This window comes from Mycobacterium sp. MS1601, assembly GCF_001984215.1.
In the GTDB taxonomy this organism is placed as follows: domain Bacteria; phylum Actinomycetota; class Actinomycetes; order Mycobacteriales; family Mycobacteriaceae; genus Mycobacterium.
The window spans coordinates 4,782,166-4,839,241 of sequence record NZ_CP019420.1; the positions used below are offsets into that span (position 1 = coordinate 4,782,166).

Here is a 57,076-nt window from a genome sequence, read left to right on the forward strand (position 1 = left end):
AGTATTCGACGGAAATCCGCCGTGCCCGCGGTGGAATTCCCAGCGGACCGAACCACAGGAGGCGCCAGCGTGAAGACCGGCCGTTCTCGTCGGCTCAGGGTGTTGGCTTTGGCGGTCACGTTCGGTGCGCTGGCCTTTGTTCTCAGCGGCTGCAGCCTCACCGACGCGCTCGCCCTTGGGTGGCCCAAGGGCATCACCCCCGAGGCTCATCTCAACCGTGAACTGTGGATCGGTTCGGTCGCGGCGTCCTTCGTCGTCGGCGGAATCGTTTACCTGCTGCTGTTCTGGACCTCGGTGTTCCACCGCAAGAAGGCCACCGACACCGAGCTGCCCCGGCAGTTCGGCTACAACATGCCGCTGGAGCTCGTCCTCACGGTGATCCCGTTCCTCATCATCTCGGTGCTGTTCTACTTCACGGTGGTGGTGCAGGAGACGATGCTGGCCAAGGAGCCCAACCCCGAGGTCGTCATCGACGTCACCGCCTTCCAGTGGAACTGGAAGTTCGGCTACCAGAAGGTCGCCTTCGCCGACGGCACCTTCGACTACGACGGTGTGGACAACGAGCGCAAGGAGGCCATGGCCTCTGCTCCCGAGCCGGGCGAGGGTGACACCCACGCCGAAGGCGGCGAGCACGAGATCCGCGGCGCGCTCGCGGGCAAGAACCCCGAGGACCGTACCTACCTGAACTTCGACGACGTCGAGACGCTGGGCACCAGCGACGAGATCCCGGTCCTGGTACTGCCCACCGGCAAGCGCGTCGAGTTCCAGATCGCCTCGGCCGACGTCATCCACGGGTTCTGGGTGCCAGAGTTCCTGTTCAAACGGGACGTGCTGCCCAACCCGAAGGAGAACAACTCCGACAACGTCTTCCAGATCAGCGAGATCCTGGAGACGGGCGCCTTCGTCGGTCGTTGCACCGAGATGTGCGGCACCTACCACTCGATGATGAACTTCGAGGTGCGCGTGGTGGAGCCCAACGACTTCAAGGCCTACCTGCAGTACCGCATCGACAATCCGAACGCCACCAACGCCGAGGCGTTGCAGGCCATCGGCCAGGACCCGGTTGCCATCACCACCCGGCCGTTCGACACGCGCCGCGGTGAGCAGGCGCCCCCCGTGCGGAACTGACCGGCAGCAGGACTGAGAGGAATCCAGCATGCATATCGAAGCCCGGCTGTTCGAGATCCTGACCGCTTTCTGTGTCATCGCGGCCGTGGTGTACGGCTCCCTGACCCACTTCTACGCCCTCGGCGGCATCGAGTGGGCCGGGACCACCGCACTGGTGCTCACCGCGGGCCTGTCGTTGATCATCGGCACCTTCTTCCGTTTTGTCGCCCGGCGCCTGGACACCCGGCCCGAGGACTACGAAGACGCCGAGATCAGTGACGGCGCCGGCGAGCTGGGCTTCTTCAGCCCGCACAGCTGGTGGCCGATCCTGATTGCGCTGTCCTTCTCCACTGCCGCTGTGGGCGCCGCGCTGTGGCTGCCGTGGCTCATTGTCGCCGGTGTCTGCTTCGTGTTGTTCACCGCCGGCGGCCTGGTCTTCGAGTACTACTGGGGCCCCGAGAAGCACTGAAGCTCGACCGGCTGAGCTGTCCTCGGTCTGTCGCGATCGTCCCACCGCATCGGTTGGGTAGTGTTGCCCAGGCACGAGTGGATGATGGACTTCAGAAGGACAGGCGGACATGAGCGGGCCGAATCCTCCGGGGGCGGATTCCGGGGACGACGAGGGCACCTCGTCGAACCCTGACGGGTTCAACGAGGATCTCAGCAGCACGGAGTACGGAACCGATCTGGTTCCCGCCGAGTTCCCGTCACGCGCTTACTCCGCCCCGGAATCCGAGCAGTTCACCACCGGGCCTTACGTGCCCGCTGATCCGCATCTCTACGACTACGACAGCTACGACGGCGGCGCCACGGCCGAGGACGGCAAGCCCCCGCGCTGGCCGTGGGTGGTGGGTATCACCGCGATCGTCGCCGCAATCTCCCTGGTGGTCTCCGTGTCGTTGCTGGTGACCAGCACCAACACCGACGATCTTGCCAACCCAGACACGTCCACCACCACCAGGCCGCCGGTGCAGGACGAGATCATCACCACCACGCCACCCCCTCCGCCGCCTCCGACGACGACGGAGGAGCCTCCTCCGCCTCCGCCGCCGCCTCCTCCGCCGGAGACGGTCACCGTCACACCGGAGCCGCCGCCACCCCCTCCGCCACCCACCGAGGAACCTCCGCCGCCTGCGCCGGAGACCACCGAGGCGCCGCCCCCTCCGCCGACCACCACGGCGCCACCAGGGCCGCGGCAGGTCACCTACTCGATCACCGGCACCAAGGCGCCAGGTGACGTGATCTCCGTGACCTACATCGACGCCTCCGGGCGCAGTCGCACCCAGCGCAACGTCTACATCCCGTGGTCGCTGACCGTGACGCCCATCTCGCAGTCCGAGGTCGGATCGGTACAGGCGTCCAGTCTGTTCCTGGTCAGCCGGCTCAACTGCTCCATCACCACCAGCGACGGCACCGTGTTGTCGTCGAACAACGGCAACGCGGCTCAGACCAGTTGCTGAGCATCACATCGGGGGGTAATTAAGTGGCCTGGAGCCCCAAATTCTCGGACTCGCCCGAGCTCGTCGACCGTGGCGTGATGGTGGCGTGCGCCGTCACCTGGCTGGTCGCCCTTGGCGTCGCCGTGGCGGCCGGAGTGGCCCTGGTGGACCTCGGCGTGGCGCACTCACCCGGGCCGGTGTCGGATCCGGGAACGCCGTGGCTGCTCTACACGGTCATCGGTGTGTCGGCCGCGGTGATTGTGCTGGCGGTGCCGCTGCTGCTGCGTGCCCGGCGTGCCGTCGAGGAGCCTGCTCCGCCGCCGCGTCCGGGCCCCAAAACGGTGCAGGCGCGCGCCATGCTGGTCGATCAGGATCCACCCGACTACCCGGGGCCGACACCGGCCCGGCACTCCAGCTCCGCCATCTCGGTGACCTTCCTGGACCGGATGTGGCTGCGATGTGGGCTAGGAGTTCTCACTGCTGTCGGGCTGGCCTACGTGGCGGTGGCCGTGGCCACCTACCTGATGGCTTCGGACAAGATCACCGCGTCCTGGGTGGTCTACGGCGTGGCAGGCGTCATCACCGTGGCGATGATCGCCATCCCGCTGACGTATCTGCGTCAGCTGAGGGGGCGGCTCGCCTCCGAGGCCCAGTGAGCTTGAGCCACACCAACTCTGGGCCCGATGGGTCCTGTGGGACGTAACTGGTTGCGAGGTTGAGCCACACCAACTCTGCGCCCGATGGGTCCTGCGACACGTAACTGGTTGCGACAACACGCCGGGGCAGGTCGCAGTGGCTTACGTCTGGAATTGCGGGGCCACCGATCGGGCCCTCCACAACAAAAACATGGCGGCAAGCACCGGGAGTGCTTGCCGCCATGTGGCGTCGATTCTCGGTCAGTGATGACCGTTGCTGTGGCCGTCCGACGAGCCGTTGGTGCCGTGCTCGTTGTCCTGGTACTCCTTGAGCGCCGTGAGCGCCCGGTGGTGCGACGCGTGCTCGGCCTCGGTGAGTGCCGAATCCTCGGACACCGGATCCGGGAAGAGGAAGTTGCCACGACCCGGCGCACCGCCGGAGCCCAGCTTGTTCATCTTCTTCGGCACCGCGGCACCCTGGTACTCGAGCGGGATCGGGTGGCCGTGGTCGTCGACCGGGCCGATCGGCTGGTGCAGTTCGACGTACGCACCGTGCGGCAGCCGCTTGATGATGCCCGTCTCGATGCCGTGTTCGAGCACCGCGCGGTCGGCACGCTGCAGCGCCACGGCCCACCGGTAGGTCACGAAGTAGACGATCGGCGGCAGGATCACCATGGCGATGCGGGCGATCCACGTGGTCGCGTTGAGCGAGATGTGGAACTTCAGCGCGATGATGTCGTTCATGCACGCGAAGGTCATCAGGATGTAGAACGCAATGGCCATGGCGCCGATGGCGGTACGGACCGGAGCGTCACGCGGCCGCTGCAACAGGTTGTGGTGCGCGTCGTCGCCGGTGAAGCGCTTCTCCAGGAATGGCCACGCGATCAGCAGGGTGAACACCAGACCCATCAGGATCGCGATCCAGAACGGCTGGGGGATGGTGTAGTTGCCGATGTAGAACTCCCACGCCGGCCAGATACGGATCAGGCCGTCGGTCCACATCATGTAGAAGTCCGGCTGGCTACCGGCCGACACCATGGACGGCTTGTAGGGGCCAAGGTCCCAGATCGGGTTGATCTGCAGCAGGCCACCCATCAGGCCCAGGATGCCGACCGTCATCGCGAAGAAGGCGCCGGACTTGACGGCGAACACCGGCATGACTCGCACACCGACGACGTTCTTCTCGGTGCGGCCGGGGCCGGGGAACTGGGTGTGCTTCTGGAACCAGACCAGCGCCAGGTGCGCGCCGATCAACGCCAGCATGATGCCGGGGATCAGCAGGATGTGCAGGGCGTACAGGCGCGGGATGATGATCGTGCCGGGAAAATCGCCGCCGAACAGTGCCCAGTGCAGCCAGGTGCCGATGACGGGGACGCTCATCGTGATGCCGGAGAACGCAGCGCGCAGGCCGGTGCCGGAGAGCAGATCGTCGGGCAGCGAGTAACCGAAGAAGCCCTCGAACATCGCCAGGATCAGCAGCAGCGAGCCGATGATCCAGTTGGCCTCACGCGGGCGGCGGAACGCACCGGTGAAGAAGATGCGGGCCAGGTGCACCATGATCGACGCGGCGAACAGCAGCGCGGCCCAGTGGTGGACCTGGCGGACGAACAGACCGCCACGCACCTCGAAGCTGATGTTCAGCGCCGACTCGTAGGCCTTCGACATCTGGATGCCGCGAAGTGGCTCGTAGACGCCGTTGTACGTGACCTCGGCCATGGACGGATCGAAGAACAGCGTCAGCCAGATGCCGGTGAGCAGCAGGATGATGAAGCTGTACAGCGCGATCTCACCCAGCAGGAACGACCAGTGGGTGGGGAAGACCTTGTTCAGGATCCCGCGCCGCACCGCCGCCGACGGGTGATACCGCGAATCGATCGCATCGCCCTGCTTGGCCAACGTGTCAGCGAGTTTCGGACTCATGATCTCCGCTCCCAGAAGGCAGGTCCGACGGGCTCGATGAAGTCGCCGTTGGCAACCAGGTATCCGTCGGAGTCGATGGTGATGGGAAGCTGCGCCAACGCGCGCGCGGCTGGGCCGAAAATGGGTTTCGCGAAGTGCAACGCGTCGAACTGCGACTGGTGGCACGGGCACAGGATGCGGTAGGTCTGCTGCTCGTAGAGCGAGGACGGGCAGCCCAGGTGTGAGCAGACCTTCGTGTAGGCGAAGAAGTCGCCGAAGTTGAAGCTCTCCTGACCCTGACGCTTGACCACCTTGGACATGTCCTGCGGCTTGATGCGGATGAGCATCACCGGGTTGCGGACGCCCATCTGGATGGCGGCCAGCGTGTGGTGCGACTCCACAGTGGTTCCGTCACCGTCGGATTCCCGCCACGGGAACACGGTCTCCATGCCACCGGCGTCCAGATCTTCGGGACGCATCTTGATGAACGGGGAGTGGGCGTCACCGGTGGCACGGGCCAGCCAGATGGTCTCGCCGTGGAACCGCGGGGTCCAGCCCGACGTCCACAACACGGCCTTGGGGCCGTCGGCGGTGGGCACCACGGGCTTCCACGGGTTCTTGATCAGGCCGCCGATGAGGGCGACCAGGGTGCCGGCACCGAAGGCGCCCAGGCCCAGACCCATCGAGATGCCGATCATCTTGCGGCGTCTGATGGTCGAGCCCTCGAGGGCGTCGGTCAGGTTGGCCACCACGGTCTTGCGCTGCAGCTCCGAGGAGGCGCCGTCGTGGCGGTCCTGGATGGTGATCTCTTCGGGGATGAACTTCTTCTGGAACAACACCGCGCCCACACCGATGGCCAGGATCGACAGCCCGAAAGTCAGGCCGTACATCGGGGTGGCCAGGTTGTACCACATGCTGTCCGGGTCGTACTCCCACGGCCAGAACAGGAACACCAGCAGCAGCGCCAGGCCGGCGACGCCGCCCAGCATCAGCCAGTAGGCGACGGTGCGCTCGGCCCGCTTCTCTGCCTTGGTTCCCTCGACGGGCCAACGCTTTTCCTTGAAGACGATGTCGACACCGTCGAGCTTGCCGCCGAGGGCCAATAGCTCCTCGCGCGACATCTGTGCGAGCTGCTCGTCGGTGAGCTCATCTGGTTTGTCGATGCTCATGCCCTTGCCCCGATCCACATCGCCACGCCGATGATGGCGACCATGCCGATAATCCATGCCGCCATGCCTTCAGACGTGGGGCCGAACCCGCCGAGGCCGTAACCGCCCGGGCTGGGGGTCTCGGACGCTCCGCGGACGTAGGAGACGATGTCCGCCTTCTCCTCCGGGGTGAGCTGGCGGTCGGAGAACTTCGGCATGTTCTGCGGGCCGGTCAGCATGGCGGTGTAGATCTGCTGCGGGTTGGCGTCACCGAGATCGGGTGCGTACTTGCCGGAGGACAGCGCGCCACCCTTGCCGGTGAAGTTGTGGCAGGACGCGCAGTTCAGGCGGAACAGGTCGCCACCGCGAGCCACGTTGCCGTGGGTCAGCGATTCCTGGGCGATCTGGCCGTTCTCGTCGCGTACCACCATGGGGCCGCCGCCGTTGGCCTGGACGAAGGCGCCGAGGGCGTCGATCTGCGCCTCGTCGAAGTTCGGCGGTTTCGCCGGGGCCTGGGCATTGAGGCTCATCGCGGGCATACGACCGGTGGACACCTGGAAGTAGACGGCAGCCTCGCCGACACCCACCAGGCTGGGGCCACGGTCGGCGACGCCCTGCAGGTTGGCGCCGTGGCAAGAGATGCACGAGGTGTCATAGAGCTGCTCGCCGGTGCGCAGCAGTGCCGACGCAGACTCGTCGGCGACCGCGACCTGCGGCTTGGGGGTGAGGATGGCGGCCAGTCCGCCGGCCATCGTCAACGCGATCAGCAGCAGCAGGCCAGCTGTGAGCCGACGGCGGGTGCGCCGCTTGGACTTCGGCGAGCCGGTCCTGGTCAACCGCGAGATCTTCAACCGAGCACTCCTGTTCGTCGGGCTGCTGCGCTGAGAGTTGGATGTCATCGGACGAAATAGATCACGGCGAACAGCGCGATCCACACGATGTCGACAAAGTGCCAGTAGTAGGACACGACGATCGCCGCGGTGGCCTGGGCGGGCGTGAACTTGGCCATCCGGGTGCGTGCCAGCAGGAAGACGAACGCGACCAGACCGCCGATCACGTGCAGGCCGTGGAAGCCGGTGGCGAGGTAGAACACCGTGCCGTAGGCGCTGCCCGGGATGGTGGTTCCGGTGTGTACCAAGTGGTAGTACTCGTAGCCCTGGCCGAGCACGAAGAAGGTGCCCATCGCCAGCGTCAGGGTGTACCACCGGCGCAGACCGAAGACGTCACCGCGCTCGGCGGCGAAGACGCCCATCTGGCAGGTGAACGACGAGGCGATCAGGACCAGGGTCACCGGCACCGCGAGGTACAGGTTCAGCTCGGTGGGCGCCGGTGGCCAGTCACCGCCGGCCTGGGCCCTGGCGGTGAAGTACATCGCGAAGAGGCCGGCGAAGAACATCAGCTCACTCGACAACCACACAATGGTGCCGACACTGACCATATTCGGCCTGTTCAGCGAATGAATCCGCGACGTGATGGCGGTTCCCGAACTCCCTACAGCGCTCGTCACATCAAGAAGTATGACGCTTTGTAGTTGTCGAACTCCACCCGGGGAGGGGTTTGGTAACAAGTGACTTCCTGATAAGAGGGCCAAAGATCCCCGGGCGCTTTCGGCGTGTCTCGGCCGACGTGGGAATATCGGCCCGTGATTGCTTCTGATTCCTCGCCCACGTGGCCGCTGATCCTGGCCCGCTTGACCGATTCCCAGCCCCTGGCGACGGGCCAGGCCGCGTGGGCGATGGAACAGATCATGACCGGCGCCGCCACTCCTGCCCAGATCGCGGCCTTCGGGGTGGCCATGAAGATCAAACGGCCCACCGCAGCCGAGGTCAGCGAGCTGGCCGACACCATGTTGTCGCACGCCCGCAAGGTCCCTACCGAATCATTCGGCACCGACACCGTCGACGTGGTGGGTACCGGAGGTGACGGCGCCAACACCGTCAACCTCTCCACCATGGCCGCCATCGTGGTGGCGGCCGCGGGTGTCAAGGTGATCAAGCACGGCAACCGGGCCGCGTCGTCGTTGTCCGGCGGCGCCGACACCCTCGAGGCGCTCGGGGTGCGGATCGATCTGGGGCCCGAAGAGGTGGCCCGCTGCGTCGCCGAGGTGGGCATCGGGTTCTGTTTCGCTCCGCAGTTCCATCCGTCGCTGCGCCACGCCGGCGCCGCCCGCCGTGAGATCGGTGTGCCGACGGTCTTCAATCTGCTTGGACCGCTGACCAATCCGGCTGGACCGAGGGCCGGGCTGATCGGCTGCGCGTTCGGTGACCTGGCCGAGGTGATGGCGGGCGTGTTCGCCGCCCGCCGCTCCAGCGTGCTGGTGGTGCACGGCGACGACGGCCTCGACGAGCTGACCACCACCACCACGTCGACGATCTTCCGGGTACAGGCGGGCACCATCGACCGGCTGACGTTCGACCCGGCCGGTTTCGGGTTCCCCCGGGCACAGCTGGCCGAGCTGTTGGGCGGCGACGCGCAGAGCAATGCCGCCGAAGCGCGTTCGGTGTTCGCCGGGGCTCCGGGGCCGGTGCGCGACGCGGTGATCCTGAACGCCGCGGGTGCGATGGTGGCCCATGCCGGGCTGACCGCCAGCGCAGAGTGGCTGCCGGCCTGGGAGAGCGGACTCGAGCGCGCCGCCAAGGCCATCGACTCGGGAGCCGCCGAACAGTTGCTGTCCAGGTGGGTGAAGTTCACCCAGAAGCTCTGAAGCCCTTCCGCACCGGGGTGAGCAGATCGGCATAGTCCTCGGCGGCCGTTTGCTCGGCAGCCAGTCGCGCCGAGCGTGCGGTGGCCGCCCACCCCGCCCAGCGGCCCGCTGACTGCGCGGGCGACGCCCAGCCGTCGGTGGTCCGCACCATGCGGGTTCCCGGTGTGGCCAGCCAGCGCACCAGCAGTGCGGTCTCTTCGACCAGCGCGCCACCCAGCGGCGCCGCCTCGGGCAGCACGGTCTGCGCCCCTGCGCACACCGCGTCCACCACCGGCATCGGCGGCACACCGCGCCGTGCCGTTCCGGCCGCGGCCAGGCGGCCGTGCCGGATCACCGCCAGATGCCAACCGCCCGCACCGTCGGGCTGCGCGGCCACCATCTCCGCCACCGTGGACAGAGCATGCAGCCGTTGTCCGCGCCACAGCACGTCGACGGCTGTGGCGGTGTGGTCGCGCAGCCTGGCTGCACTCTCGAAGTGCCCACGCTCGGCCAACGCGGCGATGTGAGCTGTCGCGGCGTCGAAGGCCGCCGAGTGTGAGCCCGTGATGAGCTCAGCGGCCCGCAGCACAGTCGTCGCGTAGTCCGCTGCCCCGATGTCGCGCGGTGCCGGGCAGGGGGAGACTTCTCGTTCCGGGCAGGTGTGCAACGCGGCGCGGGCAAGGCGCTGTGTGCACGTGCGGATGCCGCTGAAGCGGGCCAGCAGCGCGCCGGTGTCGACGGCGTCGGAGCGAGCGCGGAAGGGGCCGACGCAGGCGCGGCTGCCCGGCGCCCGCACCACCGTCCAGCGCGGGAACGCCTCGTCCGACAGCGCCAGCCACCACCATCGGTGTGGGAACTTCGACCTCCGGTTGTAGGGCGGCGCGTGCGCGGCCAGCAGCCTCAGTTCGCGGACCCCGGCCTCCAGCGCGTGGGCGCATTCGATGTGGTCGACGGACTGCGCGAGCGCCACCATCTCCTTCATGCGGGTACGCGGATCGGCACCGTTGAAGTACTGGCTGACCCTGCGGTGCAGGTTGACCGCCGTGCCGACGTAGAGCACCTCGTCTGCGGGCCCACGGAAGAGGTAGACGCCCGGCGTATCGGGCACCCCGGCGGCAAGGACCCGTTTGCGCCGTTGTGTCGGGGTGGCGTTCGGCAGATACGAGCGCAGCTGTGAGTAGGTGTGAATGCCCTGATTGCCCACCCTGGCGATCAACCCGTGCAGGACGTCGACGGTGGCGCGGGCGTCGTCGAGCGCGCGGTGGGTGGGCTCGGTGCCCGACCGGAACAGCTGTGCGAGCGCGGACAGTCGCACGCTGGGTGCCTCGTCCTTGGTCAGAACCCGCCGGGCCAGTCGCACGGTGCACAGCACCGGTGGCCGCGGCCAGACCAACTCACACTGTTCGGCGGCCGCCTTGAGGAAGCCGATGTCGAAACCGGCGTTGTGGGCCACCAGGACCGCTCCCCGGCAGAACTCCAGGAACATCGGCAACACCGTCGAGATGGGCGGCGCATCGCGGACCATGGCGGTGGTGATGCCGGTCAACTGCATGATCTGAGGCGGGATGGACCGACCCGGATCGACGAGTGTGGCAAATTCTCCGAGGACGGCGCCTCCGCGCACTTTGACCGCACCGATCTCGGTGATGGCGTCACTGGGGCGCCGATTCCGCGGGCCACGGCCCGACCTCCGGTGGTTTCGAGATCGACCACGACGAACGTGGTGTCGCGCAGCGCCAGATCGGCGGACGGATCGATGTCCGCGAAGCTCAACTGCGCGCTGCGCCCGACGTTCACACGACGTGACGCTAGGAGGTCGCACCGACATCGCGTGGTAACGGCGGCTCGGCGCGTCACCGGCGTGGCCGCAATGTGGTCCGAACTTGTCGGTGGGCCCGTTTAGCGTGAGCGCCACCAACACACCGAGTCGAATCGAGAGGACCGAGAAATGGGAACTGCAGGACGTCCACCGGACAACGGGGAACCGGTGATCATCGACTGCGACGACTGTGCGGTTCGTGGCCCAGGATGTCGAGATTGTGTGGTCAGCGTTCTTCTGGGTGTTCCAGATAGTTTGCTGGCTGATGAACGTGCGGCGCTGGAGGTGCTTGCGGAGGTCGGAATGGCGCCACGCTTGCGGCTCGTGCCTGTCCATCGCGGACAGAAACCGGGGGTAGCCTGAGGCGCGCTGGAAGGAGAACGCGACAACTGCCAGTAGGGCTGTTAAATTTGCGTCTCCTGTTGGACAACGCCGATGCCGTTTCGTAACCTATCTGAGACCTAAAGGCGATTCGGCGGTGGCGCGAACAGCGGCACTTCGAAGGCAGTTTAAGGACCCGTAATCTTGAGTTTTTCCGGCTCGCAGTGGATCTCGCGCGTATCGAAGCGCTCTCGTCGGAGTGTGGTCTGTGCTGTAGCCGGAGTCACCGTGCTGTCGGGAGTGCTGGCCTCGAGTGTGCAGGCGGACCCAGCAGAGGACGCGCTAGCAAAGCTCAACGATCTCTCGCGGCAAGCTGAGCAGACCACCGAGGCCATGCACAGTGCACAGCTGGATCTGACCAAGAAGCTGGACATCCAAGCGGCAGCCGACCGTAAACACGCCGATGACCTGGCTGCCGTGGACACGGCCAGGGCCGAACTGGCGACCTTCCAGAGCGGGGTCGACGAGTTTGCCGCCGCCATGTACATGGGCGGACGCACCGACGGGATGACCGCCATCCTCACCGCAGAGTCGCCGCAGGGCCTCATCGATCGGCTGGCGGTGCAGCGAGTGATCGCCGGCGAGCTGTCGGACCAGATGGCCAACTACCGTCGGGTCAGCGAGCAGGCTGCGGCCGCCGAGATCGCGTCCGCGCAGTCGGCTGCCGATGCCAAGACCGCCGCCGAGCAAGCCGCCGCGGTCCGTGCCGAATTGCAGGCCAAACAGAGCGACCTCCAACTCAAGATCGCCGTCGTCAAATCCCAGTACGACTCACTGACCGAAGCTCAGCGAGTGGCATTGGCCGCTCCGGGTCCGGTGCCACCGCCGCCGGTGGCGCTGCCGGCGCCACCTCCGCCAGGGCCCGAGATCCTGGCCGCGCCGCCTGCGCCCGGTCTGCCCGGGATGCCGCCCCCCGTCGGTATCCCGCCCGGTGACGTCGCGCCGCCGCAGATGCAGGTCCCGGCGCCCGGCGGGGGCAGCCCGGTCGGCGCCACCGTGGTCCAGGCCGCGCTGACCAAGGTCGGAATGCCGTACTCCTGGGGCGGTTCCGGACCCGGCCAGTTCGACTGTTCAGGCCTGGTGATGTGGTCGTTCCAGCAGGCAGGCATGTCGCTGCCGCACTCCAGCCAGGCGTTGGCCGCCGGTGGTCAGCCGGTGTCACGTGACCAGCTGCAGCCCGGTGACGTGGTGAACTTCTACTCCGACGCCTCCCATACCGGCATCTACGTCGGTAACGGCATGGTGGTGCATGCCTCCACCTACGGTGTGCCGGTCAAGGTGGTGCCACTCGACGGCGCCGGACCGTTCTACAACGCTCGCCGATACTGAACGTCGGCGATACTGGATCCTGTCGCTACTGAGCCTGCTTCTACACCGAACTGCCGACCCCGCTGGCCGGTAGTCGCACTGGCAGTGCTGCTGGGCGCGCAACTGGTGTTGGCCGGGCTGTTCGTGGCCCGCCAGCCCCAGACCGTCCTGCCGCCTCCGCCGGCCGCGGCCGCCCCGGCGCCCGGGGGACAGCGTGAGGTGACGCTCGTCAGCCTTGGGGGAGTTGCCACCGACCCGCTGTTGCGCCGCGTCACCACCGAACTCGACGGCGCCGTGGACGCTGTCGAGTCGTTCTGGGGTCCGGAATGGCCGCACGAGATCGTGATCGTGGCCACGGACACCGAGGAGGAGTTCCGTGCCCAGGCCACCGGCGTCGGCGACACCTCCCACATCGCCGCCGTCACTGTCGCGGACTCGGTGAACCCGCAGGAGAACTCGGCCAACGGCCAACGCATCGTCTTCGCACCCGGTGCGGTGGCCATGAGCCCGGAGGCCCTGCGCGTGGTGCTCACCCACGAGTTGTTCCACTACGCCACCCGCGCGGCCACCGCCGCCGACGCACCCCGATGGATCACCGAAGGTGTCGCCGATTATGTTGCGCGCCCGATGTATCCAGGCTCGATCACCCGCGGGCCGCTGCCGACGGCGTTGCCGTCGGACCGGGACTTCGCCGCACCCGAGCCGGATCTGAGCCTGGCGTATGACCGAGCCTGGCTGTTCGCCCGCTACATTGCCGACCGGTACGGCGTACCGGCGCTGCGGGCGCTTTACGTCCGGGCCGCCGGGCCGCACCACACCGATGCCGAAACCGCCCTGTGGGAGGTCTTGCGGGCCCGGCCCGCCGACGCGTTGCAGGGGTGGCAGGAATGGTGTGTCCGCAACGGGCTAGCGTGACACCCGATGACCCGGGTCTTATTGGTAACCAATGACTTTCCACCGCGCCGCGGCGGTATCCAGTCCTACCTGGAGCAGCTGGTGCTGCGGCTGGCAGGCACACACGAGCTCACCGTCTACGCTCCGCAGTGGAAGGGGGCGCAGGAGTACGACGCCACCGTCGACTTCGAGGTGGTCCGCCACCCCGGAACTCTGATGATCCCCGAGCCGTCCGTCGACGCGCGCATGCGCAGGCTGATCCGCGACCGCGACATCGAGACGGTGTGGTTCGGTGCGGCGGCTCCGCTGGCGCTGCTGGCCCCGCGTGCCTGCGGCGCTGGAGCCGGCCGCATCATGGCGAGCACCCACGGCCATGAAGTCGGTTGGTCCATGCTCCCGGTGGCGCGCTCGGCGCTACGTCGGATCGGTGACGGCACCGACGTGGTGACCTTCGTCAGCCGCTACACCCGCGGGCGGTTCGCCTCCGCGTTCGGTCCGAACGCCGGTCTGGAGCACCTGCCGTCCGGTGTCGACACCGAGCGTTTCCGCCCGGATTCGGCGGCGCGAGAGGAGCTTCGGGCCAGATACCGCCTCGGCGGGCGGCCCACTGTGGTGTGCGTGTCGAGGCTGGTGCCGCGCAAGGGCCAGGACATGCTGATCCGGGCACTGCCCGCGATCCGGGAACGGGTGCCCGGTACGGCGCTGGTGATCGTCGGCGGTGGGCCCGATCTGGACCGGCTGCAGGGCCTTGCCGCCGAGTTCGACGTCAGCGATCACGTGGTGTTCACCAAGGGTGTGCCCGGCGACGAGCTGCCAGCTCACTACGCCATGGCCGACGTGTTCGCCATGCCGTGTCGAACCCGGGGCGCGGGGCTGGACGTCGAAGGTCTCGGCATCGTGTTCCTGGAGGCGTCGGCCACCGGAATCCCGGTGGTGGCAGGGGATTCCGGGGGAGCCCCGGAGACCGTGCTGGACGGCCAGACCGGGCATGTGATCGACGGGCGCGACGGCGAGCAGCTTGTCGACACCCTCAGCCTGCTACTGGCACATCCCGAACGCGCCGCCACCATGGGCCGTCGCGGCCGGGAATGGGTGACAGCGCAGTGGCAGTGGGACACCATCGCGGCGCGCGCCGGCGCGCTACTTCAACCTTTCTGATACAGCGCCTCGATGTCGCCGGCGAACTTCTCGGCGACCACCTTGCGCTTGACCTTCAAGGTCGGGGTGAGCTCACCGGTGTCCTCGGTGAAGTCGACGGGCAGGATGCGGAACTTGCGGATCTGCTCGGCGTGCGACACCGCGGTGTTGGCCTGCTTGACCGCGACGTCCACCTCGGCCACCAGATCCGGGTCCGTTGCCAGATCGGCGACGGTGGCGCTGGATTCCTTGCCGTTGCGCTGTTTCCAGCCTTCGAAGGCCTCCGGATCGATGGTGATCAACGCGCCGATGAACGGCTGGGCGTCGCCGACGGCCATGGCCTGGCTGATCAGCGGGTGCGCCCGCAGCTGGTCCTCGAGCACCGCGGGCGCGACGTTCTTGCCGCCGGCGGTGACGATGATTTCCTTTTTGCGGCCCACGATCTTGAGGAACCCGTCCGCGTCCACGTCGCCCAGATCACCGGTGTGGAACCAGCCGTCGGTGAAAGCTCCTGCGCTGGCCTCCTCGTTGCGCCAGTAGCCGTTGAACACCACCCCACCGCGCACCATCAGTTCGCCGTCGGAGGCGATCCGCATGCTGTTACCGGGCACCAGCTTGCCGACGGTGCCCACCTTCAGCGCACCCACCTGGTTGACGGTGATGGCGGCGCTGGTCTCGGTGAGGCCGTAGCCCTCGTAGATGGTCAGGCCCACACCACGGTAGAAGTGGCACAACCGAGCACCCAGAGGAGCGCCACCGGAGATCGACGCCCGGCAGTCGCCGCCGAGCGCGGCGCGCAACTTGCCGTAGACCAGCTTGTCGAACGCCGCGTGCTTGAGCTTCAGGAGAAGGCCGGGACCGGAGCCGTCCTGCGCTTCGCTCCATTCGATCGCGGTTCGCGCGGCGATCGCGAAGATCTTGCCCTTGCCGTCGTTGGCGGCGTTCTGCTCGGCGGTGTTGTAGACCTTCTCGAACACCCGGGGCACCGACACCACGATGGTGGGCTTGAACACCGAGAACATCGGCACCAGGTTCTTGATGTCACTGGTGAACCCGACGGTGACCAAATTGTGAAATCCGGCGATGGTGATGGCCCGGGCCAGCACGTGCGCCAGCGGCAGGAACACCAGCAGTCGCTCGCCCTTCTGCAGCAGTGTTGGCAACGCGGCCTTGGCGCCGCGGATCTCGTGCAGCAGATTCGAATGTGTCAGCTGGCAGCCTTTGGGCCTGCCGGTGGTGCCCGAGGTGTAGATCAGCGTGGCGGGCGCGTCGGACCGCAGTGCCGACACCCGCGCGTCCACCTCGGCGGGATCGACCGTCGTGCCGGCCTCGGCGAGCAGGTCGAGCGCGGCGGGCCCCGATCCGTCGATGGTCAGCACCTCACGTAGGTCAGGCAGTTCGGCGGTGAGTTCGGCAGCCAGTGCGGTATGCCCGTCGGTCTCGGCGAACAGCATCACCGCGCCGGAGTCGGTGAGCACCCAGCGCACCTGCTCCGCCGAGGAGGTCTCGTAGATCGGCACGGTCAGCGCCCCCACGCTCAGGATGGCCAGGTCCAGGATGGCCCACTCGTAGCGGGTGGCGCTCAGGATCGCCACCCGGTCGCCGGGCGTCACGCCCTTGGCGATCAGGCCCCGCGCGGCGGCGCGGATCTGTGCGGCAGCCTCCGCGCAGGTGACGTCGATCCATGCACCGTTGACAAGGCGCTGGTAGATGACGTGGTTGGGGTCATTGCGCTCGTGCTCGTACACAGCGGCGGCGACGTTGTCGTGCTCATCCACTGAAAACGATGCAGGAACAGTCAACTCACGCAATGGTCGGCCCTTTCCTCGAAAACCGTTGACATGAGCGTAGTCGCTGTCCAGAGCCACGTGTGACTCCATTCACTTCCGGGGACCTCCTACAGCATCCGTCCGTCGGTATGTGAAGCTGAGGCAATGAACAGCATCCAGGTGGCCGACGAGACGTTCGTGGCCGCCGACGGGGCCACGGTGGGTGCCATGGTCGCCGACCCGGCGCGCTGGCGGCGCTGGTGGCCGGACCTGCTGCTCGAAGTGGTCGAGGACCGCGGCGACAAGGGGGTGCGCTGGACGGTGGCCGGTCCGGTGACCGGCACCATGGAGGTCTGGCTGCAACCGGTGCTCGACGGTGTGAAACTGCACTACTTCCTGCACGCCGAGCCCGCCGGGGTGGCGGCGTGGCAGCTGGCCAAACTCAACCTCGCCAAACTGACGCATCAGCGCCGGGTGGCGGGTAAACGGATGGCGTTCGAAGTGAAGGCCGAGGTGGAGCGCAACCGCCCGGTCGGAGTGGCTCCGCAGCCTCGATAGCGGGCAGCCGAATCGACCGGAAGGGTAGCGTTCTGTTCTGAGGCGAGGCTCGATGTAGGCAGAAGCTCGACGAGGTAGGACGGGATTCAGTTGGCGGACAAGACGGCGCAGACCATCTACATCGATGCCGACCCGGAAACGGTGATGGACGTGATCGCCGACATCGGTTCCTACCCGGACTGGGTCAAGGAGTACAAGGACACCGAGGTTCTCGAATCCGACGACGACGGCTACCCGCGCAAGGCGCGACTGGTGCTCGACGCCGCGGTGCTCAAGGACACCATGGTGCTGGAGTACGAATGGCCCACCGACCGGCGCTCGGTGCGGTGGTGGCTGGCCTCCAGCACGCTACTCAAGGCGCTTGACGGTGCGTATCACTTGCAGCCCAAAGGATCCGGCACCGACGTGACCTACGAGCTGTCGGTGGATCTGATGATCCCCATGATCGGGTTGCTCAAGCGCAAAGCCGAGAAGCGACTCACCGACACCGCATTGAAAGACCTGAAGAATCGAGTCGAGGGCTGAAAGAGTCCAGTACCCGGATCAGCCTGTTCGTCGGCAAGGGCGGGGTGGGCAAGTCGACGCTGGCCGCGGCCACCGCCGTGCGCGACGCCAGGGCCGGGCAGCGGGTGCTGGTGGTCTCGACCGATCAGGCGCATTCCCTGGGTGACGTCCTGGCCGTGCCGGTGCCGCCCACCGGCGAGCGGGATCCGGTGCGGGTGTTCTCCGACGAGGGCGGTGGCTCGCTGGATGCGCTGGCGCTGGACACCTTGGCGCTGTTGGCCGCCCGCTGGCGGGACGTGGCCACCCCCTTGGCGCAGCGGTTTCCCGATTCGGAGTTGGGAATGGTTGCCCCCGAAGAACTCTCGACACTACCCGGCATCCAGGAGGTGCTCGGCCTGCACGAGGTGGGTGAACTCGCCGAATCGGGCAACTGGGACCACCTGGTGGTGGACTGCGCTTCCACCGCCGACGCACTGCGCATGCTCACCCTGCCCGCGACGTTCGGGCTGTACCTGGAGCGGGCCTGGCCCCGCCATCGCCGCCTCAGCATGGCCGATTCCGGTCCGTCGGCGGTGGTGGTCGAGTTGATCGAGCGCATCACCGCCGGGGTTGAGCGTCTGGGCGCACTGCTCACCGACCCCGACGCGGTGAGTGCCCACCTGGTGCTGACGCCCGAGCGGGTGGTGGCCGCCGAGGCGGTGCGCACCCTGGGATCGCTGGCCCTGATGGGGGTGCGCGTTGCCGAGCTGATCGTCAATCAGGTTTTGGTGCAGGATGATTCGTACGAGTATCGCAATCTTCCCGAGCACCCGGCATTCGACTGGTATGCCGAACGCATCGGTGAGCAGCAGGTGGTCCTCGAGGAGTTGAGCGCGAACACCGGCGAGATCGCCCTGGTGCTCACTCCGCATCTGCCGGGTGAGCCCATCGGCCCGAAGGCGCTCGGGGAGTTGCTCGAGATGGCCCGCCGACGTGGGGGAGCGCCGCCGCCGGGCCCGCTGCGTCCCGTCGTCGACCTGGAATCGGGATCGGGGCTGGGATCGGTGTACCGGATGCGGCTAGAGTTGCCGCAGATCGACACCGGCTCGCTGACACTGGGCCGCGTCGATGACGACCTGATCATCGGCGTGGGTGGGATGCGCCGCCGGGTCCGGCTGGCATCCGTCCTGCGGCGGTGCATTGTCATGGATGCGCAATTGCGGGGTACAGAGCTGACTGTGCGTTTTCGACCGAATCCGGAGGTGTGGCCGGCATGAACCCCAAGGGGCACGCCGACCTCGGCCCCGAACTGCGTCAGCTGGCCCAGGCCATCCTCGACCGCATCGATCCCGCTGTGCGTACCGCGGCCATGCTGGCCGCCGCTCGCGCCGGCGAGGGGCCGGGACGCTGCCAGCAGGTCTGGTGTCCGGTGTGCGCGCTGGCTGCGCTGGTCACCGGCGAGGAGCATCCGCTGCTGACGGTGATCTCCGAGCACAGCGTCTCGCTGCTGGCGGTGGTGCGGGCGCTGCTCGACGACGGCACCGCCCCCGCGCCACCAACCGGGCCGCCGGAATCACCGAAGCCACCCGAACCGCCGGAGGGTTCGACGCCGACGGGCACGGGGCGTTACCAGTCGATCCCGATCAACGTCGAAGAGTGACCGCTGGAAAAAGATGAGTAAAGTTGGCGCGAAGCGCCATCTGGTGCGACGGCGGTGGGAGGGCCCATGTTTTTCTGGTTCTACAAGTACATCTTGATGGGCCCGTTGCTGAAGTTGCTGGGTCGGCCGAAAGTCACAGGGCTGGAGTATGTTCCGTCGTCGGGTGCCGTCATCCTGGCGAGCAACCACCTGGCCGTCGCCGACAGCTTCTACCTTCCGCTGGTGCTGCGCAGGCGCATCACCTTCCTGGCCAAGGCCGAGTACTTCACCGGCACGGGCGTCAAGGGCAAGCTGACCAAGTTCTTCTACTCGTCCACCGGCCAGGTGCCCATCGACCGCACCGACGCCGACTCGGCGCAGGCCGCGCTGACCACCGCCCAGCGGATTCTCGCGAAGGGCAAGTTGCTGGGGATGTATCCCGAGGGCACCCGCTCGCCGGACGGTCGGCTCTACAAGGGCAAGACCGGCCTGGCCCGCGTGGCGCTGGAAAGCGGCATCCCGGTGATTCCCGTCGCGATGATCGGAACCGACGTCGTGAACCCTCCCGGCAGCAAGATGTGGCATTTCGGCCGTGTCGAGGTGCGCTTCGGCAAGCCGATGGACTTCTCCCGCTTCGAGGGGTTGGCCGGCAACCGCTTCATCGAGCGTGCCGTCATCGACGAGGTGATGTACGAGCTGATGCAGCTGTCCGGTCAGGAGTACGTCGACATCTACGCAGCCAGCCTCAAAGAGGGTGCAGCGCCTGCGACTCCGGCGCCGGGCTCGCGGCTTCCGGAGAGCGCGGCCGGCTGACCTTCTGGGTCACCACCACACCCACTGTCACGATGACGGCCAGCGCCCACCAGACGTAGGACCCGCCCAGCAGCTGACGCCACCAGGATGCGTCGGCCTCGCGGTGTTCGGGCAACAGTTCGATGGGTGTCCACACCAGCAGAGCGATCCCCGCCAGGGTCGCCGCGGCCAGCGCGACGCTGCGCCGGCGCCAGGCCGCCACGGCCAACACGATCAGGGTCGGCAGTGTCCACACCCAGTGGTGCGACCAGGACACCGGGGACACCACCAGGCCGAACAGAGCGATGCACGTCAGCGCCAGCACCGGTTCGTCGGCCCGAAGCACCCGACGGCCTGCCCAGACAGCCAGTGCCAGTGCGGCAAGGCAGGCGGCCGTCCACAGCGCGAAGTGCACTGTCTCGCTGTACTCCTCGCGGGCCAACAGCGCGGCGATGTTCTGGTTGGTGTTCAGCGTCGAGTTGCCGATGCGGTCGGTGTCGCGCAGTGTCGTCGTCCAGTACTCCCAGGAATCCCGCCACGCCAAGACGCATCCGAGCACTGTTGCCGCCACGAACGTCGCGATGGCGACCACCGCGGCTCGGCCGTCGCGGCGGAGCGCCAGGTACACCAGGAACACCGCGGGGGTGAGCTTCAACGCGATGGCCAGTCCCAGCAGCAAACCCCTGGGCCAGGGCGTGCGTCGCGGCACCAGGTCGGCGATCACCAACGTCATCAGCACGACATTGATCTGACCGAACTCGAAGTTGGCCCGCAGCGGTTCGAGGTGGCTGACCGCCAATGCCACCGCGGCCATCGCGACGAAGGTGCGGCGCACCCAGGTGCGATCGGGGCCGTCGGCCCAGAAGTCGAGCCGATTGAGCACGATGACCGTCGACACCACCAGTAGCACCAGGGTGATCAGCGTCATGACGGCGCTGGCTGCCGGCAGCGGCAGCCACGCGAACGGCGCGAACACCACCGCCGACAGCGGGGGGTAGGTGAACGGCAGATCGATGCCACCAAGAGTGTGGAAGGTCGCGCCGTCGGCATACAGCGGCTGGCCGTCCAGCCAGGCCCGTCCACCCATCCGGTAGACGTCGATGTCGATCCGGTAGGGAGTGTGGCCGAGCAGTTGCCAGGCGACGTATCCGAAACCGGCCAGAGTCAGTACCTGGAACAGCCGCCAGAGCACCGCCTCTGCGCCCTCACTGCCCCCGCTGGGCCACCGCCTGATACTCATCTCAGGCGACAGCCTATCGGGGTCCGGCCTGCCTGTGGCGTACCGCCGGGGTGGGGCGGGGCCGTTTCGGCACCACTTTTGGTGCAGGTGAGCGTAAGTTCACAGCACGTGCCCGACGACTGGAAGTTCGATTTGGACCTGGTGCCGCAGATCCCGGCCGGCCGGGTTCCCCTCATGTGGTGCCTGATCGCCTTTCTGGCGACTTTCCTGGTCACCCGGACCATCGTTCGCTACATCCGCGCGACGGCGGGCAGTGACAAGCCGAAGAAGTGGTGGCAGCCTCGCAACATCTCCGGCAGTGGCGGCACCCACATCCACCACGTGGTGATCGGCGTGGTGCTGGTGATGATCTCCGGCGTCACCATGGTGACGCTGGCCGTCGACGGGGGAGTTCGCGAATTCACCGCTGCGGCAATACTTTTCGGTATCGGAGCGGCGTTGGTGCTCGATGAGTTCGCGCTCATCCTGCATCTGCAGGACGTGTACTGGGCCGAGGACGGCCGTACGTCGGTGGATGCGGTGTTCGTGGCGGTCGCGGTGGCCGGCCTGCTGATCCTCGGCTTCAACCCGCTGTCGTTCTTCGACATCACCATCTGGCGCGAGGACGACTCGTTGGCCTCGCGCGCGCTGGTGATCGGCGGTGCCGTCTACACCCTGGCGATGGCGGTGATCGTGCTGCTCAAGGGCAAGGTGTGGACCGGGCTGATCGGCATGTTCTTCAACCCGCTGCTGATCGTCGGTGCCATCCGGCTCTCGCGCCCGCATGCGCCGTGGGCTCGGTGGCGCTACACCACCAGACCGAAGAAGATGCACCGCGCGCTGGAGCGGGAGCGGTACATGCGCCGCCCGGTGGTGCAGGCCAAGCTGTGGCTGCAGGACGCCATCGCCGGTATGCCGCACTTCCCCGACGACGCCGCGGTGGACGCCCAGCTGGACCGCGAGATCCACGCCGCGGCACCACCGCCGTCGCTGCGGCAGGAGGCCGAAGAGGCGCACAGAGCCGAATCGGCGATCCAGGCCGCTGGATAGGGTGCTCGGGTGCGGTACTTCTATGACACCGAATTCATCGACAACGGACGTACCATCGAGCTGATCTCGATTGGCGTCGCAGCGGAGGACGGTCGCGAATACTACGGCGTGTCAACTGAATTCCCGCCGGAGCAGGCGGGCAGCTGGGTCCGCAAGAACGTGCTTCCCAAGCTGCCGCCCCCGTCGTCGCAGATGTGGCGCTCGCGGCGCCAGATCCGCGAGGACCTCGAGGAGTTCTTCGGCATCGACGGTGACGAGCCCATCGAGCTGTGGGCCTGGGTGGCGGCCTACGACCATGTGGCGCTGTGTCAGCTGTGGGGACCGATGACCAGCCTGCCGCCGCAGATCCCGCGTTTCACCAGGGAGCTGCGCCAGTTCTGGGAGGACAAGGGCTGCCCGCGGATGCCGCCGCGGCCCCGCGACACCCACGATGCGCTGGTGGACGCCCAGCACAACTTGCGGCGCTACCAGATCATGTCCCAGATGGAGGACGACTACGCACGCTGGGCGGCTGGTCGCGGGTAGTTACCATGGACAGGTGAACTGGACCGTCGACGTTCCCATCGAGCAGCTCCCGTCGCTCCCTCCGCTCCCTGATGACCTGCGGCGACGCCTCGATTCCGCACTCTCGCGGCCGGCGGCTCAGCAGCCCAGCTGGGATGCCGGGCAGGCGGCGGCCATGCGCACGGTCCTCGAGAGCGTCCCGCCCGTCACGGTGCCCTCGGAGGTCGAGAAGCTCAAGGCACTGTTGGCCCAGGTGGCCCGCGGTGAGGCGTTCCTGCTGCAGGGCGGCGACTGCGCCGAGACGTTTGCCGACAACACCGAACCTCACATCAAGGCCAACATCCGCGCCCTGCTCCAGATGGCGGTGGTGCTGACCTACGGCTCCAGCATGCCGGTGGTGAAGGTGGCCCGCATCGCCGGTCAGTACGCCAAGCCGCGCTCCTCGGACATCGACGCCCTGGGTCTGCGGTCCTACCGCGGTGACATGGTGAACGGCTTCGCTCCGGATGCCGCGGTGCGTGAGCACGACGCGTCCCGTCTGGTGCGTGCCTACGCCAATGCCAGCGCCGCGATGAACCTGGTGCGGGCGCTGACGTCATCGGGGCTTGCCTCACTGCATCTGGTGCACGACTGGAACCGCGAATTCGTGCGCACCTCACCGGCGGGAGCCCGCTACGAGGCGCTGGCCGCCGAGATCGACCGTGCCCTGCGGTTCATGAGCGCCTGCGGGGTGGCCGATCGCAACCTGCAGACCGCCGAGATCTTCGCCAGCCACGAGGCGCTGGTGCTGGACTACGAGCGAGCCATGCTGCGGCTGTCCACCGACACCTACGGAGAGTCCGAGTCCGAGCCCAAGCTCTACGACCTGAGCGCGCACTACGTGTGGATCGGCGAACGCACCCGTCAACTCGACGGCGCCCACATCGCTTTCGCCGAGGTGATCGCCAACCCCATCGGCGTCAAGCTCGGTCCCGCTACCACTCCGGATCAGGCTGTCGAATACGTGGAACGCCTCGATCCCAACAACGAGCCCGGCCGGCTGACACTGGTGACCCGGATGGGCAACAGCAAGGTCCGCGACCTGCTGCCGCCCATCATCGAGAAGGTGGAAGCCACCGGCCACCAGGTCATCTGGCAATGCGATCCCATGCACGGCAACACCCACGAAGCCTCGACGGGCTACAAGACCCGGCACTTCGACCGCATCGTCGACGAGGTGCAGGGCTTCTTCGAGGTGCACCACGGGCTGGGCACCCATCCCGGCGGCATCCACGTGGAGATCACCGGTGAGAATGTCACCGAGTGTCTCGGTGGGGCGCAGGACATCTCGGACGACGACTTGGCCGGCCGCTACGAGACCACCTGCGATCCGCGGCTGAACACCCAGCAGTCACTGGAACTGGCGTTCTTGGTCGCCGAGATGCTGCGCGACTAGCCGAGGCGGCGACGGAGCAGGCCTGACTCAGATCAGGCTCTGCAGGTTGCTCCCCAGCGCCCATGCGCCGGCGGCGATTCCGCCGGTGGTGATCAGCACCACCAGAACCCACACCAGGGTGGTTCGGCGCGCCCGCTGCCGCGCCCACTCGAACTCCGAGATCTCGATGCCGGCGAACTGGCCTGCCGGCGAGTCGAATTCGGGTACCTCCGGTGTCTGCGGCGGGGCCGGCTCAGCCCAGTCGTCGGGTCCGCGGGTCAACGCCCGGGTGGGATTGCGGGGCTGCTCGTTGATCCGGCTGTGATGCCGCACCGCTGAGCTGTGCTGAGCGGAGTTGCGCGGTGCGGGGACACGGAACGGCGGCAGCCCGAGTTGGTCGGCGATGGCGTCCAGTTCGGCGCCCATGTCCATGGCGTCGGCGTAGCGGGCGGCCGGGTCCCGCGCGGTGGCGCGCAGTACCAGTTCGTCGAATTGCGGTGGCACTCCCGCGATCCCGGCGCTGGGGGGCGGTACATCGGTATCCAGCCGCTGGTAGGCCACCGTCAGTGCGGTGTCGCCGGTGAACGGTGTTGTGCCGGTGAGCATCTCGTAGGTGAGGATACCCAGCGAGTAGACGTCGCTGCGCGGGCCGGCGTTGCCGCTGGTGACCTGCTCGGGGGACAGGTAGGCCGCGGTGCCCAGGATGACGCTGGTGGACGTGATGCCTGCCTGCGCCACCGCCCGCACCAGCCCGAAGTCGGCCAGCTTCACGTCGCCGTCGTCGGAAATCAGCACGTTCTCCGGTTTGACGTCACGGTGCACCAGGCCGCCGCGGTGGGCGACGGCCAACCCGCCCAGCAGCGGCCGCAACACCGCGGTGGTGGCGTGCGGCGGCATCGGACCGCGCTCGCGCAACAGCTCCCGCAGCGTGCCGCCCTCGACGAGTTCCATGACCAGGAAGGGGTATTGGCCGTCGAGCCCCTGGTCGTAGACGGACACCAGGCCGGGATGGGACAGCCGGGCCACCGTCCTGGCCTCGAACTGGAAACGGGTGAGGAACTGCTGGTCGCCGGAGTAGCGGGGGTCCATCACCTTGATCGCGACGGGGCGGTCCAGCCGCAGGTCGGTACCGCGGTACACCGTCGACATGCCGCCGGTGGCGATCTGGGTCTCCACCCGGTAGCGGCCGTCCAGCATGATCCCGTCGAGGGGGTCCTGCGGCATCGGTGAGATCACCGGGCCAATGTTAGGTGCACGGGGGGTGCCCGCCGTCCTACACTGCTCCGGTGAGCAGCATTCCCGCTGGCGACGACGTCCTCGACGCCGACGAGCCGGTCCACGACCTACCCACCGTCGCCCACATGCTCGGTATCCCCGTCACCAAGGTGCACCAGCACCTGCGTGACGGCCACCTGGTGGCGCTGCGCCGCGACGGGATGGTGGTGGTGCCGCAGGTGTTTTTCACCCCGTCCGGCGCAGTGGTGAAACCGCTTGCCGGCCTGCTGGCGGTGCTGCATGACGGCGGTTACCACGAGACCGAGATCCTGCGGTGGCTGTTCACCGCCGATTCGTCGTTGACCGCGACGTTCGACGGGGACCGCGAGTCGGTGCCCAACGCCAGGCCGGTGGACGCCCTGCACGCGCATCAGGCGCGTGAGGTGGTCCGTCGTGCCCAGGCGATGGCCTACTGAGCCGCAGCGTCCGTCTCCTGGCGTTTGAGCCAGTACCACGCGCCGACGGCGCACACACTGGCCAGGATGACGTGGATCCACACGTACATGCCGTGTGAGCCGTCCGGTTTGAAGATCACCATGATCCAGGTGGAGAACCCGGCGATGGCCGCGACGGCGCGCCGCGACTGGGCGATGGCCGAGATCACCGCCAGCGGCCAGGTGTAGTACCAGGGCAGCGCGGCGGGCACGAAGAGCACCACCACCAGCATCGCCCACCCGATGCCCACCAGGGTCTCGCGGTCGTCGTGGCGGAACCGCCACCAAAGCAACGGCAGGCTGACGGCGATGATCAGGATGCCGGCGATCCGGGTGGCGTCGAGCACCGCGTAGAAGTTGACGCCGAAGAACAGCCCGCCCACGGCATTGGTCACGTTGGCGATGGCAGTCGGGATGGTCAGCCAGTTGATGATCTTCACCGAACCGGCCAGTGCGGTCAGCCATCCCAACCCCACCCCGGCGGCCAGCGACGCCACGGCGAACACACCGACGAAGATGGCCACCGATCCGGCGGCGGCGATCGCGAACGCGCTGAGCGTCCGGTGGCCGCGCTCGCGCAGTGCCCGCATCCACACCCACACCATGAACGGCAGTGCCAGCCCGGCCGTGGCCTTCACCGCCACCGCCACGGTGGCCAGTGCGAACCCCGCGACGAACCGGTGGGCGAACACCAACGCGATGCCGGCGGCCATCAGGCCCACCATCAGCATCTCGTTGTGCACACCGCCCATCAGGTGGATGATCACCAGCGGGTTCAGTACGCAGATCCACAGTGCGACAGCGCCGCTGGCGCCGATGTGCCTGGCGATGCGGGGAGCGGCCCAGATCAGCAGTGCCAGGCCCGGCAGCATGCACAGGCGCAGCACCATGGTGCCCGCGATGACGTTGTCGCCGGTGATCATGGTGACGAACCTGGCCACCAGGATGAACGCCGGGCCGTACGGTGCGGTGGTGGTGGTCCAAATGGGACTCACATTGTCCAGCAACGCATTCGGGTTCTCGATCGGCCCAACGACGTAGGGGTCGAACCCGTCGCGCAGCAGTGCGCCCTGCGCCAGGTAGGAGTAGGTGTCGCGGCTGAACAACGGGACCGACAACAGCAGCGGTGCCAACCAGAAGCCGGTGGTGGCCACCATGGTGTACTCGCTGCTCCCGCGGTCCAGCATCCGCCGGCCCAGCCACAGCCAGGCCGCCAGCATCACCGCGACACCACCCCACAGCAGCACCGAGGACAGCACCAGGCCGTGGCCGAATCGCAGCCACGACAGATGCATCGATTCCAGCACCGGATCGTGGGAGCGGGTGCTGCCGGCGCCCAGACCGCCCGCCGTGATCAGCAGGGCGCCCAGGAAGCCGAGCAGTGCGGGCCGTGCCTCCTCGGTGCGGCTGAAGTCCCGCAACCGCGCCAGGTGGCCGGGCCTGTCGGCTCTGGGTTCCATCGTGGGTGTGGACATCGCTATCAGGCGGACCGGTTGGAGACCAATCTGGCGAGTTCGGCCAGACCGATCTTCGCCTGCACGTCGATCGGCGCGGCGGTGAGCATGTCGGTGGCCTTGCGGGTCAGCATCTCGATGTGGCTCTCGACAGCGGCCAGGGCGCCCACGGCCTCGATCACCAGGCAGAGTTCCTTGACCTGGGCTTCCGTGAGCTCCGTGCCGATGGACGTCCGAATCAGCTTGGCTGCCACCGGGTCGGACTTGTCGGCTCGGCGCAGTGCTTCGGCCAGGAGCACGGTGCGTTTACCCGAGCGCAGGTCATCGCCGGACGGCTTGCCGGTGACCGCGGGGTCGCCGAACACCCCGAGTACGTCGTCGCGCAGCTGGAACGCCACCCCGAGGTCGTTGCCGACCTCCTGGAAGATCGCCTGCACGTCGGGCCGGTCGGCTGCCGCGGCGGCACCCAGCTGCAGGGGGCGGGCGATGGTGTACGAAGCGGTCTTGAAGGTGTTGACCTTCATTGCGGCCTCGATGGACTCGTCGCCGCTGGATTCGTTGACGATGTCCAGGTACTGACCACCCAGCACTTCGGTGCGGATGTCGGACCACACTCGCCGCACGCGGCGGTGGGCTTCGACGGACAGGGCAGCGGTGGCGATGATGTCGTCGGCCCAGCACAGGGACAGATCGCCCAGCAGGATCGCTGCCGACAGTCCGAACTGGCTCGGCGCACCCCGCCAGCCGTGGCCGCGGTGCAGGTCGCCGAAGTGCACGTGCACGGTGGGCCAGCCACGCCGGGTGGCGGAGGCGTCGATCACGTCGTCGTGCACCAGCGCGCAGGCCTGCAGCAGCTCCAGCGCGCCGAACAGGCGCAGGATGTCGGAGTCCAGGGTGTCGGCCGGTGACTCGGGAACCACCGCACGCCAGCCCCAGTAGGCGAACAGCGGGCGGACTCGTTTGCCTCCGCGCAACACGAACTCTTCGAGTGCGGCGATCAGGCTGTCGTAGTCGCTTCCGATGTACGCGGCGGCCTCCCGGCGCTCCCGCAGGTAACTCCGTAATTGCTCGGTGACGGCGCCGGCCAGCTCCACGGCCGACGGTGCCGCTACTTCGACGCTCAGCGCGGCGCCCCTTCCTCCTGCGTGCAGGTTGCGTACACGGTTTCGACCCCCGAGCGCATACAAGGGTAGAGCGTCCGCCCCGCTTTCCGTGACTCAGACCACCGAGTGTGGCGGATGGAACCGTCGGTAGCAGCTGTCACCCGCACATATGCTGTCCGGGTGAACGTGAGGAACGTCGAGCGCCGGACGCTCTCGGTCGTCGACCGCATCGCCGAGGTCGGCCGGGACCGGGTGCCGTTCTCCGTGGAGTTCTACCCGCCGCGGGACGCGGCGGCCGAGGCCAGGCTCTGGCGCGCCGCGCGTACCTTCGAGCCCATGGGCCCGGCGTTTGTGTCGGTCACCTACGGCGCGGGGGGCTCCACTCGCGATCGCACCGTGCGGGTGGTCGGCCAGTTGGCCGACGCCACCACGCTGCTGCCCGTGGCCCACCTGACCGCGGTGGGGCACTCGGTGGGCGAGCTGCGCGCCATGGTCGGGGCGTACGCCGACCGGGGTATCCACAACGTGCTGGTGCTGCGCGGCGACCCGCAGGGCGGGGTGCACGACGAATGGGTCAAGCATCCGGACGGGCTCGAGTACGCGGTCGAGATGGTCGATCTGGTGCGCCGACTCGGCGACTTCCACGTTGGTGTCGCGTCGTTCCCGGAAGGTCATCCGCGCGCCGGCGGCCTCGAGCAGGACACCGCCAACCTGGTGGGCAAGCTCCGGGCCGGGGCCGAGTACTCGATCACCCAGATGTTCTTCGACGTGCAGGACTACCTGCGGTTGCGAGACCGGGTGGTGGCCGCCGACCCCGAACAGGGCGCCAAACCGCTGATTCCCGGCATCATGCCCATCACGTCGTTGCGGGTGCTGCGCCGTCAGTGTGAGCTGGCGGGGTCGCAGATCCCCGCCACGCTACTGGACCGGCTCACCGCGGCGGCGGGCTCCGGCGCCGAGGAGAACCGTGACGAGGTGCGCAAGGTCGGTATCGAACTGGCCACCGAGATGAGCGCCCGGCTGATCGCCGAGGGAGCGCCGTGCCTGCACTTCTGCACCCTCAACTTCGCCAGGGCCACCGGTGAGGTGCTGGCGAACCTCGGGATGATGGCCCGGGCCTAGTCCTGCGAGCTCTTGGCCGGGGCGCCCGGCTTGGGGGAGCGGTCCCTGGCCAGCCAGGCCAGCAGGCCCACCAGCCCGGCAACCACCAGCGATGACACGCCGAGCACCAAGGCGCCGCCGGTGAACGAGCGGGTGCTCGGGTCGGTGAAGCGGGCTTGGGCGCTCATGGTGTTGACGATGCCCGGTTTGAGCTTCCACTCCACGATGTCGGTGTCTATGCGGTTGCCGTTGGTGGAGGTGATCTCGCCGGGGAAGGACACCGTGAGTTCCACCTCGGCTTCCTGGTCGGTCAGCGACGTCAGATCCACCCGGCCTTCGAGGATCACCAGGTTGCCGGCCCGCCGGAACGACAGGTCGACCCCCGCGGCCTCGGGATTGATGTTGGCCAGTTGCGGGACCTCCGCGAAGGTCAGGTTGGAGAACACCGCCTCGGATCCGACGAAGCCGTCGTCATCGGAGTACTCGGAGATGGCGACCTTCTGCGCGAACGGCACGTTGTAGGTGAACTGCGGACCCTTGTCCTGATCGTCGGCGGGTTGTGCCGCCGCGATGATCTGTCCGGACACCAGGTCGTCGGGCGAGACGGTCAGCGTGGTGCGCACTTTGACGCAGCCGACGGCCAGCGGCGCAACCACCAGGAGCAGCACCGCGAGTGCCAGCATTCTGATCCGGCGGGTTCGTCTGGGGTTTCGCACGCAGGTCATAGTGCCAGACCCCAGGTGTGCGGGCCTCAGAGCGGGAGGGGCCGGCCCAGAATGGCGAAGGCACGTGGATCGCCGGCGAAGTGATAGCCGCGGATCACGTCGGTGAAGCCCAACCTCCGGTACAGCCGCCAGGCTCGGTTGGCTTCGCCGTTGATCTCCGGGGTGGACAGCAGGACATTGGCCTCGCCCCGCCCGTCGAGGAGCCTGCGGGCGAGTGCCTCGCCCAGGCCGCGGCCCTGCGCGGGTGGGTTGATGTGCAGCTCGGTGAGCTCGAAATAGCTGTTCATCAGCCTGCTGATTTCGGCTTGACTGCGGCCCGCCCGCCGTAGGCCCTGGACCACCTGCTGCTGCCACCACTGATCGGGGGCGCCGCAGTATCCGTATGCGACACCGAGGAGTGGTGCCGAGCTGAAGTCCTGTTCGGGGCTGTTTGCGGTGTCGTCCACGTCGACGGCCGCGACTGCCTTCCAGCCCCGCCTCCTGGTGTGTTCCAGCCACATCGAGGCGCGTTGATCTTCGGTGCCCCGCGGGTAGCGCATGGCGTCGACGTACACGCTGAGCGCGTCGCCGAGGCGGTGTCGCATCGCGTCGGGCGACAGTTCGATGAGGTATGTCGCCAAGGCCTGAAGTCCTCCGGTTGCGGTCGGGGCGGTCGGTTTTCCCGACGAACTCATTATCTTCGGTGAGGGGAGTGCATCTCACCGTTGTCGCACGTCATACAATCGAGGTGCGAACTAGGTGGTACGGCTCAGATTCACCTCGTATCATCGTTGTTAGCGGCCCGACCGATTCGGGCAACTAGTTGTACACACCGCACCACCCGACCATCTCGGGCCCCCCGCGGGTCCCTGGGTCCAGACCCCGCCATGCCGGCAAGGAGGGACGAATGCCACTCTCCGATCATGAGCAGCGCATGCTCGATCAGATCGAGAGCGCTCTCTACGCCGAGGACCCGAAGTTCGCTTCCAGTGTCCGCGGCGGTAATCTGCGCGCCCCGTCGGCCCGCCGTCGCCTCCAGGGCGCGGCCCTCTTTGTCATCGGCTTGGCGATGCTGGTGTGTGGTGTGGCCTTCAAGGCAACCATGATCGGTGGCTTCCCGATCCTCTCCGTCATCGGTTTCATCGTCATGTTCGGTGGTGTGATCTTCGCGATCACCGGCCCCCGCGGTGTGGGTAGGGACAAGTCGGCGCCGGCAGCCGGTGGTGGCGCGTCGCGGCCGAAGAAGTCCAAGGGCGGTGGTGGTTCGTTCACCAGCCGCATGGAAGATCGCTTCCGTCGTCGCTTCGACGAATGATCTGACTCTGAGCCAGCAGAACCGGCGCACCGAGGAGGTGCGCCGGTTTTTTTGTTGTGCGGGAAAGCTCTGGTCGGTTTCTGCAGCCGGGTGGTGATTTGGCCGCGAGAGCAGCCCTGGCGCAGAAACAAAGACACGCGCACAAACGCGGACCCCCACCAGCCCCCACCAGCCCCCACGCGGCGGCTTTTTGGTGCCCATGCCTTCTGAACTGGGCCTTTGGCGTGCATGGGAGTTGAGGTCGACGCCGAACCTCACCGAGGCGGACCGTATTCGACGCCGTTCAGGGGGCTCGGTGGGGCGCGACGCGCACAAAGTGGCAACAGTTGGAGAAAAGTGGGGGATTGTGGGGTATCGTGGCGAAGGTCGGAAAGAGAGGGAGCGGTAGCCGATCTCCCCGACCGGGCCCGGACGTGGAGGTGACGAGGTGTTTCTCGGTACCTACACGCCCAAACTCGATGACAAGGGGCGGTTGACACTGCCCGCCAAGTTCCGCGACGCACTGGCAGGAGGGTTGATGGTCACCAAGAGCCAAGACCACAGCCTTGCGGTCTATCCGCGCGCGGAGTTCGAGCAGGTGGCCCGCCGGGCCGCGCAGGCGTCGCGCAGCAATCCCGACGCCCGTGCGTTCCTGCGCAACCTGGCCGCGGGCACCGACGAACAACACCCCGACGCACAAGGTCGCATCACCCTGTCCGCCGACCACCGGCGCTACGCCGGCCTGTCGAAGGAATGCGTGGTGATCGGCTCCGTCGACTACCTGGAGATCTGGGACGCCCAGGCCTGGCAGGACTACCAGCAGCTTCATGAAGAGAACTTCTCCGCGGCCAGCGATGAAGCACTCAGCGACATCATCTGATTGGGAGGCCCATCCGGAATGTGAGCCGGCGCGTGTCCGTGCCTCGTGGCCTCTGTCCGAGCCGACCCTGACGTACTTCCCCAACGCCAGGTTCTCGCTCTCGGACAGGGACCCGGGGGCAGGGGCCGCCCCGCTCTGCCGGATGACGATGCGCAGAACAACAGGAAGTGGTGTCGCGGTGGCGGACGATCATCGGGAACGCGCGGTCCCGCGGGGAGCCGAGTTCGGCCACATTCCGGTGCTACTGGACCGTTGCACCGAACTGCTCACCCCCGCGCTGACGGCTCGGGCCGGCGACGGTTCGGGTGCGGTGTACGTTGATGCCACTCTCGGAGCAGGCGGGCACACCGAGCGACTCCTGTCCGATCTGCCCGGACTGCAGGCCATCGGCCTCGACCGCGATCCGAACGCGCTGCAGATCGCCGCCGACCGGTTGGCCCGTTTCGGGGACCGAGCCACCCTGGTACGCACCCGCTATGACGGCATCGCCGACGCGCTCACCGAATCCGGCCATGCGGCAGAGAATTCCGTGGACGGGGTGTTGTTCGACCTCGGTGTCTCGTCGATGCAGCTGGATCGCACCGAACGTGGATTCTCCTACTCTGCCGATGCGCCACTGGACATGCGGATGGACCCCGATCTGCCGCTGACCGCCGCCGACATCCTCAACACCTATGAGCATGGCCCGCTGGCGGCGATCCTGCGGGAGTACGGCGAGGAGAAGTTCGCCAGCAAGATCGCCAAAGAGGTGATCCGGCGCCGGGAGCGTCAACCGTTCATCAGGACAGGTGATCTGGTGGAACTGCTCTATGACGCCATTCCTGCGCCGGCGCGCCGCACCGGCGGGCATCCGGCCAAGCGTACGTTCCAGGCGCTGCGGGTGGCGGTCAACGCCGAACTCGACTCGCTGCGGGCTGCCCTGCCTGCCGCGCTGACCGCGCTGAGACCCGGCGGCCGCGTGGTGGTGATGTCGTATCAGTCACTCGAGGACCGCATTGTCAAAAGTGTCTTCGCCGCAGCGACAGCCAGCCGCACCCCGCCCGGCCTGCCTGTCGAATTACCGGGCCACGGACCGGAATTCGGGTCGTTGACCCGCGGCGCCGAACGCGCCGACGAACTCGAGATCGACCGGAATCCACGAAGCGCCGCGGTGCGGTTGCGTGCGGTGGAGCGACTGACAGGGAGGGGCGGTTCATGAACACCAAGCGCGGCGCCACGTCGAAGGACCAGGGATTCTCCGACGACGGTGTCCTCCGTAGCCCCGACCGCCGTCGCACCAAGGCGGCGAAGTCCGATCCGGGCCAGGCCAAGCGCAAGCGGCCCGCGGACCCGCCGCGTGCCCGCAAGACGAAGGCCGACAAAGCCACCCGGTCAGGCACCCGGGGTCGCGCACCCAGCCGCGAACAACGCGGTCTCGGCACCCCGCCCGGACACGCCCCGGCCACCACGCCGGTGCGCAAGCCGGCTCCTGCGAAGAACGCCAGCCAGGCCAAGGCCCGTGCCAAAGCCCGAAAGGCCAAAGCGCCCAAGGCGGTGCGTGTCCCGCTTCGCCAGCGGTTGATCACCCGCCTGGAGACCATTGACCTGCGACCCCGTGCACTGGCTGCGCGGGTGCCCTTCGTGGTGCTGGTGATAGGCGCACTCGGTATCGGGTTGGGCGCCACGTTGTGGCTGTCCACCGACGCCGCCGAGCGGTCCTACCAACTGGGCGCCGCGCAGCAGACCAATCAGGTTCTGCTGCAACAAAAAGAATCCCTCGAACGTGATGTCCTCGAAGCGCAGGCGGCGCCTGCACTGGCCGAGGCGGCCCGAGGGCTGGGCATGATCCCGTCGCGTGACACCGCGCACCTGGTGCAGGACCCGGCGGGCAACTGGATGGTGGTGGGCACACCCAAGCCCGCCGAGGGAGCACCCCCGCCGCCGCTGAACTCTCCGCTGCCCGAAGACACCCCCGCACCGCGACCGCGACCGGTGGCGGCCCCGACCGATCCCGCCAATTCCGAACGCTCGGTGCGGATCTCGCCGCAGGTAGCGCCGGCAGCCCCGATTCCCGCCGGTCCGGAGGTCCCCGTCGTGGTGCCTGCTCCCGACGCCGCCCAGCACGCGCCCGCGGGTCCGTCGGCTGAACCGCTGGCGGGTGTACCGGGAGCTGTGACAGGCCCGTTACCCGGCCCGCTCACCGGGCCGCCGCCCGGCCCCGCGGTCGAGCCGCTGCCCCCCGTCGACCCGATGGCCGTGGACCCGGCAGTGGTGCCCGTGCCGCCGCCCGGAGCACCGGCGTGACACGCGGTCAGAAGCCCACAGGCCGCCGTACACCGAAGAAGACTCCGAAAGCACCTGTTTCGCAGGGGCATTCGGCGCGTCGCCGCCGTACCCGGGCGGTTGCGGACGCCATGGACACCATCGGTGCCGGGCGTACGGCGTCGTTCGGATTCCGGCGACGTACCGGCAACATCGCCATCGGGGTGCTGATCGCGGTTGCTGCGGCACAGCTGTTCAACCTGCAGGTGCCTCAGGCCGCCGGGTTGCGGGCCGAGGCGGCCGGACAGCTCAAGGTCACCGACGTCCAGCAGGCGCTGCGCGGCGCCATCGTCGACCGCAACTTCGACAAACTCGCGTTCACCATCGAAGCCCGCGCGCTGACCTTCCAGCCGGTGCGGATCCGCGAGCAGCTCGAGGAGGCGCGGGCCAAGTCACCCGAGGCCCCCGATCCGCAGCAGCGTCTGCGTGAGATCGCCAAAGAGGTGTCGGCGCAGCTGGGTGGGCGCCCCGACATGGCGACCGTGCTGCGCAAACTGCGTAGCAACGACACGTTCGTCTACCTGGCGCGCGCCGTCGACCCCGCCGTCGCCACCGCCATCATGGCGAAATTCCCCGAGGTGGGCTCCGAGCGCCAGGACCTGCGCCAGTACCCGGGCGGTTCGCTGGCGGCCAACCTGGTCGGGGGCATCGACTGGGACGGCCACGGACTGCTGGGCCTCGAGGACGCCATGGATTCGGTGCTGGCAGGCACCGACGGATCCGTGACCTACGACCGCGGCTCCGACGGTGTGGTGATCCCGGGCAGCTACCGCAACCGCCACGAAGCGGTGGACGGCTCCACGGTGCAACTCACCATCGACGACGACATCCAGTTCTACGTGCAGCAGCAGGTGCAGCTGGCCAAGGACGCCTCCGGAGCCAAGAACGTCTCAGCCGTCGTGCTGGACGCCAAGACCTCCGAGGTACTGGCGATGGCCAACGACAACACCTTCGATCCGTCGCAGGACATCGGTCGCCAGGAGAACCGGCAGCTGGGCAACCCGGCGGTGTCGTCGCCGTTCGAACCGGGCTCGGTCAACAAGATCATCACCGCGGCCACCGCCATCGAGATGGGACTCACCAATCCCGATGAGGTGCTGCAGGTTCCGGGCTCGATCAACATGGGCGGTGTCACCGTCGGCGATGCCTGGAGCCACGGCGTGGAGCCGTACACCACCACGGGCGTGTTCGGTAAGTCGTCCAACGTGGGCACCCTGATGCTGGCGCAGCGCATCGGCCCGGAAAAGTACGCCGAGATGCTCGGCAAGTTCGGGCTGGGCCAGCGCACCGGCGTGGGGCTGCCCGGTGAGACGTCCGGTCTGGTGCCGCCGATCGATCAGTGGTCGGGCAGTTCGTTTTCCAACCTGCCCATCGGCCAAGGTCTTTCGATGAGCCTGCTGCAGATGGCCGGGATGTATCAGACCATCGCCAACGACGGGGTGCGGATCCCGCCGCGGATCATCAAGGCCACCATCGCCGCCGACGGCAGCACCACCGAAGAGCCTCGGCCCGAGGGTATCCGGGTGGTCTCCCCGCAGACCGCGCAGACCACCCGCAACATGTTCCGGGCCGTCGTGCAGCGCGATCCGATGGGAATCCAGCAGGGCACCGGCCCGCAGGCGGCCGTCGAGGGGTACCAGGTGGCGGGCAAGACCGGCACCGCCCAGCAGATCAACCCCGACTGCGGTTGCTACTACAGCGACGTCTACTGGATCACCTTCGCCGGGATGATCACTGTCGACGACCCGCGCTATGTCGTCGGCATCATGATGGATGCCCCACATCGGGCGGCGGACGGGTCGCCGGGTTCCTCGGCGGCACCGCTGTTCCACAACATCGCGTCGTGGCTGGTGCGGCGGGAGAACGTGCCGCTGTCACCGGACCCCGGCCCGCCGCTGATCCTGCGTCAGACCTGACACTGGGTAGGGTGGCACAGCCCGTTCCCGACGAACGGCGCGAACGGAGGTGATTGCTGTGTCGAGTCCGCTGCGACCCGCAGACACCGCCGGAGTTCCGCTCGTTGACCTCGCGGCTGCCGTCGGCGTGACAGCAGAGGTTCCTGACGTGGCGGTGCACGGGGTGACGTTGCGCGCCCAGGACGCCCGGCCCGGTGACCTGTTCGCCGCATTGGCAGGCACCCGCGCGCACGGCGCCCGTTACATCGCCGACGCCGTGAGCCGGGGGGCGGTCGCTGTGCTCACCGACGAGGCCGGGCTGGCCGTCGCGGGTCAGGCCGAGGTCCCGGTGCTGCTGCACCCGCATCCCCGCGAGGTCCTCGGTGCGCTGGCGGCCGACGTTTATGGCCGGCCGTCGCAGTCGCTGACGGTCATCGGTATCACCGGAACATCGGGCAAGACCACCACCACCTATCTGATCGAGGCGGGGCTGCGGGCCGCCGGCCGCACCGCCGGGTTGATCGGCACGGTGGGCATCCGCATTGCCGGCCAGGATGTGCCGAGTTCGTTGACCACACCCGAGGCACCCGCGCTGCAGGCGTTGCTGGCGTTGATGGTCCAGCGCCACGTCGACACCGCAGTGATGGAGGTGTCCAGCCATGCCCTGTCGCAGGGCCGCGTCGACGGGGTGGCGTTCGCTGTCGGCGGCTTCACCAACCTCTCCCGCGACCACCTCGACTACCACCCGACCATGGCTGACTATTTCGAAGCCAAGGCCAGACTGTTCGATCCCGACTCCGCCGTGCACGCGCGCACCGCGGTGGTCTGCGTCGACGACGACGCCGGACGCGCCATGGCAGCCCGCGCAACGTCCGCGGTGACGGTCAGCACCACAGGCGACGCCGACTGGACTGTCGCCGATGTGGTGCACCATGTCGACGGTGCCCAGGAGTTCACGGTGTGTGACCCTTCGGGTGTGCACCACCGGATCGGCCTTCGCCTGCCCGGCGGCTACAACATCGCCAACTGCCTTGTTGCGCTTGCGGTTCTGGATTCGGTTGGAGTGGCGCCCGAGCAGGCTGCACCCGGGCTGCGGGAGGCCACGGTCCCCGGCCGTCTGGAGCCCATCGACCGGGGCCAGCCGTTCCTGGCGCTGGTGGACTACGCGCACAAGCCCGGTGCGCTGCAAGCTGTGCTGCAGACGCTGCGCGCGCAGCACCCGGACGGCAGGCTGGCGGTGGTTTTCGGTGCGGGCGGCAACCGCGATGCCGGCAAGCGTGCCCCGATGGGTGAGGTGGCCGCGGCGCTGGCTGACCTGGTGGTGGTCACCGACGACAACCCGCGCGACGAGGAACCGGCCGCCATTCGCGCCGAGATCGTGGCCGGCGCCGCCGGTGGTTCCGGCCAACTGGTCGAGATCGGTGATCGCGCGGCGGCCATCGCCCATGCTGCCGCGTGGGCGCGGCCGGGGGATGTGGTGCTGATCGCGGGCAAGGGCCATGAATCCGGGCAGACGGCCGCTGGGCAAACCAGGCCTTTCGACGACCGTGACGAACTGGCCAAGGCCCTGGACGCCCTGGGGGCTGCGCAGTGATCGAACTGAGTCTGGCAGAGATTGCCGACATCACCGGCGGTCGGTTGGCCGATATCGGCGCCGAGGACGCCGCCCGCACCATGGTGACGGGCACTGTCGAGTTCGATTCGCGGGCAGTGACACCCGGTGCGCTGTTCCTGGCATTGCCGGGCGCGCGCAGCGACGGTCATGACTTCGCCGCGGGTGCGGTGGCCGCCGGCGCGGTCGGCGTGCTGGCCGCGCGCCCGGTGGGGGTGCCCGCGGTGGTGGTGACGCCGAGCCCCGGCGATGCGGGCGCCAGTGTCCTGGAACACGACACCGACGGTTCCGGTGCCGCGGTGCTCGCCGCGCTCGGCCGCCTCGCGGCCCATGTCTCACGCAAGCTCGTCGAGGGCGGGCTCACCATCGTCGGCGTCACCGGTTCCTCGGGCAAGACGTCGACCAAGGACCTGCTCGCGGCGGTGCTGGAGCCGCTGGGGCAGGTGGTGGCGCCGCCAGGGTCGTTCAACAACGAACTCGGCCACCCCTGGACCGTGCTGCGTGCCGATCACGACACCGACTACCTGATCCTGGAAATGTCGGCTCGCCACCCCGGCAACATCGCCGCGCTGGCCGCCATCGCGGTGCCGCAGATCGCCGTCGTGTTGAACGTGGGTACCGCCCACCTCGGTGAGTTCGGCTCCCGGCAGGCCATCGCCGACACCAAAGCCGAATTGCCGCAGGCAGTTCCGAGCACCGGCGTGGTGATCCTCAACTCCGACGATTCCGCCGTCGCCGCCATGGCAGCCAAGACCGCGGCACGCGTCGTACGGGTCAGCCGCAGCACAGAGGCTGATGTCTGGGCCGCTGACGTGGAGCTCGACGCCGAAGCCCGGCCCAGCTTCACCCTGCATCACGGCGACACCCAGATCCCGATCACCCTGGCCGTGCACGGCGATCACCAGGTGTCCAACGCCCTGTGCGCGGCGGCCGTGGCGCTGGAGTGCGGCGCCACCGCCGAGCAACTCGCCACCGCACTGGCCGGGGCGGGCCCGGTGTCCAAACACCGGATGGCGGTGGCCACTCGCGCCGACGGGGTGACCATCATCAACGACGCCTACAACGCCAACCCGGATTCGATGCGCGCCGGCCTGCAGGCATTGGCCTGGATGGCCCGCGGCCCCGGCGGCCAGAAACGCCGCAGCTTCGCGGTGCTCGGAGAGATGGCAGAACTGGGAGACGACGCCATTTCCGAGCACGATCGCATCGGCCGTCTGGTCGTGCGATTAGATGTCAGTCGACTCATCGTCGTGGGAACCGGGAGGTCTATGAGCGCCATGCACCACGGGGCGGTCATGGAAGGATCGTGGGGTGCCGAGTCGACGCAGGTCAGCGACGCGGGGGCGGCACTGGAGCTGCTTCGTGACGAGCTGGCCGACGGAGATGTCGTTTTGGTGAAGGCATCCAACTCCGCGGGGCTGGCGGCCTTGGCCGAAGAGCTGGTGGGGGATACCGGCCGATGAGACTGATCCTGATCACCGTCGGCATCTCGCTTGCGGTGTCGATCCTGCTGACGCCGTGGCTGATCCGGCTGTTCAGTAGGCAGGGCCTGGGCCACGAGATCCGCGAGGACGGCCCACCGAGCCACAAGACCAAGCGCGGCACCCCGTCCATGGGCGGGGTCGCGATCCTGGCCGGCATCTGGGCGGGCTATCTGGGCACCCACCTGGTGGGTGTGGCACTCAACGGCGACGGTCCGTCGGCGTCGGGCCTGCTGGTGCTCGGGCTGGCCACGTCGCTGGGGCTGGTCGGCTTCATGGACGACATGATCAAGCTGCGCCGGGCCCGCAACCTCGGCTTGAACAAGACCGCCAAGACCGTCGGGCAGATCGGCGCCGCCGTGCTGTTCGGGGTTCTGGTGCTGGGCTTCCGCAACGCCGACGGGCTGGCACCCGGCAGCACCGAGTTGTCCTACGTCCGCGAGATCGCCACCGTCACGCTGCCGCCGCTGGTGTTCATCCTGTTCGTGGTGGTGCTGGTCAGTGCCTGGTCCAATGCGGTGAATTTCACCGACGGTCTCGACGGGCTGGCGGCCGGCTCCATGGGCATGGTGTCGGCGGCGTACGTGCTGATCACCTTCTGGCAGTACCGCAACGCCTGTGCGACGTCGCCGGGACTGGGTTGTTACAACGTGCGTGACCCGCTGGATCTGGCGATCGTGGCCGCCGCGACCGCCGGGGCGTGTATCGGGTTCCTGTGGTGGAATGCCGCTCCGGCGAAGATCTTCATGGGCGACACGGGCTCGCTGGCGCTGGGCGGCATCATCGCCGGCATCTCGGTGACCAGCAAGACCGAGGTGCTGGCCGTGGTGCTCGGCGCGCTGTTCGTCGCGGAGATCGTCTCGGTGGTGGTGCAGATCCTGGCGTTCCGGACCACCGGACGGCGGGTGTTCCGGATGGCGCCGTTCCACCACCATTTCGAGTTGGTGGGGTGGGCGGAGACGACGGTGATCATCCGGTTCTGGCTGTTGACCGCCATCGCATGCGGCCTTGGTGTGGCGCTGTTCTACGGAGAGTGGCTCAGTGTCATCGGTGCCTAGCGGCGCGGTGCCATCGGTCTTCGAGCTCAGCGGTGCGCGTGTGCTGGTGGTGGGAGCCGGTGTCACCGGCAAGGCCATTCTGAAAGCTCTGACTCCGCTGGGGGCGTTGGCCGACCTCACCGACGACCGGCCGATGGCACTCGAGCCGTTCGCCTATCAAGGTGTCCGGGTGCTCGACGCGGACTCGGCGGTCACCCATATCGCCGACTACCAGCTGGTGGTCACCAGTCCCGGGCTGCCGCCCACTGCGCCGGTGCTGGCGGCCGCCGCCGTGGCAGGGGTGCCGGTGTGGGGTGACGTGGAACTCGCGTGGCGCCTCGATCAGTCCGGGCACTACGGTCCGCCGCGCACGTGGCTGGTGGTTACCGGTACCAACGGCAAGACCACCACCACCTCGATGCTGCAGGCCATGCTGACCGCGGCGGGCCGGAGCAGCCTGCTGTGCGGCAACATCGGCGATCCGGTGCTCGACGTGCTGGACCAGCCCTCGGAGTTGCTGGCCGTCGAGTTGTCCAGCTTCCAGCTGTTCTGGTCGTCGTCGCTGAGGCCGGAGGCGGGGGTGGTGCTCAACGTCGCCGAAGACCACCTCGACTGGCATGGATCGATGCGGCATTACGCCGGGGCCAAGGCTCGGGCGCTGGACGGGCGAGTAGCGGTCGTCGGCCTCGACGACTCCATCGCCGCCGACCTGCTGGGGGCGGCTGCCGCCCCGGTGAAGCAGGGTTTCCGCCTTGGTGAACCCGGCCCCGGCGAGTTCGGTGTGCGCGACGGCAGGCTGATTGGTCCCGACGGGGTGGTGTTGGCGCCGGTGGACAGCATCCAGGTCGCGGGACCGGTCGGCGTTCTCAACGCCCTGGCCGCGGCGGCGCTGGCGCGTGCGGTGCAGGTTCCGGCCGAGGCCATCGCGGCGGCGCTCGAGTCGTTTCAGGTGGGTAGGCACCGCGCCGAAGTGGTCGCGACGGTGGACGGTGTCACCTACGTCGACGATTCGAAGGCCACCAACCCGCACGCAGCCGAGGCGTCGATCCTGGCCTATCCACGGGTGGTGTGGGTGGGAGGAGGGCTGCTCAAGGGTGCCTCGGTGGATCAGACGGTGCGCAATGTCGCCGACCGGTTGGCCGGCGTGGTGGTGCTGGGGCGCGACCGTGCGGTTGTTGCCGAGGCGATATCCCGACACGCGCCCGATGTCCCCGTCGTTGAGGTTGTGACGGGAGAGGATGCTGTGGTGCAAGAGGCCAGTGAGACAGTTGTGACTCGTGTGATCAGAGCGTCGAACAAGGCGGACCTGATGACCGAGGTTGTCGCCGCTGCCCGGGACCTCGCAGCGCCGGGGGACACTGTGCTGTTGGCTCCGGCCGGCGCGTCGTTCGACCAGTTCGCCGGCTACGCCGATCGTGGGGATGCCTTCGCCGCCGCCGTACGCGCCGTCACCCGGTAGGCCCTGATGGCTGCCATGTTGACCAGGTTCCGACGCAAGCCCGAACCCGATGCGCCCGCGGCTGCCGATCCGGATGCCACCGACACCGAACCCACCCCGGTGATCGCGAAAGACTCGGTGACCGCGAAAGACCAAGCCGCCCCCGAGAACAGGACTGCGCGCGCCACCGCCGCGGCACGGTTGGCCTCGACCAGGTTCGGTAGCTGGCTGTCGCGGCCCATGACGTCATTTCACCTGATCGTCGCCATCACCGGTGTGCTGATCACCCTGGGTCTGATCATGGTGCTCTCCGCGTCGGGGGTGTACTCCTATGACTCCGACGGCTCGCCCTGGGCGGTTTTCGGCAAGCAGGTGATGTGGACCTGCGTCGGCCTGGTCGCGTTCTACGTCGCGCTGCGCATGCCGGTGAACCTGATGCGACGGCTGGCTTTCCCCGGCTTCGCCTTCACCATCGTGCTGCTGGTGCTGGTTCTGGTTCCTGGAATCGGCCAGATCGCCAACGGCTCCCGCGGCTGGTTCGTTTTCTACGGCTTCTCCATGCAGCCCTCCGAGCTGGCCAAGATCGCGTTCGCCATCTGGGGTGCCCATCTGCTGGCCACCCGGAGATTGGAACGGGCGTCGCTCAAGGAGATGCTGGTGCCACTGGTGCCCGGCGCGGTCATCGCGCTGGCGCTCATCCTGGCCCAGCCCGACCTCGGGCAGAGCGTGTCGATGGGCATCATCCTGCTGGGCCTGCTGTGGTACGCCGGTCTGCCGCTGAAGGTGTTCGTCACCTCGCTGATCTCGGTGATGAGCGCCGCGGCGGTGTTGGCCATGGTCGAGGGCTACCGGTCGGCACGCGTGCAGTCCTGGCTGGACCCCAGCGCCGACGCCCAGGGCTCCGGCTACCAGGCCCGCCAGGCCCGGTTCGCGCTGGCCAACGGTGGTGTTTTCGGCGACGGCCTCGGCCAGGGCGCGGCCAAGTGGAACTACCTGCCCAACGCCCACAACGACTTCATCTTCGCCATCATCGGCGAGGAACTGGGCTTTGTCGGCGCCTTCGGGCTGCTGCTGTTGTTCGCGTTGTTCGCCTACACCGGCACCCGGATCGCCAACCGGTCCGTCGATCCCTTCCTGCGGCTGCTCACGGCCACCGCCACGCTGTGGATCCTGTCGCAGGTGTTCATCAATGTCGGCTACGTCATCGGACTGCTCCCGGTCACCGGGCTGCAGCTCCCGCTCATCTCCGCGGGTGGAACATCAACGTCCACAACGCTTCTGATGATCGGCATCATGGCCAACGCGGCCAGGCACGAACCGGACGCGGTGGCTGCACTGCGTGCCGGCCGCGAAGACCGGATGAACCGGATCCTGCGACTGCCGCTGCCCGAGCCCTATGTGCCCACCAGGGTGGAAGCGTTGCGTGACCGCTTGCGGACTCGCCGCCCGTCGGCCCGGCCTTCTGCTCGGATGTCGGCAAAGGCGCAGCCGACCGTCAAGAAGCAGAATCCCGCCAAGAGGAAGCCGGCTGGAAACAAAGTCAGGAAACGACCCACCGGTGACCGCCAGCCCGTCCGCACAGGGCATCATGGAGGCGGCCAGCGGCGCAGTGGAAGCGGCCGCTCACGTGCATTGGAAGGTCGCCGGTAGTTGGAAGAGCAGCAGGTCGGTTGAACAATTCGATCTCGGTGGTGCTCGCCGGGGGAGGGACGGCCGGTCACGTCGAGCCCGCAATGGCGGTCGCGGACGCGTTGACGGCCCTGAACCCGGACGTGCGCATCACGGCACTGGGCACGGCCCGCGGTCTGGAGACCCGGCTGGTGCCGGAACGCGGCTACCGGCTCGAGCTGATCGAGCCGGTGCCGCTACCCCGCAAGCTCACCGGCGATTTGGTGAAGTTGCCGGCCCGGGTGCGCCGCGCGGTCCGGCAGACCCGCCAACTCCTCGATGACCTGGACGCCGATGTGATCATCGGGTTCGGCGGGTATGTCGCGCTGCCCGCCTATCTGGCCGCCCGGGGTGGCATCCGGCGTCGCCGTGTGCCCGTGGTGATCCACGAGGCCAATGCCAGCGCCGGGATCGCCAACAAGGTGGGGGCCCGCTCGGCGCGCCGGGTGCTGGCCGCGGTGCCCGACTCCGGTCTACGGCACGCCGAAATCGTCGGTGTCCCGGTTCGCCACACCATCACCGCCCTCGACCGTGCCGCGATGCGGGCCGAGGCCAGAGCGCATTTCGGTTTTGCCGACCAGACTCCGGTGCTGTTGGTGTTCGGCGGCTCACAGGGTGCGGCGTCCCTGAACCGCGCGGTGTCGGCGGCGGCGGGCGCGCTGGCCGGGCGCGGTATCGCCGTCCTGCACGCCTATGGCACCAAGAACACCCTCGATCTGCGCACTCCCGGCCCGCAGGATCCGCCCTACGTCGCGGTGCCCTATCTGAACCGGATGGACCTGGCCTATGCCGCCGCCGACCTGGCGATCTGCCGCTCAGGGGCGATGACGGTGGCCGAGGTGTCGGCGGTGGGACTGCCCGCGGTGTACGTGCCGTTGCCCATCGGCAACGGCGAGCAGCGGCTCAACGCGCTGCCGGTGGTCGACGCAGGTGGCGGGATGCTGATCGATGACGCCCAGTTGACACCCGATTTCGTGGCGGACGCGGTGGGTGATCTGCTGACCGATCCCGGGCGGTTGACGGCGATGACCATCGCCGCCGGATCGGTCGGACACCGGGACGCCGCGGTGCGGGTGGCCGAGGTTGCCATCGACGTGGCGCTGACGGGACGGGCGGCCCGCCGGTGAGCGTGCCGCTGCCCGGGGAACTGCACCGGGTGCACATGGTGGGCATCGGCGGTGCCGGGATGTCCGGTATCGCCAGGATCCTGTTGGATCGCGGTGCGTTGGTGTCGGGCTCGGACGCCAAGGAGTCGCGCGGTGTGCTGGCCCTGCGGGCGCGGGGGGCGCAGATCCGGATCGGCCATGACGCCTCGGCGCTGGACCTGCTGCCCGGCGGGCCCACCATGGTGATCAGCACGCACGCAGCGATCCCCAAGACCAACCCCGAACTGGTGGAGGCCCAGCGCCGCGGTATCCCCGTGGTGATGCGGCCGGTGGTGCTGGCCAAACTGATGGCCGGGCACACCACGCTGCTGGTGACGGGCACCCACGGGAAGACCAGCACCACCTCGATGCTCACGGTGGCGTTGCAGCACTGCGGGTTTGACCCGTCGTTCGCCGTCGGCGGTGAGTTGGGCGAGTCCGGGACCAATGCCCATCACGGCAGCGGTAGCTGTTTTGTCGCCGAGGCCGACGAGAGTGACGCCTCGTTGCTCGAGTACACCCCGAACGTCGCGATCGTCACCAATATCGAGGCCGACCATCTGGATTTTTTCGGCACGGTCGAGGCCTACTGCGCAGTGTTCGATCAGTTCGTCGAGCGCATCGCACCCGGCGGTGCGCTGGTGGTCTGCACCGACGACCCGGGTGCTGAGAAGCTGGCCACTGGTGCCGCGGCACAGGGGATCCGGGTTCTGGCCTACGGCAGCCAACCGGGCGCGCTGCCGCTGGAAGCTCAGCTGCTGAGCTGGCAGCAGCAGGGCACCGGCGCGGTCGCCGAGATCAAGCTGGCAGGGGAGTCGCAGCCCCGCGCCATGCGGCTGGCGGTGCCGGGCAGGCACATGGCGCTCAACGCCCTGGCGGCGCTGCTGGCCGCTCGCGACGTCGGCGCGCCGGTCGAGTCGGTGTTGGACGGGCTGGCCGGCTTCGAAGGCGTGCGACGCCGCTTCGAACTGGTGGGCACCGCCGCCGGTGTCCGGGTGTTCGACGACTACGCCCACCATCCCACCGAGGTGCGCGCGGTGCTGTCGGCGCTGCAGATGCTCACGGAGCAGGCGGGCGGCGGCCGTGTCATCGGCGTTTTCCAGCCCCATTTGTATTCCCGCACAAAGACTTTCGCCAAGGACTTTGGGTCAGCACTCGACGGTGCTGACCGCGCTTTCGTGCTGGACGTCTACGCTGCCCGCGAGCAGCCGCTGCCCGGCGTCAGTGGTGCCACCGTGGCCGAGCACGTCAGCGTCCCGGTGACCTACGTGCCGGATTTCTCGGCGGTGGCCGCGGCTGTGGTGGAGGTGGCCCGCCCGGGTGACGTCGTCGTGACAATGGGGGCGGGTGACGTCACCATGCTGGGCCCCGAGATCATCGCCGAGCTACAGGCCAGGGCGTCGCAGTGACCGGGCCGCAGGATCGCGACGTCCCGCAGGCGGCATCGGACGCCGGGGCGCAGGAGCAGGAAGAGCCGGTGACACCACCGTCAGAGCTCTCCGACAGCTCGTCGGTGGCCACCTCGACGCACACCGCCGAAGAGCCGGGTGATCTCGAGGGCCCGCGTCGGCGCGAGCGTCGGGAACGGGCCGAACGTCGCGAAGCCGAGAACAGGGCCAAGGCCATCGAGGAGGCTCGGCGGGACGCCAAGCGCAAGGCGCAGGGTGCACCCTCGGTGGACATCCGCCCGCCGCGGCGTGGCACGGTGCGCGGTCTGAAGGTGGTGCTGTGGACGATCGGCCTGGTGGTGCTGGCGACCGGGCTGGGGCTGGCCCTGTACGTCACCCCGCTGATGTCGGCACGCGACATCGTGGTGGTGGGCGCTCAGGAGATCACCCGTGACGAGGTGATCGCCACTTCGCAGGTCACAGAGGGCACCCCGCTGCTGCAGATCAACACCGACGTGGTGGCCCAGCGCGTGGCCGCGATCCGGCGTGTCGCCAGTGCCAGGGTGCAGCGCGAGTATCCGTCGACGCTGCGCATCACCATCGTGGAGCGAATCCCCATCGCGGTGAAGGACTTTCCCGACGGTCCGCACCTCTATGACCGCGACGGCGTGGACTTCGCCACCGGGCCCGCGCCGCTGAACCTGCCGTACCTGGATGTGGAGAACCCCGCTCCCAGCGACCTGCCCACGCAGGCGGCGCTGGCGGTCCTGACGGCGTTGCGACCCGAGGTGGCCGGACAGGTGGGACGGGTGGCCGCACCGTCGGTGGCGTCGATCACGCTGACCCTGACCGACGGGCGGGTGGTGGTGTGGGGAACCGAGGATCGCACGCAGGAGAAAGCTGACAAGCTGGCGGCGCTGCTGACCCAGCCCGGCCAGACCTACGACGTGTCGAGCCCTGATCTGCCCACCGTCAAGTAACCCAGAAATCCCGCGTGTTGTCGGCGCGCCTGCACGGTTCACCGAGGGCTGCGCCCTACCGTTCTGGTTGCGCGGATTTACTTGACATAACTCTAACCCTATGGTTGAGGTTGAGGGTTTAGGGACACACCGGTCGCATCCGGACTCAGGAACTATCCGCTGACTTACGTAACCCATCCAGGGAGGAAGACGACCGATGACCCCCCCGCACAACTACCTCGCCGTCATCAAGGTGGTCGGCATCGGCGGCGGCGGCGTCAATGCCGTCAACCGCATGATCGAACAGGGCCTCAAAGGTGTCGAGTTCATCGCCATCAACACCGATGCCCAGGCATTGCTGATGAGTGATGCCGACGTCAAGCTCGACGTCGGGCGTGATTCGACCCGTGGTCTCGGTGCGGGCGCCGATCCCGAGGTGGGCCGCAAAGCCGCCGAAGACGCCAAGGACGAGATCGAGGAGCTGCTGCGCGGCGCCGACATGGTGTTCGTCACCGCGGGTGAGGGTGGCGGCACCGGAACCGGTGGTGCGCCCGTGGTGGCCACCATCGCGCGCAAGCTCGGCGCCCTGACCGTCGGCGTGGTGACGCGGCCGTTCTCCTTCGAGGGCAAGCGCCGCAGCAACCAGGCCGAAGCCGGCATCAATGCCCTGCGTGAGAGCTGCGACACGCTGATCGTCATCCCCAACGACCGGCTGCTGCAGATGGGTGACGCCGCGGTCTCGTTGATGGACGCGTTCCGCAGCGCCGACGAGGTACTGCTCAACGGCGTGCAGGGCATCACCGACCTGATCACCACTCCCGGTCTGATCAACGTCGACTTCGCCGACGTCAAGGGCGTGATGAGCGGAGCGGGCACCGCGCTGATGGGCATCGGCGCCGCCCGCGGCGACGGCCGTGCGCTCAAGGCCGCGGAGATCGCCATCAACTCGCCGCTGCTCGAGGCCAGCATGGAGGGCGCCCAGGGCGTGCTGCTGTCGGTGGCCGGCGGCAGTGACCTGGGTCTGTTCGAGATCAACGAGGCCGCCTCGCTGGTCCAGGATTCGGCGCATCCCGACGCCAACATCATCTTCGGCACCGTCATCGACGACTCCCTCGGCGACGAGGTGCGGGTGACGGTGATCGCCGCCGGGTTCGAGACCGGTTCCGCCAGCCGCAAGCCGGCGGTCGGTGCGCCCGGAACCAGTCAGCAGCAGGTTGCGCAGGGCCGGGCGGGCAAGGTGTCGTCCTCGCTGTTCGAGCCGGCCGACGCGGCCAGTGTCCCGCTGCACACCAACGGTGCAACGGTCCGGGTGGGTGGGCCCGACGATGACGACGACGTTGACGTGCCGCCCTTCATGCGTCACTGAGCGTGAAGATCCGCCGCGTCTTCACCACGCGGGCCGGCGGCGTCTCGGCCCCGCCGTACGACTCGTTCAATCTGGGTGATCATGTCGGCGACGACCCGAAGGCCGTCGCCGACAACCGCGCACGACTGGCGAAGGGGATCGGGCTGGCACCCGATCGCCTGATCTGGATGAACCAAATCCACAGTGCGCATGTGGTGCGGGTCGATGAGCCCCGGGATTCCGCGGTGGACGCCACCGATGCACTGGTGACGACCACGCCTGGGCTGGCCCTGGTGGTGGTCACCGCCGACTGCGTGCCCGTTCTTCTCGGTGATGCCCGTGCCGGTGTGGTCGCCGCGGCGCACGCGGGTCGTGTCGGAGCCCAGAACGGCGTGGTTGTCCGTACCGTCGAGGCCATGGTCGAGGCCGGAGCTCACGTCGACGACATCTCGGTACTGCTCGGGCCCGCCGTCAGCGGAGTGAACTACGAAGTGCCCGAGGCCATGGCGGCCGAGGTCGAGGCCGCTCTGCCGGGCAGTCGTACGGTGACTTCCCGGCGCACACCGGGGCTGGATTTGCGGGCCGGAATCGACCGTCAACTGCGAGGTTTGGGTATCACCGCAATCTCGGTCGACCCCCGATGCACCGTCGCCGACCCCACTTTGTTCAGCCATCGCCGGGGTGCGCCCACCGGTAGGCTCGCCTCGGTGGTGTGGATGGAATGAGTCGCCAGGACGAATTGGCCGCAGCGCTGGCAAATCTGAATTCGCGCCTTGCCCTGGCCGTCGAGAAGGCGGGCCGCAAACTCGACGAGGTCGAACTGCTGCCGGTCACCAAATTCTTTCCCGCCTCCGATATTGCCATTCTGGCCGACTTGGGCTGCCGGGCGTTCGGAGAGTCCCGGGACCAGGAGGCGGCCGGCAAGGTCGCCGAGTTGACCGGGCGGATTCCGTCAGATGTGCGCTGGCACATGATCGGTCAGATCCAGAGCAACAAAGCGCGACACATCGCCTCCTGGGCGCACGTGGTGCACTCGGTGAGTTCGGAAAAGGTGATCAACGCGCTGGGGCGGGGTGCGCAAGCGGCCCTCGACGACGGTGCCCGCGCGGAGGCGTTGCAGATCTATCTGCAGCTGAGCCTGGACGGCGACGAGTCCCGCGGCGGTGTCGATATCGATGACGCGGGTCGAATCGACGGTCTGTGCGAGACCGTGAACGCCACGGCCGGACTGGAATTCGTGGGTTTCATGGCCATCCCGCCGCTGGGCGCCGACCCCGATGAGGCGTTCGGACGGTTAGCGGGGAGCGGGACCGGGTACAGGCCTTCTATCAGGGCCGCCTCGGTCTGTCCGCCGGTATGTCCGGTGACCTGGAGGTGGCCGTCAAACATGGTTCGACATGTGTGCGTGTCGGAACCGCGCTTCTGGGATCTCGACCGCTAACGTCACCGTGAGTAGTCACTCCAGTCACATCTTTATCACGCACCACACAGTCAGAGCATCGGAGAAGGGTCCAGCGATGAGCACACTGCATAAGGTCAAGGCCTACTTCGGAATGGCTCCGCTGGAGGATTACGACGACGAGTACTACGAGGACGACGACCGCGGCGCCGCACGCGGATATCCGCGCCGCACAGAGCGTTTCGGTGCCGAAGACGGTCCCGCGGGCTATGACCGCTACGGTGACCCGCGCGACCGCGAGTACGACGACCTGCGTGACGCCCGCGAGCCCGAGTACGCACCCTCCTACCGCGGCGCCTACGCCGAGGAGCCCCGCTTCCGTCCGCGCGAATTCGAGCGGCCCGCACCCCGGCTGGGTGGCATGCGTGGCGCGAGCACCCGCGGCGCCCTGGCGATGGACCCACGCCGGATGGCCGAAATCTTCGAAGCAGGTAGCCCGTTGTCCAAGATCACCACGCTGCGTCCCAAGGACTACAGCGAGGCCCGCACCATCGGTGAACGGTTCCGTGACGGCAACCCGGTGATCATGGACCTGGTGTCCATGGACAACGCCGATGCCAAGCGTCTGGTCGATTTCGCCGCCGGTCTGGCCTTCGCGCTGCGGGGTTCGTTCGACAAGGTGGCCACCAAGGTGTTCCTGCTGTCGCCTGCCGACGTCGAGGTCACTCCCGAAGAGCGTCGCCGGATGGCTGAAGCGGGCTTCTACAACTGATCCGTTTGTTGGCCCGGGCGGCCCACGCGCCGCTCGATCGGTAGGCTTGCGGGGTCGTTCTACGCCGACGTCGCCGTCTCATGAGGTGGTGTCGGCAACATCACACCCCTCATCAGTAAGGTCGGCTCTCGTTGGCGCTCTTTTTCGAAATCCTGGGCTTCGCGCTGTTCGTCTTCTGGTTGCTGCTCATCGCTCGGGTCGTCGTCGAGTTCATCCGCTCGTTCAGCAGGGACTGGCACCCACGTGGCTTCACCGTGGTGGTGCTCGAGATCATCATGACGGTCACCGATCCACCGGTGAAGCTGCTGCGCAGGCTCATTCCGCAGCTCACCATCGGTGCGGTGCGTTTTGATCTCTCGATCATGGTGCTGCTGCTTCTGGCCTTCATCGGCATGCAGCTGGCCTTCGGCGCTGCGGTCTGAGCACGCTCATTTCTCTCGCGTGTCACCAGCGTTCAACCAAACTTGAAATTCGTTCTTAATTATTGAGCTGGTCCGCAACCGGCGAGTCGGGTGTGACAGGATGGACGCCAGTTACAGTCCGGCTATTAGCTTGGTCTATCGTTCTAACACCGAGATCGGATCGACCGTCCAGACCTGAGGGGGCAGAACATGCCGCTTACACCAGCCGACGTGCACAATGTTGCGTTCAGTAAGCCGCCGATCGGCAAGCGTGGCTACAACGAAGACGAGGTCGATGCCTTCCTCGATCTGGTGGAGAACGAGCTGACACGGCTCATCGAGGAGAACGCCGACCTGCGTCAGCGGGTCAGCGAGCTCGACCAGGAGCTGGCCTCGGCCCGCGCCGGGGGAGGCGTGTCGGCCACGCAGGCCATCCCGCTGTACCAGCCCGAGCAGGAGCCCGAAGCAGCCCCGGCTCCGCAGCCGGCCTACGAGGCTCCGCCCGCGCCCGCTCCGGTGGCCGCAGCGCCGCAGGGCGAAGAGGCCCACCTCAAGGCCGCTCGTGTGCTGGCCCTGGCGCAGGACACCGCGGACCGGCTCACCGGCACCGCCAAGGCCGAGGCGGACAAACTGCTCGCCGACGCCCGCGCCAACGCCGACGCCATGGTCAGCGAGGCCAAGCGCACCGCTGAGTCCACGGTCACCGAGGCGCGCAACCGCGCCGACGCCATGCTGTCGGACGCGCAGAACCGCTCCGAGACCCAGCTGCGTCAGGCGCAGGAGAAGGCCGATGCACTGCAGGCCGACGCCGAGCGCAAGCACTCCGAGATCATGGGCACCATCAACCAGCAGCGCACAGTGCTGGAAGGTCGCCTCGAGCAACTGCGCACCTTCGAGCGCGAGTACCGCACACGGCTCAAGACCTACCTGGAGTCCCAGCTGGAAGAGCTGGGCCAGCGCGGCTCGGCGGCCCCGGTGGATTCCAGCGCGGGCAATGACGGTGGCTTCAACCAGTTCAACCGGGGCAACAACTAACCGGGCGGATAGCTCATGCTGATCGTTGCGCTGGTTCTGGCCGTCGTCGGCCTGGCCGCATTGGTGACCGCTGTTGTCACCAGTAACGCCGTGGTTGCCTGGGTGTGTATCGGCGCCAGCGTCATCGGGGTGATCCTGCTGATCGTCGACGCCATCCGCGAACGCCAGCGTGGTGTGGCGGAGGCCGTGGCGGCTGCCGACGAGGCAGAGTCGGGTGAGGCCATCGACGCGACGTATCAGAACTTCGACGCCGAGTACCCGGATGAGGAACCCGCCACCCGGGTGATCGAAGGTGGTCCGGCCGCCGAAGAGTTGGCCGCCGCTGCCGAGGAGCCCGAGGGTGTGAAGGCTGAAACCGAGGAATCAGCCGAGGTGCACGAGCAGCAGGAACCCAAACCGAACTAGACGTCGTTGAGGGCAGCCACCACGGCATCATCGGTCACCTGGTCGAAGTCGGCGTAGGACAGTCCCACCGCGATGAACGGTCGTGGGTTGTGAACGCACACCACTTCGTCGGCGACGTCCGCGAACAACTCCGTCACCCACGCCGGCCCGGTGGGCACCGCAATGACCAGGTGACCCACGCCGACGTCACGAAGCGTCAGCGCCGCCACCCGCATGCTCGCGCCGGTTGCCACGCCGTCGTCCACCAGGATCACGGTGCGCCCGGCGATCTCGACTGCCGGACCACCCTGCCGATACGCCTGCTCACGGCGGGCGAGTTCACGCTGTTCTCGCTCGACGATGACGTCGATGTCCTCCTCGGCCACCTCGAGGTCGGCGATCAGCGGCTCGTTGAAGACCATGACTCCGGCCGTGATGGCACCCAGCGCCAGTTCGGGCTGCCCGGGTACGCCCAGCTTGCGGACCAACATCACGTCCAGCGCCGCGCCGAGTTCCCGTGCCACCCTGGCGGCCACGGGCACGCCGCCGCGGGCCAGGCCGATCACCACCGCGTCGGTCCGCGGGCCGAGGGCCTGCGCCAACACCATCCCGGCATCGTCGCGGTCGGCGAAGCCGTGGGAATGCCGGCGGCGGAGAAAGCCTGCGGCCATGACGGCGGGTTCACCGTCGCTGCGCTGTTCAAACTCCCAGCTGAGCGCGAATCAGCCGGACGGTCAGGGCAGTCCAGTCCGGCCAGCGCCGCAGCAGGAAATGATCGGCCCTGTCGAGTCCGATCCATTCGGCGTCGACGCCGCGTTCACCGGCCCGCGTGACCTGCACCCGTGACGAACGCGGATCGGTCCAGGTGTCGGCGGTGCCGTGTACTGCCAGCAGTCGGGTTGCGGGCGTGATCCGAGCCGCGTCATCGGCTGGCCACCACGGAGCCAGCGCGACCACCGCGCCGACGGGGTGCTCACCGGCCAGGTGAGCAGCCACCCGGGCGCCCATGGAATGCCCGACAAGCACCACGCGGTCAGGGACCACCATCGCGGTGATGTCGGTGAGAACGGCCCGCGCATCCGACAGTGCGTCCAGGCGCGGCGCGTTCCACCCACGCATCCGATAGCGCACCCGGCGCACCGGTACCGCGCCGCCGAACTCGCGGCGAAGCTCCGCCGCCAACAGCGCCACCCTGACCTGAGCCAGCTGCCACGGGCGGGTGGGCTGATCGCTGGTCGGTTTGCCGCCTGGCAGCACCAGGACACATGCGTTCACGAGATGAATTCGGAGTCAGATCCCGCCCGGACGGGTATTAGCTGCTCATTATGGGCATCGAATACAGCAGCGTCCTGGACCATCCGATCGACGAGGTGTTCACCTGGCACGCCCGGCCCGGTGCGATTCATCGGCTGATCCCGCCCTGGCAGCCCATGACCGCGGTGCAGGAAGCGACGTCACTGCGCGACGGGCGCGCTGTTCTGGGATTGCCGGGCGGGCTGCGCTGGTACGCCCAGCACGACGGCGACGCCTACGATCCGCCGCGCCGCTTCGCCGACGAATTGACCGCAGGAGGCCTGCGGTCCTGGCCCACGCTGGCCACCGGCCGGTGGCGCCACACTCATCAGTTCGCCGACCGCGGAGACGGCACGACGTTGTTGACCGATACCGTCGACACCCCGGTACCCGCCCGGCTACTGCGCTCGACATTCCGGTACCGGCACCGCCAGACCGCCGACGATCTGGCCGCTCACCGCGCCGCGGGTTTGGCGCCGATGACGGTGGCGATCACCGGAGCAACCGGGTTGGTAGGCACCGCGCTGGCCGCGTTTCTGTCCACCGGCGGCCACCGGGTGATCCGGCTGACCCGCACTCCGGCCTCGAGCCCCGATGAGCGCCAATGGGATCCGCTGGCTCCCTCGGCGGATCTGTTGGAGGGGGTGGACGCGGTGGTGCACCTGGCCGGGGCGTCCATCGCGGGCCGATTCACCGCCGGGCACAAAGCGGCGATCCGTGACAGCCGCATCGAACCCACCCGACGCCTGGCCGAACTCGCGGCCCGTGGCGGCCCGCAGGTGTTCGTCAGCGCCTCGGCCATCGGGTTCTACGGCTACGACCGCGGTGACGAGTTGCTGCATGAGGACAGTTCCCGCGGTGACGGTTTCCTGGCCGACGTGGTGGCCGACTGGGAGGCCGCCACCGCACCTGCCGTGGATGCCGGGTTGCGAGTTGTGTTGGTGCGCACCGGAATTGTGCAGGCCGCCCGGGGTGGGACCCTGCAGTTGCTGCGGCCGCTGTTCAGCGCGGGCCTGGGCGGCAAACTCGGCGACGGCAGGCAATGGCTGTCGTGGGTGGGCATCGACGACCTGACCGACATCTACCACCGCGCCCTCTACGACCCCCGGCTCTCGGGGCCGGTCAATGCCGTGGGCCATGAACCGGTGCGCAACCTCGAGTACACCAAGGCGTTGGCCGCGGTGCTGCACCGACCGGCGATCCTTCCGGTGCCGTCGCTGGGACCGCGGGTGCTGCTGGGGTCAGAAGGCGTGCGAGAGCTGGCGGAGGCCAGTCAGCGGGTGCTGCCGACCAAGCTCGCCGGAGTCGGGCATCACTTCCGCCATGCCGACGTCACTGATGCGTTGGCTCACCAACTGGGACACGACTGACGCGGTCCAGGAATCCGGTCACCAGCCGGCGCAGCCGTTGTCCGGCGCCGTCCTGCTCGGCGACGGTGCGAGCGCGCAGGGCTTCGATGTCCACGCCCATGCGCGCGATGTCACTGCTGTCGCCCTTTTCGTCGGCCAGCCACAGATCCAGCAGGGGCAGATCGAGTTCGGGATGAAATTGCAGGCCCAGTGCGGTGCGGTAGACGAATGCCTGCGACGCCCGTGCGGTGCGGGCCAGCTCAGTGGCTCCCGGCGGTGCGGTGAACTGGTCTGAATGCCACTCGAACCACGGGCCTTCCGGAATCAGGTCTGTTGTGTCGGTGCTGATCTCATACCAGCCGAGTTCGCCCACGGCAGCTTTGCGGACGGACCCGCCGAGCGCCTGGGCCACCAGCTGGCCACCGAAACACACACCGAGCACCCCGACTCCGGCGTCGACGGCGCTACGCACCAGCGTCTCCTGGGCACCGACCCAGCCGGCGCGCAGCTCCTCGTTGTAGACCGACCAGCGTGAGCCCAGCGGCACGATCACGTCGTAGCTCGTGGGGTCCGGGAATTCGACGGTCACCGACGCCGGGTCGTGGGCCCGGTCGAGGGGCACCACGTTGAGGGTGTCGACGTCGAACCCCTGCTCGGTGAAGACTTCGCCCAGAAGCGCTTCCGGGGCATTGGGATCGTTGTAGATGAACAGGACGCTGCGTGCCACGCCGACGACGATACTGGCTCAGCCCACCCGGGGTGCATTCTCGGGGCCGAGAACTCTGTCCGACAATGACTTCGGCATTGGTGGTGGGTCTGCCGGCGGGCAAAGCGGGGTATCCGAGTCGCACCATGAACACGATCACCGACTGGTTTCTCACCGACGCCGAACGCGGCAACCCGGCCAGCACATTGGCTGCATGGTCGGCGGGCAACTCGGTGCGACCCTTGGTGCACGGGGCCACGTATTTCGACGAACTGGTTGCCGAGGTCGAACAGTTGGGCGCCGGTGATCACCTGTTCTTCACCGACTGGCGCGGTGATCCCGATGAGCGACTGCGACCGGACGGGCCGACGATCGCCGAGCTGTTCAGTGCCGCGGCCGAGCGCGGTGTCATCGTCAAGGGTCTGATGTGGCGATCACATCTGGACACGCTGCAGTACAGCGAGCAGGAGAATCAGCACCTCGGAGACGACATCGAGGCGGCCGGGGGTGAGGTGTTGCTCGACCAGCGAGTGCGCCTCGGTGGCTCACACCACCAGAAGTTGGTGGTGCTGCGCCACCGTGGCGACCCGTCGCGTGACGTGGCGTTCGCCGGCGGTATCGACCTGTGTCACAGCCGCCGTGACGACGCCGACCACGCGGGGGATCCGCAGTCGGTGCAAATGGCGGTTGCCTACGGAGACAGCCCGCCGTGGCATGACGTCCAGCTGCGGATCCAGGGGCCCGCGGTGGATCATCTGGATGCCACCTTCCGGGAGCGCTGGGCCGATCCGACGCCCATCGACAACAACTCACCGCTGGCCTGGTTGCGTGACAAACTGCGCGGCGCTGATCTCGAGGCCGATCCGCTGCCTGATCGGCTGCCTCCGCCGCCGCGGGCCGGCGAACTCTGTGTGCAGGTACTGCGCACCTATCCCGATGCGCACCAGGCCTATTCGTTCGCCCCGGACGGTGAGCGCACCATCGCGCGGGCCTATCTCAAGGCCATACCGCGGGCTCGCCGGTTGATCTATCTGGAAGACCAGTACCTGTGGTCCACCGAAGTGGCCCAGTTGTTCGCCGCCGCGCTGCGCGCCAATCCCGATCTGCACCTGATTGCGGTGGTGCCGCGCCACCCCGACGTCGACGGGAAGTTCGCCCTACCGCCCAACTCGGTGGGACGGCAGAAGGCGCTGGACGTGTGCCGCCGCGCCGATCCGGATCGAGTTCACGTCTTCGACGTCGAGAACCATTCGGGTACACCGGTGTACGTCCACGCGAAGGTCTGCGTCATCGACGACGTGTGGGCGACCGTCGGCAGCGACAACTTCAACCGACGGTCGTGGAC

At 67.9% G+C, this 57,076-nt stretch carries 55 protein-coding genes and 1 pseudogene (1 of these 56 cut by a window edge); 41 read left to right on the forward strand and 15 right to left on the reverse strand.

Annotated features, from left to right (window positions below):
* Positions 1–69 precede the first annotated feature (69 nt).
* From ctaC to BVC93_RS23090, 4 genes are all read left to right on the forward strand, one after another.
* Positions 70–1,128, forward strand: coding sequence for an aa3-type cytochrome oxidase subunit II (gene ctaC / locus BVC93_RS23075; protein ID WP_083741264.1), 1,059 nt, complete (start codon positions 70–72; stop codon positions 1,126–1,128).
* Between the two features lie 28 nt (positions 1,129–1,156).
* The gene (locus BVC93_RS23080) at positions 1,157–1,576 is read left to right on the forward strand and encodes a cytochrome c oxidase subunit 4 (protein ID WP_083739492.1); all 420 of its coding nucleotides are present in this window, start codon (positions 1,157–1,159) and stop codon (positions 1,574–1,576) included.
* Positions 1,577–1,685: 109 nt separating this feature from the next.
* On the forward strand, positions 1,686–2,567 hold the full coding sequence (locus BVC93_RS23085) for an MmpS family transport accessory protein (RefSeq protein ID WP_083739493.1): 882 nt from the start codon (positions 1,686–1,688) through the stop codon (positions 2,565–2,567).
* Positions 2,568–2,590: 23 nt separating this feature from the next.
* Positions 2,591–3,202, forward strand: coding sequence for a DUF2561 family protein (locus BVC93_RS23090; RefSeq protein ID WP_236950084.1), 612 nt, complete (start codon positions 2,591–2,593; stop codon positions 3,200–3,202).
* A 240-nt stretch (positions 3,203–3,442) separates the two neighbouring features.
* Here the strand turns inward: BVC93_RS23090 and qcrB are convergent, their stop codons facing one another.
* The 4 genes from qcrB to ctaE are packed head-to-tail and all read right to left on the reverse strand — an operon-like array spanning position 3,443 to position 7,735.
* Positions 3,443–5,116 (reverse strand): cytochrome bc1 complex cytochrome b subunit, encoded by a 1,674-nt coding sequence (gene qcrB, locus BVC93_RS23095; protein WP_442929101.1) that lies wholly within the window; start codon positions 5,114–5,116, stop codon positions 3,443–3,445.
* The gene (gene qcrA / locus BVC93_RS23100; RefSeq protein ID WP_083741266.1) at positions 5,098–6,249 is read right to left on the reverse strand and encodes a cytochrome bc1 complex Rieske iron-sulfur subunit; all 1,152 of its coding nucleotides are present in this window, start codon (positions 6,247–6,249) and stop codon (positions 5,098–5,100) included. The genes qcrB and qcrA overlap by 19 nt, the downstream gene beginning before the upstream one ends.
* Positions 6,246–7,127 (reverse strand): cytochrome bc1 complex diheme cytochrome c subunit, encoded by an 882-nt coding sequence (gene qcrC, locus BVC93_RS23105; RefSeq protein WP_083739495.1) that lies wholly within the window; start codon positions 7,125–7,127, stop codon positions 6,246–6,248. Before qcrC ends, qcrA begins: the two co-directional genes overlap by 4 nt.
* Positions 7,124–7,735 carry an aa3-type cytochrome oxidase subunit III gene (gene ctaE, locus BVC93_RS23110; RefSeq protein ID WP_083739496.1) on the reverse strand — a complete coding sequence of 204 codons (612 nt, stop codon included), beginning with the start codon at positions 7,733–7,735 and terminating at the stop codon, positions 7,124–7,126. Before ctaE ends, qcrC begins: the two co-directional genes overlap by 4 nt.
* Before the next feature lie 135 nt (positions 7,736–7,870).
* Here ctaE and trpD point away from each other — a divergent pair, with 135 nt between their 5' ends.
* Positions 7,871–8,932, forward strand: coding sequence for an anthranilate phosphoribosyltransferase (gene trpD, locus BVC93_RS34140; RefSeq protein ID WP_236950085.1), 1,062 nt, complete (start codon positions 7,871–7,873; stop codon positions 8,930–8,932).
* Here trpD and BVC93_RS23120 read toward each other — a convergent pair.
* On the reverse strand, positions 8,916–10,739 hold the full coding sequence (locus tag BVC93_RS23120) for a DEDD exonuclease domain-containing protein (RefSeq protein ID WP_236950480.1): 1,824 nt from the start codon (positions 10,737–10,739) through the stop codon (positions 8,916–8,918). The genes trpD and BVC93_RS23120 overlap by 17 nt on opposite strands.
* Positions 10,740–10,859: 120 nt before the next feature.
* On the opposite strand from BVC93_RS23120, the gene BVC93_RS34145 reads away from it, so the two are divergent.
* From BVC93_RS34145 to BVC93_RS23140, 4 genes are all read left to right on the forward strand, one after another.
* On the forward strand, positions 10,860–11,093 hold the full coding sequence (locus BVC93_RS34145; protein WP_083739497.1) for a hypothetical protein: 234 nt from the start codon (positions 10,860–10,862) through the stop codon (positions 11,091–11,093).
* Between the two features lie 219 nt (positions 11,094–11,312).
* Positions 11,313–12,440, forward strand: coding sequence for a peptidoglycan hydrolase RipC (gene ripC / locus BVC93_RS23130; RefSeq protein ID WP_236950086.1), 1,128 nt, complete (start codon positions 11,313–11,315; stop codon positions 12,438–12,440).
* A 108-nt stretch (positions 12,441–12,548) separates the two neighbouring features.
* Positions 12,549–13,334, forward strand: a complete 786-nt coding sequence (locus BVC93_RS23135) for a hypothetical protein (protein ID WP_442929102.1) — start codon at positions 12,549–12,551, stop codon at positions 13,332–13,334.
* Positions 13,335–13,340: 6 nt separating this feature from the next.
* Complete coding sequence (locus tag BVC93_RS23140) at positions 13,341–14,471, forward strand: glycosyltransferase family 4 protein (RefSeq protein WP_083739499.1); 1,131 nt, start codon at positions 13,341–13,343, stop codon at positions 14,469–14,471.
* Here the strand turns inward: BVC93_RS23140 and BVC93_RS23145 are convergent.
* Entirely contained in the window at positions 14,459–16,261 is a 1,803-nt protein-coding gene (locus BVC93_RS23145; protein ID WP_083741268.1) for an AMP-dependent synthetase/ligase, read from the reverse strand. The genes BVC93_RS23140 and BVC93_RS23145 overlap by 13 nt on opposite strands.
* A gap of 123 nt (positions 16,262–16,384) precedes the next feature.
* Between BVC93_RS23145 and BVC93_RS23150 the strand changes: the two genes are divergently transcribed.
* The 5 genes from BVC93_RS23150 to BVC93_RS23170 all read left to right on the forward strand — a co-directional run bounded on the left by BVC93_RS23150 (position 16,385) and on the right by BVC93_RS23170 (position 19,712).
* On the forward strand, positions 16,385–16,777 hold the full coding sequence (locus BVC93_RS23150) for a polyketide cyclase / dehydrase and lipid transport (RefSeq protein WP_083739500.1): 393 nt from the start codon (positions 16,385–16,387) through the stop codon (positions 16,775–16,777).
* 90 nt (positions 16,778–16,867) lie between these two features.
* Positions 16,868–17,302: an SRPBCC family protein gene (locus BVC93_RS23155; RefSeq protein ID WP_083739501.1), complete on the forward strand. Its 435-nt coding sequence runs from the start codon at positions 16,868–16,870 to the stop codon at positions 17,300–17,302.
* Positions 17,299–18,537, forward strand: a complete 1,239-nt coding sequence (locus BVC93_RS23160; RefSeq protein WP_083739502.1) for an ArsA family ATPase — start codon at positions 17,299–17,301, stop codon at positions 18,535–18,537. Before BVC93_RS23155 ends, BVC93_RS23160 begins: the two co-directional genes overlap by 4 nt.
* Entirely contained in the window at positions 18,534–18,920 is a 387-nt protein-coding gene (locus BVC93_RS23165) for a hypothetical protein (RefSeq protein ID WP_083741269.1), read from the forward strand. Before BVC93_RS23160 ends, BVC93_RS23165 begins: the two co-directional genes overlap by 4 nt.
* A 66-nt stretch (positions 18,921–18,986) precedes the next feature.
* On the forward strand, positions 18,987–19,712 hold the full coding sequence (locus tag BVC93_RS23170; RefSeq protein WP_083739503.1) for a lysophospholipid acyltransferase family protein: 726 nt from the start codon (positions 18,987–18,989) through the stop codon (positions 19,710–19,712).
* Here BVC93_RS23170 and BVC93_RS23175 read toward each other — a convergent pair.
* The gene (locus BVC93_RS23175) at positions 19,645–20,931 is read right to left on the reverse strand and encodes a glycosyltransferase family 87 protein (RefSeq protein WP_083739504.1); all 1,287 of its coding nucleotides are present in this window, start codon (positions 20,929–20,931) and stop codon (positions 19,645–19,647) included. The two genes, BVC93_RS23170 and BVC93_RS23175, sit on opposite strands and share 68 nt — an antisense overlap.
* Before the next feature lie 174 nt (positions 20,932–21,105).
* Between BVC93_RS23175 and BVC93_RS23180 the strand changes: the two genes are divergently transcribed.
* From BVC93_RS23180 to BVC93_RS23190, 3 genes are read left to right on the forward strand one after another with little or no spacing between them, the layout of a single operon-like run.
* Positions 21,106–21,960, forward strand: coding sequence for a hypothetical protein (locus tag BVC93_RS23180; protein WP_236950481.1), 855 nt, complete (start codon positions 21,106–21,108; stop codon positions 21,958–21,960).
* Positions 21,961–21,969: 9 nt separating this feature from the next.
* The gene (locus tag BVC93_RS23185; RefSeq protein WP_083739506.1) at positions 21,970–22,485 is read left to right on the forward strand and encodes a polyadenylate-specific 3'-exoribonuclease AS; all 516 of its coding nucleotides are present in this window, start codon (positions 21,970–21,972) and stop codon (positions 22,483–22,485) included.
* Between the two features lie 13 nt (positions 22,486–22,498).
* Positions 22,499–23,899, forward strand: coding sequence for a class II 3-deoxy-7-phosphoheptulonate synthase (locus BVC93_RS23190; protein ID WP_083739507.1), 1,401 nt, complete (start codon positions 22,499–22,501; stop codon positions 23,897–23,899).
* Between the two features lie 27 nt (positions 23,900–23,926).
* On the opposite strand, the gene BVC93_RS23195 is transcribed toward BVC93_RS23190, so the two are convergent.
* A complete protein-coding gene (locus tag BVC93_RS23195; protein WP_236950482.1) occupies positions 23,927–25,102 on the reverse strand; it encodes a protein kinase domain-containing protein in 1,176 nt (391 codons plus the stop codon).
* A gap of 62 nt (positions 25,103–25,164) precedes the next feature.
* Here BVC93_RS23195 and BVC93_RS23200 point away from each other — a divergent pair, with 62 nt between their 5' ends.
* Positions 25,165–25,569, forward strand: a complete 405-nt coding sequence (locus BVC93_RS23200) for an Rv2175c family DNA-binding protein (protein ID WP_083739508.1) — start codon at positions 25,165–25,167, stop codon at positions 25,567–25,569.
* Here the strand turns inward: BVC93_RS23200 and BVC93_RS23205 are convergent.
* Complete coding sequence (locus BVC93_RS23205; protein ID WP_083739509.1) at positions 25,563–27,062, reverse strand: alpha-(1->6)-mannopyranosyltransferase A; 1,500 nt, start codon at positions 27,060–27,062, stop codon at positions 25,563–25,565. The two genes, BVC93_RS23200 and BVC93_RS23205, sit on opposite strands and share 7 nt — an antisense overlap.
* A 5-nt stretch (positions 27,063–27,067) precedes the next feature.
* Complete coding sequence (idsA2, locus tag BVC93_RS23210) at positions 27,068–28,129, reverse strand: bifunctional (2E,6E)-farnesyl/geranyl diphosphate synthase (RefSeq protein ID WP_157517275.1); 1,062 nt, start codon at positions 28,127–28,129, stop codon at positions 27,068–27,070.
* Positions 28,130–28,372: 243 nt separating this feature from the next.
* Here idsA2 and BVC93_RS23215 point away from each other — a divergent pair, with 243 nt between their 5' ends.
* Positions 28,373–29,266 (forward strand): methylenetetrahydrofolate reductase, encoded by an 894-nt coding sequence (locus BVC93_RS23215; protein ID WP_236950483.1) that lies wholly within the window; start codon positions 28,373–28,375, stop codon positions 29,264–29,266.
* Here the strand turns inward: BVC93_RS23215 and BVC93_RS23220 are convergent.
* Together BVC93_RS23220 and BVC93_RS23225 are read right to left on the reverse strand one after the other, a co-directional pair.
* Positions 29,263–29,970, reverse strand: a complete 708-nt coding sequence (locus BVC93_RS23220) for a DUF3153 domain-containing protein (RefSeq protein WP_083739511.1) — start codon at positions 29,968–29,970, stop codon at positions 29,263–29,265. The two genes, BVC93_RS23215 and BVC93_RS23220, sit on opposite strands and share 4 nt — an antisense overlap.
* A gap of 26 nt (positions 29,971–29,996) precedes the next feature.
* A complete protein-coding gene (locus tag BVC93_RS23225; RefSeq protein ID WP_083741272.1) occupies positions 29,997–30,590 on the reverse strand; it encodes a GNAT family N-acetyltransferase in 594 nt (197 codons plus the stop codon).
* A gap of 266 nt (positions 30,591–30,856) precedes the next feature.
* Here BVC93_RS23225 and BVC93_RS23230 point away from each other — a divergent pair, with 266 nt between their 5' ends.
* From BVC93_RS23230 to BVC93_RS23325, 20 genes and pseudogenes are all read left to right on the forward strand, one after another.
* Complete coding sequence (locus tag BVC93_RS23230; RefSeq protein WP_083739512.1) at positions 30,857–31,264, forward strand: DUF3040 domain-containing protein; 408 nt, start codon at positions 30,857–30,859, stop codon at positions 31,262–31,264.
* A gap of 427 nt (positions 31,265–31,691) precedes the next feature.
* Complete coding sequence (gene mraZ / locus BVC93_RS23235; protein WP_068917540.1) at positions 31,692–32,123, forward strand: division/cell wall cluster transcriptional repressor MraZ; 432 nt, start codon at positions 31,692–31,694, stop codon at positions 32,121–32,123.
* Positions 32,098–33,321, forward strand: coding sequence for a 16S rRNA (cytosine(1402)-N(4))-methyltransferase RsmH (gene rsmH, locus BVC93_RS23240; protein ID WP_083739513.1), 1,224 nt, complete (start codon positions 32,098–32,100; stop codon positions 33,319–33,321). Before mraZ ends, rsmH begins: the two co-directional genes overlap by 26 nt.
* Positions 33,318–34,406: a hypothetical protein gene (locus BVC93_RS23245; protein ID WP_083739514.1), complete on the forward strand. Its 1,089-nt coding sequence runs from the start codon at positions 33,318–33,320 to the stop codon at positions 34,404–34,406. Before rsmH ends, BVC93_RS23245 begins: the two co-directional genes overlap by 4 nt.
* Positions 34,403–36,340, forward strand: a complete 1,938-nt coding sequence (locus BVC93_RS23250) for a peptidoglycan D,D-transpeptidase FtsI family protein (RefSeq protein ID WP_083739515.1) — start codon at positions 34,403–34,405, stop codon at positions 36,338–36,340. The genes BVC93_RS23245 and BVC93_RS23250 overlap by 4 nt, the downstream gene beginning before the upstream one ends.
* 49 nt (positions 36,341–36,389) lie before the next feature.
* On the forward strand, positions 36,390–37,913 hold the full coding sequence (locus BVC93_RS23255) for a UDP-N-acetylmuramoyl-L-alanyl-D-glutamate--2,6-diaminopimelate ligase (protein ID WP_083739516.1): 1,524 nt from the start codon (positions 36,390–36,392) through the stop codon (positions 37,911–37,913).
* Complete coding sequence (locus BVC93_RS23260) at positions 37,910–39,394, forward strand: UDP-N-acetylmuramoyl-tripeptide--D-alanyl-D-alanine ligase (protein WP_083739517.1); 1,485 nt, start codon at positions 37,910–37,912, stop codon at positions 39,392–39,394. The genes BVC93_RS23255 and BVC93_RS23260 overlap by 4 nt, the downstream gene beginning before the upstream one ends.
* Positions 39,391–40,470 (forward strand): phospho-N-acetylmuramoyl-pentapeptide-transferase, encoded by a 1,080-nt coding sequence (mraY, locus tag BVC93_RS23265; protein ID WP_083739518.1) that lies wholly within the window; start codon positions 39,391–39,393, stop codon positions 40,468–40,470. Before BVC93_RS23260 ends, mraY begins: the two co-directional genes overlap by 4 nt.
* Positions 40,454–41,908 (forward strand): UDP-N-acetylmuramoyl-L-alanine--D-glutamate ligase, encoded by a 1,455-nt coding sequence (gene murD, locus BVC93_RS23270; protein ID WP_236950089.1) that lies wholly within the window; start codon positions 40,454–40,456, stop codon positions 41,906–41,908. The genes mraY and murD overlap by 17 nt, the downstream gene beginning before the upstream one ends.
* A gap of 6 nt (positions 41,909–41,914) precedes the next feature.
* Complete coding sequence (ftsW, locus tag BVC93_RS23275) at positions 41,915–43,537, forward strand: putative lipid II flippase FtsW (protein WP_083739519.1); 1,623 nt, start codon at positions 41,915–41,917, stop codon at positions 43,535–43,537.
* Positions 43,519–44,682: an undecaprenyldiphospho-muramoylpentapeptide beta-N-acetylglucosaminyltransferase gene (murG, locus tag BVC93_RS23280; RefSeq protein WP_442929103.1), complete on the forward strand. Its 1,164-nt coding sequence runs from the start codon at positions 43,519–43,521 to the stop codon at positions 44,680–44,682. Before ftsW ends, murG begins: the two co-directional genes overlap by 19 nt.
* A 35-nt stretch (positions 44,683–44,717) precedes the next feature.
* Positions 44,718–46,109: a UDP-N-acetylmuramate--L-alanine ligase gene (gene murC / locus BVC93_RS23285; RefSeq protein WP_083741275.1), complete on the forward strand. Its 1,392-nt coding sequence runs from the start codon at positions 44,718–44,720 to the stop codon at positions 46,107–46,109.
* Positions 46,106–47,068 carry a cell division protein FtsQ/DivIB gene (locus tag BVC93_RS23290; RefSeq protein ID WP_083739520.1) on the forward strand — a complete coding sequence of 321 codons (963 nt, stop codon included), beginning with the start codon at positions 46,106–46,108 and terminating at the stop codon, positions 47,066–47,068. The genes murC and BVC93_RS23290 overlap by 4 nt, the downstream gene beginning before the upstream one ends.
* A 196-nt stretch (positions 47,069–47,264) precedes the next feature.
* A complete protein-coding gene (gene ftsZ / locus BVC93_RS23295; RefSeq protein WP_083739521.1) occupies positions 47,265–48,413 on the forward strand; it encodes a cell division protein FtsZ in 1,149 nt (382 codons plus the stop codon).
* On the forward strand, positions 48,410–49,117 hold the full coding sequence (pgeF, locus tag BVC93_RS23300; protein ID WP_083739522.1) for a peptidoglycan editing factor PgeF: 708 nt from the start codon (positions 48,410–48,412) through the stop codon (positions 49,115–49,117). Before ftsZ ends, pgeF begins: the two co-directional genes overlap by 4 nt.
* A pseudogene (locus tag BVC93_RS23305) lies at positions 49,114–49,844 on the forward strand (YggS family pyridoxal phosphate-dependent enzyme). Before pgeF ends, BVC93_RS23305 begins: the two are co-directional and overlap by 4 nt.
* Before the next feature lie 65 nt (positions 49,845–49,909).
* Entirely contained in the window at positions 49,910–50,563 is a 654-nt protein-coding gene (locus BVC93_RS23310; protein WP_083739523.1) for a cell division protein SepF, read from the forward strand.
* Positions 50,564–50,694: 131 nt separating this feature from the next.
* The gene (locus BVC93_RS23315) at positions 50,695–50,985 is read left to right on the forward strand and encodes a YggT family protein (RefSeq protein WP_083739524.1); all 291 of its coding nucleotides are present in this window, start codon (positions 50,695–50,697) and stop codon (positions 50,983–50,985) included.
* 189 nt (positions 50,986–51,174) lie between these two features.
* Positions 51,175–51,999, forward strand: coding sequence for a DivIVA-like cell division protein Wag31 (gene wag31 / locus BVC93_RS23320; RefSeq protein ID WP_083739525.1), 825 nt, complete (start codon positions 51,175–51,177; stop codon positions 51,997–51,999).
* A 15-nt stretch (positions 52,000–52,014) separates the two neighbouring features.
* Positions 52,015–52,404 (forward strand): hypothetical protein, encoded by a 390-nt coding sequence (locus tag BVC93_RS23325; protein ID WP_083739526.1) that lies wholly within the window; start codon positions 52,015–52,017, stop codon positions 52,402–52,404.
* Here BVC93_RS23325 and BVC93_RS23330 read toward each other — a convergent pair.
* The gene (locus BVC93_RS23330) at positions 52,401–53,054 is read right to left on the reverse strand and encodes a phosphoribosyltransferase (RefSeq protein ID WP_083739527.1); all 654 of its coding nucleotides are present in this window, start codon (positions 53,052–53,054) and stop codon (positions 52,401–52,403) included. The genes BVC93_RS23325 and BVC93_RS23330 overlap by 4 nt on opposite strands.
* Positions 53,055–53,082: 28 nt before the next feature.
* The gene (locus BVC93_RS23335) at positions 53,083–53,658 is read right to left on the reverse strand and encodes an alpha/beta hydrolase family protein (protein ID WP_192860078.1); all 576 of its coding nucleotides are present in this window, start codon (positions 53,656–53,658) and stop codon (positions 53,083–53,085) included.
* Positions 53,659–53,708: 50 nt separating this feature from the next.
* On the opposite strand from BVC93_RS23335, the gene BVC93_RS23340 reads away from it, so the two are divergent.
* Entirely contained in the window at positions 53,709–55,046 is a 1,338-nt protein-coding gene (locus BVC93_RS23340) for a TIGR01777 family oxidoreductase (protein ID WP_083739529.1), read from the forward strand.
* Here the strand turns inward: BVC93_RS23340 and BVC93_RS23345 are convergent.
* On the reverse strand, positions 55,009–55,752 hold the full coding sequence (locus tag BVC93_RS23345; RefSeq protein WP_083739530.1) for a type 1 glutamine amidotransferase: 744 nt from the start codon (positions 55,750–55,752) through the stop codon (positions 55,009–55,011). The two genes, BVC93_RS23340 and BVC93_RS23345, sit on opposite strands and share 38 nt — an antisense overlap.
* A gap of 125 nt (positions 55,753–55,877) precedes the next feature.
* On the opposite strand from BVC93_RS23345, the gene BVC93_RS23350 reads away from it, so the two are divergent.
* Positions 55,878–57,076, forward strand: partial view of a phospholipase D family protein gene (locus BVC93_RS23350; RefSeq protein ID WP_083741276.1) — the 5' portion only. The gene runs 346 nt beyond the window's last position; the window shows 1,199 of its 1,545 coding nt (coding positions 1–1,199); it begins with the start codon at positions 55,878–55,880; its stop codon lies beyond the right edge, outside the window.

What these genes read in the sequence shown, in the direction of transcription:
- BVC93_RS23175 (WP_083739504.1), bottom strand. Translation starts at nt 20,931, where the DNA reads ATGAGTATCAGGCGGTGGCCCAGCGGGGGCAGTGAGGGCGCAGAGGCG.
- BVC93_RS23150 (WP_083739500.1), top strand. Translation starts at nt 16,385, where the DNA reads ATGAACAGCATCCAGGTGGCCGACGAGACGTTCGTGGCCGCCGACGGG.
- BVC93_RS23340 (WP_083739529.1), top strand. Translation starts at nt 53,709, where the DNA reads ATGGGCATCGAATACAGCAGCGTCCTGGACCATCCGATCGACGAGGTG.
- BVC93_RS23310 (WP_083739523.1), top strand. Translation starts at nt 49,910, where the DNA reads ATGAGCACACTGCATAAGGTCAAGGCCTACTTCGGAATGGCTCCGCTG.
- qcrA (WP_083741266.1), bottom strand. Translation starts at nt 6,249, where the DNA reads ATGAGCATCGACAAACCAGATGAGCTCACCGACGAGCAGCTCGCACAG.
- murC (WP_083741275.1), top strand. Translation starts at nt 44,718, where the DNA reads ATGGTGGGCATCGGCGGTGCCGGGATGTCCGGTATCGCCAGGATCCTG.
- ftsW (WP_083739519.1), top strand. Translation starts at nt 41,915, where the DNA reads ATGGCTGCCATGTTGACCAGGTTCCGACGCAAGCCCGAACCCGATGCG.
- qcrC (WP_083739495.1), bottom strand. Translation starts at nt 7,127, where the DNA reads ATGACATCCAACTCTCAGCGCAGCAGCCCGACGAACAGGAGTGCTCGG.
- BVC93_RS23245 (WP_083739514.1), top strand. Translation starts at nt 33,318, where the DNA reads ATGAACACCAAGCGCGGCGCCACGTCGAAGGACCAGGGATTCTCCGAC.
- BVC93_RS23325 (WP_083739526.1), top strand. Translation starts at nt 52,015, where the DNA reads ATGCTGATCGTTGCGCTGGTTCTGGCCGTCGTCGGCCTGGCCGCATTG.
- mraY (WP_083739518.1), top strand. Translation starts at nt 39,391, where the DNA reads ATGAGACTGATCCTGATCACCGTCGGCATCTCGCTTGCGGTGTCGATC.
- BVC93_RS23120 (WP_236950480.1), bottom strand. Translation starts at nt 10,739, where the DNA reads ATGTCGGTGCGACCTCCTAGCGTCACGTCGTGTGAACGTCGGGCGCAG.
- BVC93_RS23140 (WP_083739499.1), top strand. Translation starts at nt 13,341, where the DNA reads ATGACCCGGGTCTTATTGGTAACCAATGACTTTCCACCGCGCCGCGGC.
- BVC93_RS23165 (WP_083741269.1), top strand. Translation starts at nt 18,534, where the DNA reads ATGAACCCCAAGGGGCACGCCGACCTCGGCCCCGAACTGCGTCAGCTG.
- BVC93_RS34145 (WP_083739497.1), top strand. Translation starts at nt 10,860, where the DNA reads ATGGGAACTGCAGGACGTCCACCGGACAACGGGGAACCGGTGATCATC.
- BVC93_RS23180 (WP_236950481.1), top strand. Translation starts at nt 21,106, where the DNA reads ATGTGGTGCCTGATCGCCTTTCTGGCGACTTTCCTGGTCACCCGGACC.
- BVC93_RS23205 (WP_083739509.1), bottom strand. Translation starts at nt 27,062, where the DNA reads ATGTCCACACCCACGATGGAACCCAGAGCCGACAGGCCCGGCCACCTG.
- BVC93_RS23220 (WP_083739511.1), bottom strand. Translation starts at nt 29,970, where the DNA reads ATGACCTGCGTGCGAAACCCCAGACGAACCCGCCGGATCAGAATGCTG.
- BVC93_RS23170 (WP_083739503.1), top strand. Translation starts at nt 18,987, where the DNA reads ATGTTTTTCTGGTTCTACAAGTACATCTTGATGGGCCCGTTGCTGAAG.
- BVC93_RS23080 (WP_083739492.1), top strand. Translation starts at nt 1,157, where the DNA reads ATGCATATCGAAGCCCGGCTGTTCGAGATCCTGACCGCTTTCTGTGTC.
- BVC93_RS23330 (WP_083739527.1), bottom strand. Translation starts at nt 53,054, where the DNA reads ATGGCCGCAGGCTTTCTCCGCCGCCGGCATTCCCACGGCTTCGCCGAC.
- BVC93_RS23195 (WP_236950482.1), bottom strand. Translation starts at nt 25,102, where the DNA reads ATGCCGCAGGACCCCCTCGACGGGATCATGCTGGACGGCCGCTACCGG.
- wag31 (WP_083739525.1), top strand. Translation starts at nt 51,175, where the DNA reads ATGCCGCTTACACCAGCCGACGTGCACAATGTTGCGTTCAGTAAGCCG.
- BVC93_RS23230 (WP_083739512.1), top strand. Translation starts at nt 30,857, where the DNA reads ATGCCACTCTCCGATCATGAGCAGCGCATGCTCGATCAGATCGAGAGC.
- rsmH (WP_083739513.1), top strand. Translation starts at nt 32,098, where the DNA reads ATGAAGCACTCAGCGACATCATCTGATTGGGAGGCCCATCCGGAATGT.
- BVC93_RS23085 (WP_083739493.1), top strand. Translation starts at nt 1,686, where the DNA reads ATGAGCGGGCCGAATCCTCCGGGGGCGGATTCCGGGGACGACGAGGGC.
- ftsZ (WP_083739521.1), top strand. Translation starts at nt 47,265, where the DNA reads ATGACCCCCCCGCACAACTACCTCGCCGTCATCAAGGTGGTCGGCATC.